The organism is Streptomyces shaanxiensis, assembly GCF_039537145.1.
GTDB classification, from domain to species: domain Bacteria; phylum Actinomycetota; class Actinomycetes; order Streptomycetales; family Streptomycetaceae; genus Streptomyces; species Streptomyces shaanxiensis.
In genome coordinates this window covers 1-57,671 of record NZ_BAAAZY010000001.1, presented here as the reverse complement: position 1 = coordinate 57,671, position 57,671 = coordinate 1, and the positions used below count along the sequence as shown (strand labels likewise).

44 protein-coding genes and 1 pseudogene are annotated in these 57,671 nt (G+C 71.2%); 23 read left to right on the top strand and 22 right to left on the bottom strand.

What is annotated here, in order from left to right:
* Positions 1-15 precede the first annotated feature (15 nt).
* Positions 16-456: a hypothetical protein gene (locus tag ABD932_RS00225; RefSeq protein WP_345007838.1), complete on the bottom strand. Its 441-nt coding sequence runs from the start codon at positions 454-456 to the stop codon at positions 16-18.
* Positions 457-723: 267 nt separating this feature from the next.
* Here ABD932_RS00225 and ABD932_RS00220 point away from each other — a divergent pair, with 267 nt between their 5' ends.
* The 4 genes from ABD932_RS00220 (at position 724) to fxsA (ending at position 5,012) form a co-directional block, all read left to right on the top strand.
* Entirely contained in the window at positions 724-1,164 is a 441-nt protein-coding gene (locus tag ABD932_RS00220; RefSeq protein WP_126390010.1) for an Lrp/AsnC family transcriptional regulator, read from the top strand.
* A gap of 171 nt (positions 1,165-1,335) precedes the next feature.
* Entirely contained in the window at positions 1,336-2,940 is a 1,605-nt protein-coding gene (locus tag ABD932_RS00215) for an amidohydrolase (protein WP_345007835.1), read from the top strand.
* Between the two features lie 592 nt (positions 2,941-3,532).
* Positions 3,533-4,363, top strand: coding sequence for a polyprenol monophosphomannose synthase (locus tag ABD932_RS00210; RefSeq protein WP_345007833.1), 831 nt, complete (start codon positions 3,533-3,535; stop codon positions 4,361-4,363).
* 94 nt (positions 4,364-4,457) lie between these two features.
* The gene (fxsA, locus tag ABD932_RS00205; RefSeq protein ID WP_345007831.1) at positions 4,458-5,012 is read left to right on the top strand and encodes an FxsA family membrane protein; all 555 of its coding nucleotides are present in this window, start codon (positions 4,458-4,460) and stop codon (positions 5,010-5,012) included.
* Between the two features lie 205 nt (positions 5,013-5,217).
* Here fxsA and ABD932_RS00200 read toward each other — a convergent pair whose 3' ends face one another.
* From ABD932_RS00200 to yczE, 4 genes are all read right to left on the bottom strand, one after another.
* Positions 5,218-5,592 (bottom strand): RNA polymerase-binding protein RbpA, encoded by a 375-nt coding sequence (locus ABD932_RS00200; RefSeq protein WP_003977404.1) that lies wholly within the window; start codon positions 5,590-5,592, stop codon positions 5,218-5,220.
* A 278-nt stretch (positions 5,593-5,870) separates the two neighbouring features.
* Positions 5,871-7,232, bottom strand: a complete 1,362-nt coding sequence (locus tag ABD932_RS00195; RefSeq protein WP_345007829.1) for an MFS transporter — start codon at positions 7,230-7,232, stop codon at positions 5,871-5,873.
* A gap of 56 nt (positions 7,233-7,288) precedes the next feature.
* Positions 7,289-8,059 (bottom strand): glycerophosphodiester phosphodiesterase family protein, encoded by a 771-nt coding sequence (locus tag ABD932_RS00190; RefSeq protein ID WP_345007827.1) that lies wholly within the window; start codon positions 8,057-8,059, stop codon positions 7,289-7,291.
* Positions 8,056-8,736 (bottom strand): membrane protein YczE, encoded by a 681-nt coding sequence (gene yczE, locus ABD932_RS00185; protein WP_345007825.1) that lies wholly within the window; start codon positions 8,734-8,736, stop codon positions 8,056-8,058. Before yczE ends, ABD932_RS00190 begins: the two co-directional genes overlap by 4 nt.
* A 101-nt stretch (positions 8,737-8,837) precedes the next feature.
* On the opposite strand from yczE, the gene ABD932_RS00180 reads away from it, so the two are divergent.
* Positions 8,838-10,337, top strand: coding sequence for an SCO1417 family PLP biosynthesis transcription factor (locus ABD932_RS00180; RefSeq protein ID WP_345007823.1), 1,500 nt, complete (start codon positions 8,838-8,840; stop codon positions 10,335-10,337).
* A gap of 3 nt (positions 10,338-10,340) precedes the next feature.
* Here the strand turns inward: ABD932_RS00180 and ABD932_RS00175 are convergent, their stop codons facing one another.
* Together ABD932_RS00175 and ABD932_RS00170 are read right to left on the bottom strand one after the other, a co-directional pair.
* Positions 10,341-11,981: a hypothetical protein gene (locus ABD932_RS00175; RefSeq protein WP_345007821.1), complete on the bottom strand. Its 1,641-nt coding sequence runs from the start codon at positions 11,979-11,981 to the stop codon at positions 10,341-10,343.
* A gap of 40 nt (positions 11,982-12,021) precedes the next feature.
* Positions 12,022-12,216 carry a hypothetical protein gene (locus ABD932_RS00170; protein ID WP_345007819.1) on the bottom strand — a complete coding sequence of 65 codons (195 nt, stop codon included), beginning with the start codon at positions 12,214-12,216 and terminating at the stop codon, positions 12,022-12,024.
* A 327-nt stretch (positions 12,217-12,543) separates the two neighbouring features.
* Between ABD932_RS00170 and ABD932_RS00165 the strand changes: the two genes are divergently transcribed.
* From ABD932_RS00165 to ABD932_RS00145, 5 genes and pseudogenes are all read left to right on the top strand, one after another.
* Entirely contained in the window at positions 12,544-12,936 is a 393-nt protein-coding gene (locus tag ABD932_RS00165; protein WP_345007817.1) for an ankyrin repeat domain-containing protein, read from the top strand.
* Between the two features lie 301 nt (positions 12,937-13,237).
* Positions 13,238-14,656 (top strand): HEAT repeat domain-containing protein, encoded by a 1,419-nt coding sequence (locus ABD932_RS00160; protein WP_345007815.1) that lies wholly within the window; start codon positions 13,238-13,240, stop codon positions 14,654-14,656.
* A 274-nt stretch (positions 14,657-14,930) separates the two neighbouring features.
* Positions 14,931-16,061 (top strand): glycosyltransferase family 4 protein, encoded by a 1,131-nt coding sequence (locus ABD932_RS00155; protein WP_345007813.1) that lies wholly within the window; start codon positions 14,931-14,933, stop codon positions 16,059-16,061.
* The gene (locus ABD932_RS00150) at positions 16,058-17,218 is read left to right on the top strand and encodes a glycosyltransferase (protein ID WP_345007811.1); all 1,161 of its coding nucleotides are present in this window, start codon (positions 16,058-16,060) and stop codon (positions 17,216-17,218) included. Before ABD932_RS00155 ends, ABD932_RS00150 begins: the two co-directional genes overlap by 4 nt.
* Positions 17,215-18,048: pseudogene (locus ABD932_RS00145) on the top strand (SGNH/GDSL hydrolase family protein); the annotation flags it as partial. The gene ABD932_RS00150 and the pseudogene ABD932_RS00145, both read left to right, overlap by 4 nt.
* A gap of 227 nt (positions 18,049-18,275) precedes the next feature.
* Here the strand turns inward: ABD932_RS00145 and ABD932_RS00140 are convergent.
* Genes ABD932_RS00140 through ABD932_RS00120 form a run of 5 tightly spaced genes read right to left on the bottom strand, consistent with a single transcriptional unit; the run spans position 18,276 to position 22,680 of the window.
* Positions 18,276-19,145, bottom strand: a complete 870-nt coding sequence (locus tag ABD932_RS00140; RefSeq protein ID WP_345007809.1) for a 5-oxoprolinase subunit C family protein — start codon at positions 19,143-19,145, stop codon at positions 18,276-18,278.
* Positions 19,142-19,759 (bottom strand): 5-oxoprolinase subunit B family protein, encoded by a 618-nt coding sequence (locus tag ABD932_RS00135; protein ID WP_345007807.1) that lies wholly within the window; start codon positions 19,757-19,759, stop codon positions 19,142-19,144. The genes ABD932_RS00140 and ABD932_RS00135 overlap by 4 nt, the downstream gene beginning before the upstream one ends.
* Positions 19,756-20,514: a LamB/YcsF family protein gene (locus ABD932_RS00130; protein ID WP_345007805.1), complete on the bottom strand. Its 759-nt coding sequence runs from the start codon at positions 20,512-20,514 to the stop codon at positions 19,756-19,758. The genes ABD932_RS00135 and ABD932_RS00130 overlap by 4 nt, the downstream gene beginning before the upstream one ends.
* A gap of 19 nt (positions 20,515-20,533) precedes the next feature.
* Positions 20,534-21,376 (bottom strand): putative hydro-lyase, encoded by an 843-nt coding sequence (locus tag ABD932_RS00125; protein WP_345008324.1) that lies wholly within the window; start codon positions 21,374-21,376, stop codon positions 20,534-20,536.
* A gap of 5 nt (positions 21,377-21,381) precedes the next feature.
* On the bottom strand, positions 21,382-22,680 hold the full coding sequence (locus tag ABD932_RS00120; protein WP_345007803.1) for an MFS transporter: 1,299 nt from the start codon (positions 22,678-22,680) through the stop codon (positions 21,382-21,384).
* Positions 22,681-22,814: 134 nt separating this feature from the next.
* Here ABD932_RS00120 and ABD932_RS00115 point away from each other — a divergent pair, with 134 nt between their 5' ends.
* The 4 genes from ABD932_RS00115 to ABD932_RS00100 all read left to right on the top strand — a co-directional run bounded on the left by ABD932_RS00115 (position 22,815) and on the right by ABD932_RS00100 (position 30,782).
* Positions 22,815-23,510 (top strand): GntR family transcriptional regulator, encoded by a 696-nt coding sequence (locus ABD932_RS00115; RefSeq protein ID WP_345007801.1) that lies wholly within the window; start codon positions 22,815-22,817, stop codon positions 23,508-23,510.
* A 91-nt stretch (positions 23,511-23,601) separates the two neighbouring features.
* Positions 23,602-25,128 (top strand): hypothetical protein, encoded by a 1,527-nt coding sequence (locus tag ABD932_RS00110; RefSeq protein WP_345007800.1) that lies wholly within the window; start codon positions 23,602-23,604, stop codon positions 25,126-25,128.
* Positions 25,129-25,159: 31 nt separating this feature from the next.
* Positions 25,160-26,041, top strand: a complete 882-nt coding sequence (locus ABD932_RS00105; RefSeq protein ID WP_345007798.1) for a hypothetical protein — start codon at positions 25,160-25,162, stop codon at positions 26,039-26,041.
* 58 nt (positions 26,042-26,099) lie between these two features.
* Positions 26,100-30,782, top strand: a complete 4,683-nt coding sequence (locus ABD932_RS00100; protein WP_345007796.1) for a coiled-coil domain-containing protein — start codon at positions 26,100-26,102, stop codon at positions 30,780-30,782.
* Here the strand turns inward: ABD932_RS00100 and ABD932_RS00095 are convergent, their stop codons facing one another.
* Positions 30,783-32,330, bottom strand: coding sequence for an APC family permease (locus ABD932_RS00095; protein WP_345007794.1), 1,548 nt, complete (start codon positions 32,328-32,330; stop codon positions 30,783-30,785).
* A 153-nt stretch (positions 32,331-32,483) separates the two neighbouring features.
* Positions 32,484-33,131, bottom strand: coding sequence for a hypothetical protein (locus ABD932_RS00090; protein WP_345007792.1), 648 nt, complete (start codon positions 33,129-33,131; stop codon positions 32,484-32,486).
* Positions 33,132-33,552: 421 nt separating this feature from the next.
* On the opposite strand from ABD932_RS00090, the gene ABD932_RS00085 reads away from it, so the two are divergent.
* Genes ABD932_RS00085 through ABD932_RS00065 form a run of 5 tightly spaced genes read left to right on the top strand, consistent with a single transcriptional unit; the run spans position 33,553 to position 41,499 of the window.
* Entirely contained in the window at positions 33,553-36,399 is a 2,847-nt protein-coding gene (locus tag ABD932_RS00085; RefSeq protein WP_345007790.1) for a sensor histidine kinase, read from the top strand.
* The gene (locus ABD932_RS00080; RefSeq protein WP_031486154.1) at positions 36,396-36,833 is read left to right on the top strand and encodes a roadblock/LC7 domain-containing protein; all 438 of its coding nucleotides are present in this window, start codon (positions 36,396-36,398) and stop codon (positions 36,831-36,833) included. Before ABD932_RS00085 ends, ABD932_RS00080 begins: the two co-directional genes overlap by 4 nt.
* Before the next feature lie 9 nt (positions 36,834-36,842).
* A complete protein-coding gene (locus ABD932_RS00075; RefSeq protein WP_345007787.1) occupies positions 36,843-37,238 on the top strand; it encodes a DUF742 domain-containing protein in 396 nt (131 codons plus the stop codon).
* A gap of 24 nt (positions 37,239-37,262) precedes the next feature.
* Positions 37,263-40,913 carry a hydantoinase B/oxoprolinase family protein gene (locus ABD932_RS00070; protein WP_345007785.1) on the top strand — a complete coding sequence of 1,217 codons (3,651 nt, stop codon included), beginning with the start codon at positions 37,263-37,265 and terminating at the stop codon, positions 40,911-40,913.
* The gene (locus tag ABD932_RS00065; protein WP_126389958.1) at positions 40,894-41,499 is read left to right on the top strand and encodes a GTP-binding protein; all 606 of its coding nucleotides are present in this window, start codon (positions 40,894-40,896) and stop codon (positions 41,497-41,499) included. The genes ABD932_RS00070 and ABD932_RS00065 overlap by 20 nt, the downstream gene beginning before the upstream one ends.
* A gap of 170 nt (positions 41,500-41,669) precedes the next feature.
* Here ABD932_RS00065 and glpK read toward each other — a convergent pair whose 3' ends face one another.
* From glpK to ABD932_RS00040, 5 genes are all read right to left on the bottom strand, one after another.
* Complete coding sequence (gene glpK, locus ABD932_RS00060; protein WP_345007783.1) at positions 41,670-43,181, bottom strand: glycerol kinase GlpK; 1,512 nt, start codon at positions 43,179-43,181, stop codon at positions 41,670-41,672.
* 22 nt (positions 43,182-43,203) lie between these two features.
* Complete coding sequence (locus tag ABD932_RS00055; RefSeq protein WP_345007781.1) at positions 43,204-43,929, bottom strand: MIP/aquaporin family protein; 726 nt, start codon at positions 43,927-43,929, stop codon at positions 43,204-43,206.
* A 484-nt stretch (positions 43,930-44,413) separates the two neighbouring features.
* Positions 44,414-46,066 (bottom strand): EAL domain-containing protein, encoded by a 1,653-nt coding sequence (locus ABD932_RS00050; protein WP_345007779.1) that lies wholly within the window; start codon positions 46,064-46,066, stop codon positions 44,414-44,416.
* A 167-nt stretch (positions 46,067-46,233) separates the two neighbouring features.
* The gene (locus ABD932_RS00045) at positions 46,234-47,424 is read right to left on the bottom strand and encodes a lipid-transfer protein (protein ID WP_345007777.1); all 1,191 of its coding nucleotides are present in this window, start codon (positions 47,422-47,424) and stop codon (positions 46,234-46,236) included.
* Positions 47,421-47,846 carry a Zn-ribbon domain-containing OB-fold protein gene (locus ABD932_RS00040; protein ID WP_345008323.1) on the bottom strand — a complete coding sequence of 142 codons (426 nt, stop codon included), beginning with the start codon at positions 47,844-47,846 and terminating at the stop codon, positions 47,421-47,423. The genes ABD932_RS00045 and ABD932_RS00040 overlap by 4 nt, the downstream gene beginning before the upstream one ends.
* Positions 47,847-48,004: 158 nt before the next feature.
* Here ABD932_RS00040 and ABD932_RS00035 point away from each other — a divergent pair, with 158 nt between their 5' ends.
* Together ABD932_RS00035 and ABD932_RS00030 are read left to right on the top strand one after the other, a co-directional pair.
* Entirely contained in the window at positions 48,005-48,814 is an 810-nt protein-coding gene (locus ABD932_RS00035; RefSeq protein ID WP_345007775.1) for a M15 family metallopeptidase, read from the top strand.
* A gap of 47 nt (positions 48,815-48,861) precedes the next feature.
* Positions 48,862-49,398: an NUDIX domain-containing protein gene (locus tag ABD932_RS00030; RefSeq protein WP_345007773.1), complete on the top strand. Its 537-nt coding sequence runs from the start codon at positions 48,862-48,864 to the stop codon at positions 49,396-49,398.
* A 2-nt stretch (positions 49,399-49,400) separates the two neighbouring features.
* Here ABD932_RS00030 and ABD932_RS00025 read toward each other — a convergent pair whose 3' ends face one another.
* Positions 49,401-51,767 (bottom strand): glycoside hydrolase family 31 protein, encoded by a 2,367-nt coding sequence (locus ABD932_RS00025; RefSeq protein WP_345007771.1) that lies wholly within the window; start codon positions 51,765-51,767, stop codon positions 49,401-49,403.
* A gap of 212 nt (positions 51,768-51,979) precedes the next feature.
* Here ABD932_RS00025 and ABD932_RS00020 point away from each other — a divergent pair, with 212 nt between their 5' ends.
* Together ABD932_RS00020 and ABD932_RS00015 are read left to right on the top strand one after the other, a co-directional pair.
* Positions 51,980-53,947: an acetoacetate--CoA ligase gene (locus ABD932_RS00020; protein ID WP_345007769.1), complete on the top strand. Its 1,968-nt coding sequence runs from the start codon at positions 51,980-51,982 to the stop codon at positions 53,945-53,947.
* Positions 53,948-54,131: 184 nt separating this feature from the next.
* A complete protein-coding gene (locus ABD932_RS00015) occupies positions 54,132-55,025 on the top strand; it encodes a hypothetical protein (protein WP_345007768.1) in 894 nt (297 codons plus the stop codon).
* A 69-nt stretch (positions 55,026-55,094) separates the two neighbouring features.
* Here ABD932_RS00015 and ptsP read toward each other — a convergent pair whose 3' ends face one another.
* Positions 55,095-56,765, bottom strand: a complete 1,671-nt coding sequence (ptsP, locus tag ABD932_RS00010) for a phosphoenolpyruvate--protein phosphotransferase (RefSeq protein WP_345008322.1) — start codon at positions 56,763-56,765, stop codon at positions 55,095-55,097.
* An 80-nt stretch (positions 56,766-56,845) separates the two neighbouring features.
* Complete coding sequence (locus ABD932_RS00005; protein ID WP_126389938.1) at positions 56,846-57,295, bottom strand: PTS sugar transporter subunit IIA; 450 nt, start codon at positions 57,293-57,295, stop codon at positions 56,846-56,848.
* Positions 57,296-57,671: the final 376 nt, after the last annotated feature.

Here is a 57,671-nt window from a genome sequence, read left to right as displayed (position 1 = left end):
CGAGGTGGCGTCCGCTCAGGCGGCGGCCTGGCGGCGCATCGTGGGGACCCGGATGGGGCGCGAGCCCGGGCCTCCGACGTGCGAGAACGGCTGCGTCCGCCAGTCGAGCCCCTGAGGGAGCGTCAACAGCAGGGCGGTGTCCTGCTCCTGGGGCTCGGCCGACTCGTCCGCGGAGCGGGCCTCGCCCGCCCGCCGGCCCGTACCGGCGCAGACCGTGAGGCCGAACGGGTTCCACGGCGAGGCGCACAGCGCGTGCTCCGGCAGGACGTCCTCGTCCGCCAGCAGGGCGATGGGCTGCGCGCAGTCCGGGCAGATCACCCGGTACATCTCGAAGGTGTCGTACGCGTCCAGCTCTTCGTCGTCGAAGTCGTCGGGTTCGACGCCCTCCGGAGCGGGCTCGACGACGGACTGAAGGCGCTTGGGCGCGGTACGACCAGGGCGCTTAAGACTCTGCATGGATAACTCCCCCTCGGGTGGGGCCGTGAAGGCACTGCGGCCTCGACCACAGCAAGCACTTCCCGCCGGGTCTCGGCGTTAATCACGGGGACATCACGGAGCCTGTTCGAGGCCTGTGGCGTTCGTCACATGCCTCCCGCAGGTGCCCGAGGCGGCCGGTTTGTCCCTCGGACGGTTGACAGTCGTTGCCCGGCCACATCACAAACCGGGCATGACCTGGGCTGCTCAGGTATCCCAAGAGATCACCGCACTGTAGGTTCTTGCGACATGGAGGAGCTGGACCGACAAATCGTGCAGCTGCTCGTCAAGGACGGGCGGATGAGCTACACCGACCTGGGCAAGGCCACGGGCCTGTCCACGTCGGCCGTGCACCAGCGGGTGCGCCGACTGGAGCAGCGCGGCGTCATCCGTGGCTACGCCGCGGTCGTGGACTCCGAGGCCGTGGGGCTGCCGATGACCGCGTTCATCTCGGTCAAGCCGTTCGACCCCAGCGCCCCCGACGACATCGCGGAGCGGCTGGCCGGGGTTCCCGAGATCGAGGCCTGTCACAGTGTGGCGGGCGACGAGAACTACATCCTCAAGGTTCGGGTGGCCACCCCGCACGAGCTGGAGGAGCTGCTCGGGCGGCTGCGGGCGCTGGCGGGGGTCTCGACTCGGACGACGGTGGTGTTGTCGACGCCGTACGAGGCGCGGCCGCCGCGGATTTGATCGCTGCGGGTCCTCGCCGTCGAGCTGTTTGTCGTTTGCCGGCCGCGGGTTGTCCGTGGCCGGTCGCGCCCGCGTGGCAGAGCCGCACATCGATACAGCCCCACGCCCCTTGGCGGCGTTGAGCCTGCCCCCTGTCCCAAGTGGACGCGGGCAGGCGCGAGACTGTTCTCCATGAGTGAGCGCAGTTCCGAGCCGAAGACCGTCCTCCTCCGTCGTGGAGAAGTTCACAGCCCCGCCGACCCCTTCGCCACCGCGATGGTCGTGGAGCGCGGACAGGTCGCCTGGGTGGGGTCCGAGGGGGCCGCCGACGCCTTCGCCGACGGTGTGGACGAGGTCGTCGATCTGGACGGCGCCCTGGTCACCCCCGCGTTCACCGATGCCCATGTGCACACCACCGCCACGGGCCTCGCGCTGACCGGCCTCGATCTGTCCGGCGCGTCCTCCCTCGAGGCGGCCCTCGCCCTTGTGCGGGACTTCGCCGCTGCCCGCCCGCAGGACAAGGTGCTGCTCGGTCACGGCTGGGACGCCTCCCGCTGGCCCGGTGGCCGTCCGCCGACGCGCGCCGAGCTGGACGAGGCCGCCGGTGGCCGTGCGCTCTACCTGTCCCGTATCGACGTCCACTCCGCGGTCGTCACGACGGCCCTGCTGGACATGGCGCCCGGTGGGTCGGTGGCGGGTGACGCCCCGCTCGTCGCCGACGCCCACCACGCCGTACGCGCCACCGCGCTGGACGCGATCACGCCCGCCCAGCGCGTCGAGGCACAGCGCGCCGCCCTCGCCCACGCCGCCTCTCTCGGCATCGGCACCGTCCACGAGTGCGGTGGGCCGGACATCTCGTCCGAGGACGACTTCACCGGGCTGCTCCGGTCGGCCGTCGAGGAGCCGGGCCCGCGTGTCGTCGGCTACTGGGCGGAGCAGGACGTCGAGAAGGCGCGGGAGCTCGGCGCGGTCGGTGCGGCCGGTGACCTCTTCGTCGACGGCGCCCTCGGCTCGCACACCGCCTGCCTGCACGAGCCGTACGCCGACGCGGCCCACACCGGTACCGCCTACCTGGACGTGAACGCCGTCGCCGCCCATGTCGCCGCCTGCACCGAGGCCGGCCTCCAGGCGGGCTTCCACGCGATCGGCGACGCGGCCGTGACCACCGTCGTGGAGGGCGTGCGCGCGGCCGCCGAGAAGCTCGGGCTCGCCCGGATCCGCGCCGCCCGCCACCGCGTCGAGCACGCCGAGATGCTGACGCCGGAGACCGTCGCGGCCTTTGCCGAGCTGGGCCTCACCGCCTCCGTGCAGCCCGCGTTCGACGCGCTGTGGGGCGGCGAGGACGGCATGTACGCCCAGCGCCTGGGCGCCGAACGGGCCCGCACCCTCAACCCGTTCGCGGCCCTGCTGCGCGCCGGCGTCCCGCTGGCCTTCGGCTCCGACAGCCCGGTCACTCCCCTCGACCCCTGGGGCACGGTCCGCGCGGCCGCCTTCCACCACACGCCCGAGCACCGCGTCTCCGTGCGTGCCGCGTTCACGGCGCACACGCGGGGCGGCTGGCGGGCGATCGGGCGCGACGACGCGGGCGTCCTGGTGCCGGGCGCGCCCGCCGACTACGCCGTGTGGCGCACCGACGAACTGGTGGTTCAGGCCCCCGACGACCGGGTCGCCCGCTGGTCCACCGACCCACGCTCCGGCACCCCCGGCCTGCCCGACCTGACCCCCGGCCGTGAGCTGCCGGTCTGCCTGCGCACGGTGGTGGGCGGACGAACGGTCTTCGTACGGCCGGGCGAGTGATCTCCCGGGGTGGCGCGCGTCCGATCGCTGCGCACCACCCCGGCGCGCGACCTGCGCATCCTCCGCGCTGACCAGCGATTTGCGTGAAAACCCGCAGGTCAAACGGCTGTTGACAGCCGCAGGCCCGTGGCCGGTAGGTTCGGCCGAGTCCACCACCGGACGCCCGAACGGGAACCGCGGATCTTCCGGGAACCGCCGCGACGCCGCTGGGTCAGGGACGGTGTGCCGCACCGGGGCACCGTCACTGGGAGCCAGGCTCAGCGCCCGCGCGGCGACGACGGAACGTCGCGGCCGATCGGGGAGGTGTGACCCGGGTGGGGCCCGGGCGCTCAGTAGACAACGGCTTTCGGTCGACCCGCAGCCAGCGGGCCCCAGGTCGGCCCGAAGGGCGCCGGGCCCCCATCCGCAGCAGGCGGCCATCCGTAGCAGGCGCCGACATCCGCAGAGGTGGCGAAACAGACGTACCGGTCCCGGAAAACCCAGCCTTACCCGGCTCTTGTGCAATCGACACCGCCGTACGAACGTGCTGTCACGTCAGCGCAGGCCGCGCCCACTATGGTGGATGTCTGCGTACGGATGTGAAGGGGCAGCAGTGAACGACGGCGACGGGGACCTCGCGGCACAGGACCGGGGGAAGCGGTTCGGGCCGCTCGGCACGGCGTTGGTGATCATTCCGACCTACAACGAGGCGGAGAACATCAAGAGCATCGTCGGCCGGGTCCGCAAGGCGGTCCCCGAGGCGCATGTGCTCGTGGCCGACGACAACAGCCCCGACGGCACCGGCAAGCTCGCCGACGAACTGGCGGCCGAGGACGACCACGTCCAGGTCCTGCACCGCAAGGGCAAGGAGGGCCTCGGGGCCGCCTACCTCGCGGGCTTCCGCTGGGGCCTGGAGAAGGGCTACGGCGTCCTGATCGAGATGGACGCCGACGGGTCCCACCAGCCCGAGGAACTGCCCCGCCTGCTGACCGCCCTCAAGGGCGCCGACCTGGTCCTCGGCTCCCGCTGGGTGCCCGGCGGGCGCGTCGTGAACTGGCCCAAGTCCCGCGAGTTCATCTCCCGCGGCGGCAGCCTCTACTCCCGGCTCGCCCTCGATCTCCCGCTGCGTGACATCACCGGCGGCTACCGCGCCTTCCGCCGCGAGACCCTGGAGGGCCTCGGGCTGGACGACGTGGCCTCCCAGGGCTACTGCTTCCAGGTCGACCTCGCCCGCCGCTCGGTCAAGGCCGGGTTCCATGTCGTCGAGGTGCCGATCACCTTCGTCGAGCGCGAGCTCGGTGACTCGAAGATGAGCCGCGACATCCTGGTCGAGGCGCTGTGGCGGGTCACGTCATGGGGAGCGCGGGAGCGGGTGGGCAAGCTGATGGGCCGTGGCAAGCCGTCGTCGTCGCCCTCGTCGCCCTCGTCGCCGTCCCAGCCGTAGTGCGGGGTGCCGCCGTCACGGTCGCAGCTTGTGGCGTGGCGGTCTGAGTCGTCCCCTTATCCCGCTCTGAGCCGGGCCCAGGCACACTGGACGCATGACGACTGGCGCACCGACCCCCACCTATCCCGCCCGGCCCCGGCGCTCCCGGCTGCGTACCTTCCTGCCGCTCGGTGTCGCCGCCTGGCTGGTGCTGGAGATCTGGCTGCTCACCGTGGTCGCGGATGCGGTGGGCGGTCTCACGGTGTTCCTGCTGCTGCTCGCCGGCCTGGTGCTCGGCTCGGTGGTGATCAAGCGGGCGGGCCGACGCGCCTTCCAGTCCCTGAACGAGGCGCTGCAACGCGGCGGCACCCCGACGAGCGGTGGCGGCAACGGCCTGATGATGCTCGGCGGCCTGCTGATCATGCTGCCGGGCCTGATCTCGGACGCGGCGGGCCTGGTTCTGCTGATCCCGCCGGTCCAGAAGGCCCTCAGCCGCCATGCGGAGCGGACGTTCGAGCGCAAGCTGCGCGAGGCGACCCCGGGTTCACTGGGTGACGCCTTCCAGCAGGCCCGCATGCACCGCCCTGACGGCAAGGTCGTGCAGGGCGAGGTCATCAGGGACGAGCCGGGGGACACCCCGCAGGACCCGCGCCCGCCTCTGGCGCGCTGACATAGCAAGGACCCGGCGCCGCTGAGCGCCGGGTCTCTCTTTGCCGGGTCCCTTTTCGGGCCCAGCGTTCAGGCCCAGCGCTCAGGCATGACGTTCAGGCCCCGCTTTCGGGCACAGCAAACCGCGGGCGTCGTACGTCACCTTCACGTACGGCGCCCGCGGTTACACGCTTTGCTTGGTCAAACCGTCCAAGCCGCGCAGGGACCTAGGCCGACTTGCGGCTGTCCCGGGGGTGAACCGCGATGTTCATCGCCCCGGAGCGCAGAACGGCAAGGCGCTCCTCGAGGACCTCTTCGAGTTCCTCTCGGGTACGCCGCTCCATCAGCATGTCCCAATGCGTACGCGCGGGCTTGGCCTTCTTCTCCTCAGGGCCGTCGCCGTCCACGAGGAGTGCCTGGGCCCCGCAGACCTTGCACTCCCACTCCGGCGGGATCTCCGCCTCGACCGAGAAGGGCATCTCGAACCGGTGCCCCTTCTCGCATGCGTACTCCACGGCCTGGCGCGGGGCCAGGTCGATGCCGCGGTCCGTCTCGTAGCTGGTCACCACGAGGCGCGTGCCGCGAAGAGCTCGCTCACTCATGAATCGTGCCTCCCGGGCTTGTCGCCCACAGGACAGGTGTCGCTGTCGTCGTCATCCGGTCAACGTCCGGTCGGCGGTAAAGATTCCCGTCCCGTGTCCCGTTCTGGGTGATGCGTCGCCGTCGTAGCCGCAGCCTTGCTGACCAATGTCGTACCCACCGGCGCCCGGTTTGTCACATCTGCTAGCAGATGTGACCCAGCGTTTCGGCATCTTTGACGCGCAGTAACGGTACGCCTGGCAGGCCAAACGCGTACACTACCGCCCTTTCAGCCGGAACGCTAAATCGTTGTCGGAACCGGGTTGCCCGCGTCGCTGATCGCCCGCCGCACCGGAACCCTCGCGAGCAGGGCGAATCCGATGACGAAGAAGACCACGAGCGAGATGATCGCGTCCCGATAACTTCCGGTCAGCTGGTAGGTGAGCCCGAACAGCAGCGGCCCCAGCCAGCTCATGCCGCGGTCGCTCATCTCGTACGCCGAGAAGTATTCGGCTTCCTTCCCCGGCGGGACGAGATGGGAGAACAGGGAGCGGGACAGGGCCTGGCTGCCGCCCAGGACCAGGCCGATGCCGGCCGCCAGCACGAAGAACCACACCGGGGCCCCGGCCGGCAGGAAGTACCCGGCCGCCAGTGTCACCGTCCACGCGACGAGCGAGCCGAGGATCGTCCGCTTCGCTCCGTAGGTCCGGGCCAACCGCCCCATCGTCAGCGCTCCCGCCACCGCCAGCACCTGGACCAGCAGCACGGCGCCGATGAGCGTGGACTGTCCGAGGCCCAGTTCCTCGGAGCCGTAGATCGACGCCTGGGAGATCACCGTCTGGATGCCGTCGTTGTAGATGAGGTAGGCGAGGAGGAAGGCGAGCGTCAGCGGGTGGCGGCGCATGTCGCGGACGGTCGCCGCGAGCTGCCGGAAGCCCATCGCGCTCGGCTTCTTGCCGACGTGGTCGGTGCTCGTGGACCGGCGGTCGCGCAGCCGGCGCAGCGGGATGAGAGCGAAGCCGCCCCACCACAGGCCGGCCGATGCCAGACAGATGCGGACGGCCGTGCTCTCGGAGACCCCGAAGGAGTCGTGCGCCAGATACAGGACCAGGTTCACGATCAGCATCAGGGAGCCGGACGCGTACCCGAAGGCCCAGCCCCGGGAGGAGACCGCGTCGCGTTCCTCGGGCGGGGCGATCTGCGGGAGGTAGGAGTTGTAGAGCATCATCGCGACCGACTGGGCCGCGTTCGCGACGATCAGGAGGAGGCCGCCGAGCAGATAGCGGTCGCCGTCGAGGAAGAACATGGCCGTGGTGGCCGTGGCGCCCACATAGGCGGCGGTGGCGAGGAGGGGCTTCTTGCGGCCCGTGCGGTCGGCGGCCGCGCCCACCAGGGGCATCACCAGCACCGCCACGATGACCGACAGCGACACCGAGTACGCGAAGAAGGACCCCGCGCGCACCGGGATGCCCAAGGGGTGGACGAACCCCTCCGCGTCCGCCGCCTCCTCGGCGACCGACGTCAGATACGGGCCGAGGAACACGGTGAGCACGCTCGTCGAGTAGACGGAGCACGCCCAGTCGTAGAAGTACCAGCCGCGTTGCTCGCGGCGGCGCCCCGCGGCCTCGTCGGCCGCATCCGTCCGCACGGTATCGGTGCCCACCCCGCGCCCTCGCTTCCCCGTGGTGATCCCGCGCGAGGGCGGAGCCCGGACGGGGGTCAGCCCCAGACGCCCCGGTCCTCCATGACCTTGCGCAACGTGTCGATGTGATCGGTCATGATGCCATCGACGCCCAGGTCCAGGAGCCGGTGCATCGCATCGGGATCATTGATGGTCCACACGTGCACCTGCAGCCCGCGCGCGTGGGCGGCTCGTACGAAGCGGTGGTCCACCACCTGGATCCCGGACTGCGCCTCGGGCACCTGGGCGGCGACCGCCGAACGGCGCAGCGCGGCCGGCACTCCCCAGGAGCGCAGCCGGAGATTGAGGACACCCCGGGTGCCGTACGACGTCGCCAGGCGCGGTCCGGCCAGCCGCTGGGCGCGGATGACGCGTGCCTCGGAGAAGGAGCCGACGCAGATGCGGTCCCAGGCGTTCGTGCGCTCGATCAGCTCCAGGAAGGGGTGGAGCGCCGGCTCCGCCTTGAGGTCGACGTTCCAGCGCACGTCGGGGAAGGTCTCCAGGAGCTCCTCGAACAGGGGCACCGGCTCCTTGCCCGCCACGCGCGCGTCCCGTACGTCGTCCCAGGGCAGGTCGGCGATGCGGCCCGCCCCGTCCGTGACCCGGTCCAGGGTCGCGTCGTGGAAGGCGACGAGCTTGCCGTCGCGCGTGGTGTGGACGTCGGTCTCGATGTACCGGTAGCCCAGGTCGACCGCGCGCCGGAACTGGAACACGGTGTTCTCCAGGCCGTCCGCCGCCCCTCCGCGATGGGCGAACGGGATCGGGCCGGGGTGGTCGAGGTACGGGTGGCGTATCCGCGTGGTGCTCACGAACGCAGTATCGCCCGCCGGGGTTGCCCGGTGGCAACGACCGTGCTGCCGTCGGATGCCGGGGGGAGGGCGAACACGCGCAGGAAGAGCTGGGCGAGCGGGCCGATGGACAGCGCGTAGAGGACGGTGCCGACGCCGACGGTGCCGCCCAGGGCGAAGCCGGTCACGACGACCGCGATCTCGACGGCCGTGCGCATCAGGCGGATCGAGCGGCCGGTACGCCGGTGCAGCCCGGTCATCAGGCCGTCCCGGGGCCCCGGTCCGAAGCGGGCGGCGATGTAGAGGCCGGTGGCCACGCCGTTGAGCACGATGCCGGCCAGGAGAAGGGGGATCCGTACGGCCAGGGAGTGCGCCTCGGGGAGCAGGGCGAGGGTGCCGTCCATGGCGACGCCGACCACGAAGACGTTGGAGACGGTGCCGAGGCCGGGGCGCTGGCGCAGCGGGATCCACAGGAGCAGTACCACCGCGCCGACGACGATCGAGACGACGCCGATCGTCAGGCCGGTGCGTTCGGCGAGGCCCTGGTGCAGCACGCCCCAGGGCTCCAGGCCCAGCCCCGCTTCCACCAGCAGCGCCGCGCTCGCGCCGTACAGCGCGAGCCCGACGTAGAGCTGTGACAGCCGTCGTATGAGATGCCCCTGCTCGAGCCGTTGTAGGAAATGCCCCTGCGTGGACAAGACGTGCCCCCCCTGTGGTGGTAGTGGCCTGATGCATGACACCCTGTGGCTTGAGAAGCAATGCCATCCATGGCCAATTCGGGGAAGGTGGACTGGAAATCATGGCGCAGTGGACTTCTGCGGTGGGTGCCGCGCAGCTCGCCCGGCTCCTCACCTCCCAGCAGGACCGCCCCGCCGGCCCCGGCACCAAGCGCCCGCCGGCGTACCGGGCCCTGGCCGACGGCATCCGCCTGCTCGTGCTGGAGGGCCGTGTCCCGGTCGCCGCGCGGCTGCCCGCCGAGCGTGAGCTGGCCCTCGCGCTGTCCGTGAGCCGTACGACCGTGGCCGCCGCGTACGAGGCGCTGCGTGCGGAGGGGTTCCTGGAGTCCCGGCGCGGGGCCGGGAGCTGGACCGCCGTACCGGCCGGGAACCCGCTGCCCGCGCGCGGGCTGGAGCCGCTGCCGCCCGAGGCGCTCGGCTCGGTGATCGACCTGGGCACGGCGGCGCTGCCCGCGCCCGAACCGTGGCTGACCCGTGCGGTCCAGGGGGCCCTGGAGGAACTGCCCCCGTACGCCCACACACACGGTGACTATCCGGCCGGGCTCCCCGCCCTGCGCTCGATGATCGCCGAGCGGTACACGGCGCACGGGATCGCGACCATGCCCGAGCAGATCATGGTGACGACCGGGGCGATGGGCGCCATCGACGCGATCTGCCATCTGTTCGCGGGTCGCGGTGAGCGGATCGCGGTCGAGTCACCGTCGTACGCCAACATCCTCCAGCTGATGCGGGAGGCTGGCGCCCGGCTCGTGCCCGTCGCCATGGCCGAGGGGCTGACCGGCTGGGACGTGGATCGATGGCGGCAGGTGCTGCGGGAGGCCGCGCCCCGGCTCGCCTATGTCGTCGCCGACTTCCACAACCCGACCGGGGCGCTGGCCGACGAGGACCAGCGGCGGCGGCTGGTGGACGCGGCGCGCTCGGCGGGGACGGTGCTCGTGGCCGACGAGACGATGAGCGAGCTGTGGCTCGACCCGGATGTCGAGATGCCGCGCCCGGTGTGCGCCTTCGACCCCGCGGGGTCGACCGTCATCACCGTCGGCTCGGCCAGCAAGGCCTTCTGGGCCGGGATGCGGATCGGCTGGGTGCGGGCCGCACCGGATGTGATCCGCAGCCTCGTCGCCGCGCGCGCGTACGCCGATCTGGGGACGCCCGTGCTGGAGCAGCTGGCCGTGAACTGGCTGTTCGGCACGGGGGGTTGGGAGCAGGCGGTGGAGGTGCGGCGCGCGCAGGCCCGGGAGAACCGGGATGCGCTGGTCGCCGCTGTGCGGCGGGAGCTGCCCGACTGGGAGTTCGAGGTGCCGCGGGGCGGGCTCACGTTGTGGGTGCGGACCGGAGGTCTGTCGGGGTCGCGGCTCGCGGAGGCGGGGGAGCGGGTCGGGGTTCGGGTGCCCTCCGGGCCTCGGTTCGGGGTGGACGGGGCCTTCGAGGGATATGTGCGGTTGCCGTTCACTGTGGGGGGTGCGGTGGCTGAGGAGGCCGCGGTGAGGTTGGCCGCGGCGGCTCGGCTGGTGGAGAGCGGGGTCAGCGGGGGCGGCGATTCGGCGCGGCCGTTCGTCGCCTGACCGCTACGACGTCTCGGCGACCACGGCCTCCGCGGGCACCGGCTCCGGCTCCGGCTCCTGATCCGCCTTCTCCAACTTCTCCAGGGATTCCGCCTCCACCGGCGTGGTCCGCTCCGGCAGCAGGTCCAGTACCGCCTGCCGGTGCGCGTCGCTCGTCGCGTCGTCGTACGGGTCCGGGGTCGCCGGGACCTGGAGGCGATGGACGGGGCCCGTGCCGAGGCGGGCGTAGCCGCGGCCGGGCGGGACGTCGGTGACCGGGGTGGTGTGCGGGGGAGCGCCCAGGACCGTCTCCAGTTGTTCCGCCGTCGCGGGGCCGAGCACGACACGCGCGCGCGTGTGCTGTCGTACGGCGTCGCTGAGGGTGTCCATGGCGTCCCACTGGTCGGCCACGACCACCGTGACGTTGGCTGCGCGGCCGTGCCGGAGCGGGACCTGGAGCAGGGACTGGGGATCCTTGCGGTTGTCCGCCGCGGCGAGGTGGGAGAACGCGGTCGGGCGGTCCAGGAGGATCCAGAGCGGCCGCTTGGTGTCGTCCGGCGGCGGGTTGCCCGCCTGGCGGGTCCGGTTGATGGCGATCAGGCGGCGCTCCGTCTCCGTCGCCGCCCACTCCAGGCTCGCCAGCGCCCCGGCCAGCCCGCACTCGACGGCCAGGACGCCGTCCCGCCCGATCAGGCAGGCGTACTCGCCGGTGCTGCCGCCCTCGACGATGACGACGTCGCCGTACCGCAGCGCCTGCAGGGCGATCGAACGCAGCAGGGTAGAGGTGCCGCTGCCGGGCTGGCCCAGGGCCAGGAGGTGGGGCTCGGTGGAGCGGATGCCGGTGCGCCAGACGACCGGCGGTACGTCGCGGTGCGCCTCGCCGTGGGTGAGGGGGAGGGTGCGGTGGACCTGGGTGGGGTCGGTGAAGCCGAGGACCGTCTCGCCGGGAGCCGTGACGAAGCGCTGGGCGGCGATGTCGGTGGGCAGCGGCGCGAGGACGGTGACGGTGAGCTCGTTGCCCTCCTCGTCCCAGGTGAAGTGGTACTCCCGGCCACGGCCGGACTTCGCGGTCAGCAGGTGCTCGATCCGCGCGCGGGCCTGCGCCTCGCCGTCGGTGAAGTAGGCCGGGTAGCGGATCAGGAGACCGCTGATGCGTCCCGTGCCGTCGAACTCGTACTCGGGGAAGGCCTTCTCCCACTCGCCGCCGTGGGCGTAGAGGGGGGCCGGGTCCTCGGCGGCGGAGAAGTAGGGGACCAGTGCCTCGTACAGCGACCTCAGCCGTTCCGTCTGCGACTCGTCGGGGCCGTCGGGCTCCGTCGGCTCGCGGTCCCGGCCCTGCCAGGCCGCCGCCGCCATCAGCGTGATGACGGCGAGCAGCGGGCCGTACGGAACGAGTGCCACGACCAGGATCACCGAGGCCACCAGGAACAGCAGCATGCCGCGCCTGTCCTTGGGCGTGTCGGCCCACTTGCGCCGCCCGGCCGAGGCCAGCCGGCGCAGACCGCGGGTGATCGTGATCAGCGGGTGGAGGACGTCAGAGGCGCTGTCGGTCGCCGTCCGGGCCAGCTCGCGGCTTCGGGCGAACTGCGCCCGGGCCAGCTCCCGGCTCCGGGCGATCTGCGCGCTGCCTGTGCTCAGGATGCGAGGGAGGGGGCGGCGGGCCACTGCTGTCTCCTACAGGTGCGTACGGGTGGGTGGGGCGACGTCAGAACTGGATGCCGCCCAGGAGGCTCGCCAGGCTCTCGCCGCCGGCCTTGATGCTCGGGGCGATGGCCGTGCTCGCCAGGTAGAAGCCGAACAGGGCACAGATGCAGGCGTGCGACGCCTTCAGGCCGTCCTTGCGGAAGAAGATGAAGACGACGATGCCGAGCAGGACGACGCCTGAGATGGAGAGGATCATGTGAGTGCTCCTGGTTTGTGGGGACAGTCACCATGAGTACTTCCAGGCTCACAGGATGTATCCATACGATAAAAGGTGCAACCGGGTGAAATTCGGTGGATTTCCCTCGGGTGGCGGAGTGTCCTTGGCCGGATGAGCTTGGGTGTCGCGTCCGACCGCGTCTGCGATGATCTTTGCCGCGGGCGGGTCGGGTCATGTGCCGCGCGAGCCAGTACCCTGGCGAATCACTCGTACGGCCGAGCACCGCTCGCGGGCCGTACCGGTGCTCCCCGCAGTTCCCGTAGTTCCCCGCAGTCCCCGTGTTCGTAGTGAGAGGCGGTCCGGCCGATGACTGAAGCCCCCGACCCCGAGGTCGTGGAGCTGGCGACCAAGATCTTCGATCTGGCCCGGCAGGGGCAGACCGAGGCGCTCGTGGCGTACGTCGACGCGGGCGTTCCGGCCAACCTCACCAATGACCGCGGCGACTCGCTCGTGATGCTCGCCGCCTATCACGGCCACGCCGAGGCCGTGCGCGCCCTGCTCGCCCGGGGTGCCGAGGCGAACCGTGTCAACGACCGAGGCCAGACACCACTCGCCGGTGCGGTCTTCAAGGGCGAGACGGAAGTCATCAAGGCGCTCCTGGAGGGTGGCGCCGACCCGGCCGAAGGCATGCCGTCGGCCGTCGACACGGCCCGGATGTTCAACAAGACGGAACTGCTCGAGTTGTTCGGCGCACACTGATCCGAATGTTCTGACCAGCGAAAACACAGATAACGGGGGAGGCGGTACAGGGCCGCCGAAATTTCGGTCGCGGCAGGTGGAAGTGCCGAGTCATCATGACGTCGTGATTCACGGACGCGATGGCTGGGCAGGTGTTGCCGCACCGCGCGGACCGTGATGCGGTCCGCATGGGCCACTGACGAGAGGCAGAGGAAAATGGTCTACAGCAAGCAGGAAACGGCGGGCGCCCCGACGTGTTGTCACGCGGCCAGGTGAAGCAAGAACCCCGGTTGCGTCGACGCTTGATGTGAGGCTGTTTCCCATGTTCGAACCGGTCATAGCGCCCAGCGGTACGCTGCTCGGCCTGCTCCAGCGGGGCCGCGGCGACGGCACACTGCACGCGCTCACCGCCCCGCGCGCCGAGGCGCTCGCGGCCCTGAACCACTGTGTGCTGCGGGACCCCCGCCACGACTGGCAGGTGGAGAACCGCTCCCTCTACTACGCCCGTCTCTACCTCGATCTGAACGGCGAGCTGGACGAGATCGAGGCCCACCTCTTCGACGTCGAGGACGCCTTCGACGCCGAGGAGTCACGCACCGGGCTGGCTCTCGCCGTCCTCGGTCACCTCGCCTCCTACGGCAGGCGGGACGCCCTCCAACTGCTGCGCAGGTACGCCGCGTCAGGTGCCAACTGGGCCTGGGCGCTGGACGAACTCGCGCTCAGGGACGACGACGCCGGACTGCGTGCCCTGGCCGCGCCCGTGCTGGCCCGCTTCCCGGCCGATCCCGAGGGCGAGGCCGAACTGGCCGCCGTCGTACGCGATGCTTTTGAGCCACGGCCGTGGCGGCTGTGGGCCGAGGATTCGCGCGAATCGATCGCCACGCGTGTGCGTGCCGCTCAGGAGGCCGGCTGTTTCGACCGCTGGCAGCGGCAGATGCGACCTACCGGGCCCCGTCCGGGGTGGAGCGTGCAGGCCGTCTTCGAGTGGGCCCAGCAGGGGATGGAGCGCGGCGCCGCACTGCATGTGCCCGCCGCTCGGTGCCTCACCGCCGTCGCGGGTCCCGAGGACCGGCCCGAGATCGTCGCCGCCGCCAAGGACGGCACCGACGGCGCCCGTTGCACGGCCCTGCGGTACCTCGCCGACAGCAATGATCCGGACGCCCTCGATCTGATCGAGGCGGCCGTGGTCACCGGCTCGTCGGCCGTCGTGGAGGCCGCCCTCGACGCATTCGAACGCATGCGCAGTATCGCCGCTGTCGACCGGGCGCGGAGCTGGGCCCGACGGCCCGACCTGCTGGGCGCCGCCGCCGGGCGCATGCTCGCCTGCCGGGGCGGGGCCGAGGACAAGGAGCTGGTCCTCGCGGCGCTACGGGAGGCCGTACGGGGCGACGGCCCCGACGCGCCGACCCTGTGGACCCTCGTCGACGGCACCGGACGGCTCGGCATCGCCTGCGCGGCCCCCGTGCTGCGCCATATCTACCGCGAGACCGCCTCCTCCCATCTACGCGGCCGCACCGCCCGTGCCCTCGCCGCCACCGATCCCTCCTTCCCGTCCGGATTCGCCGTCGAGTGCCTCTGGGACTGCGAGGAGACCACCCGCGAGATCGCCGCCCGGCACGCCGAGACCGGCGACACACGCGTCGTGGAGCGGCTGCGCCGGCTCGCCGCCGACCCGGCCGAGGAGGCCGAGGTCCAGACGGCCGTACGCAGCCGGATCGGGCCGGACACGGCATCCGGCTGATCATTCGGCCGGACACGGTGCCGGGAGCGACCGTCAGATGATCATCGGTCGGGCCGCCACGGTCGGCTGATCGCCGATCATCGGCGGGACATGTGTTCACGCTGTGAATGTCGGGGAGATCGGCCCGCGAGGTGAACGCGGGATGACCTGCGGGTCAGGCGCGCATGGACGTGATCTGACCCGCCCGGGTGCGCAGCGGAACGCTCATGGGACGTTCCCTGTTCGGAAAGATCCACGTTGACGCGGCCACGTCCGGTACGGCGACAACACCGGTATGCGTGTCGTCATCGTGACCGAATCCTTTCCCCCCGATGTGAACGGCGTGGCCCACTGCGCGCTCCAGACCGCCCGACACCTGGTCGATCGCGGTCACGCGCCCCTCGTCGTCGCACCCGCCCCGGCGCCCGGAAACAAGCTCGCCGCCCTCGCGGCGCCCTGCCCGGTCGTCCACGTCCCCTCCCTTCCGCTCCCCGGCTACCCCCAGGTCCGCGTCGCCCTCCCCAGCCGGCGCCTCGCCGCGGCGATCGTCCAGCACCGCCCGGACGTCGTGCACCTGGCCAGCCCCTTCGTCCTCGGCGTCCGTGGCATGGCCGCCGCCGCCAAGTTCGGCATCCCCGCCGTCGCCGTCTACCAGACCGACCTGGCCGGCTACGCCCGCACCTACATGGGCGCCGGCGAGGCCGCGGCCTGGCGCCGCATACGCTCCGTCCACTCCGCCGCCGACCTCACCCTCGTCCCGTCCAGCGCGTCCATGAACGACCTGGAGACCCACGGGGTCCCCCGGCTCAAGCTGTGGGCACGCGGCGTGGACACCGCCCGCTTCCGCCCCGAGCTCCGCGACGCAGCGTTGCGCCGCGAGCTGGCCCCGAACGGCGAGGTGATCGTCGGATACGTCGGGCGGCTCGCCCCCGAGAAGCACATCGACCTGCTGGCCGACACCTGCCGTCTGCCGGGCGTCAAGGTCGTGATCGTCGGCGACGGGCCGAGTCAGCCCGCGCTCGCCGAGGCGCTGCCCGGCGCGGTCTTCCTGGGCCGACGAGGCGGCGACGACCTCGCCCGGATCTTCGCCTCGTTCGACGTCTTCGCGCACACAGGGCCGTTCGAGACCTTCTGCCAGACCGTGCAGGAGGCCATGGCCAGCGGCGTGCCCGTCGTGGCGCCCGCCGCCGGTGGCCCGCTCGACCTGGTCGACCACGGCCGCACCGGCCTGCTGGTGCCGCCGCGCGACGCCTCCGCCGTACGGGACGCCGTGCAGTCCCTGGTCGCCGACCGGGCGTTGCGGGTCGCGTACGGTGCCGCAGGACGGGCCACCGTCGAGGGCCGCACCTGGGCCGCGATCGGCGACCAGCTGATCGGGCACTACGCGGACGTGGTCGCCGCGCGCAGGGCGGTGGTGGCGGCATGAACGGCCTGCGCATCGTCCGGCTCGCGAACTTCGTCGCGCCCGCCTCCGGGGGGCTGCGCACCGCGCTGCGCGAGCTCGGCAAGGGTTTCAAGCTGGCGGGGCACGACCCCGTCCTCATCGTGCCGGGTGACAAGTACACCGACTGCGAGACCGAGCAGGGCCGCGTGATCACCCTGCCCGGCCCGATGCTGCCCGGCACCGGCGGCTACCGCGTCCTCATCGACAAGCGGCGGGTCGCGTCCCTCCTGGAGGAACTCGCGCCCGACCGCCTGGAGGTCTCCGACCGCACCACGCTGCGGTGGACCGGAAGGTGGGCCCGCCGCGCCCGCGTCCCCGCCGTGATGGTCTCCCACGAGACCGCCGACGGCGTGCTGCGCACCTGGGGCCTGTCGGAGACCATGTCCCGGCGCGCCGCCGACGCCCTCAACGTCCGTACGGCCCACACGTACTCCAGGGTCGTGTGCACCACCGAGTTCGCCGAGCGGGAGTTCGTGCGGATCGGCGCCCGTAACGTCGTACGGGCCCCGCTGGGCGTCGACCTGATGAACCGGCGTCCCACCCTGCGTGACGCCGCGCTGCGCGCCACGCACGCGCGTGCGGACGAGACGCTGCTGGTGATGTGCTCCCGGCTCTCCGTGGAGAAGCGGCCCGGTACCGCGCTGGACGCCCTGGAGTCCCTGCGGCGGCGCGGAGTGCGCGCCGTGCTGGTGGTGGCCGGGAACGGCCCGCTGCGCCCGCGGCTCGAACAGCGGGCCCAGGAGCGGGACCTGCCGGTGACCTTCCTCGGTCATGTCGCCGACCGCAGCCTGCTCGGCGCGCTCCAGGCCTCCGCCGACGTGTGCCTGGCCCCCGGGCCCGCCGAGACGTTCGGGCTCGCCGCGCTGGAGGCCATGGCCTGCGGTACGCCCGTCGTGGCGAGCGCGTCCTCCGCGCTGCCCGAGGTGATCGGTGCCGCCGGGGCCACCGCGGCGGACAACGGCGACGCCTTCGCGGACGCCGTGGAGATGCTCCTCGACCGTCCCGAGCGCGAGCGCCGCGAGGTGGCACGCGCGCGTGCGGAGTGCTTCGGGTGGGGCACGGCGGTGGACGCCTTCCTCACCGCGCACGACGCGGCGGTGCCGTCGCGTCCCTTCGTGCGTGCGGAGGGCGCGGCATGAGACCGCTCCGCTACGTCGCCCTCGGGGACTCGCTGACCGAGGGGGTGGGCGATCCCGTCGGGAACGGGTGGCGCGGCTGGGCCGCGCTGCTCGCCGGCGGGCTGTCCCAACCGTCCGCCGAGTTCACCAACCTCGCGGTCAGCGGGGCACAGACGCGGGACGTGCTGGAGAACCAGCTGCCCGCCGCGCTGACCCTGCGTCCGGACGTCGCGTCCGTCCTCGTGGGCGTCAATGACACACTGCGCAGCACCTTCGACATAGAGAAGATCGCGGAACGTCTCGACAAGGTCTACGCGTCCTTCGCCCGTCAGGGCACGGCCGTGCTCACGGCCTGCCTGCCCGACCCGGGCACGATGCTGGGACTGCCGGGCATCCTGGGCAACCCGCTGGCCCGGCGGCAGCGGGCCGTCAACCATGTGGTCCACACGTTGTCCGAGCGGTACGGGGCGGTGCACCTGCACGCGGTCGACGACGACTGGATCATGGAACGCTCGATGTGGAGCTCGGACCGGCTGCATCCCGGGGAGCGCGGGCACCGGCAGATCGCCCTGCGCTTCCACGCGATGCTGGCGCACAGGGGCCTCGCGACGGAACCGGCGCCCTCGCCCGAGCCCGAATTCCCGCCGCCCACCAAGTCGGCGAGCCTGCTGTGGCTGGCCACCGCGGGTACCGCCTGGGTGATCCGGCGGTGCAACGACCTGCTGCCGCAGCTGGTGCGTCTCGCCGCCGTCGAGATGCGGCACCGCGCGAAGGGCACCACCGATCGGCTCGACCGGCGAGCGGCACACGGGGTCTCCATGGCGCTGGCCGCGCTGTCGGCGCCCGAGCGGATGGGGATGCCCGAGCGGATGGGGTTGCCCGAGTGGATGGGGTTGCCCGAGCCGCGTGGGGCGGCTGAGTCCATGGCGTTGACGGACCATCGGTCGGTGCCTGAGCACCGGCCCCTGCCGGAGGGATTGCCCCTGTCCGAACGTCGCTTGGTCCCGGAGCCGCAGCCCGCACCGGAGGCGGCGTAGCGCACGCGTGCGTGCCGGGAGGCGGCGGGAGGTGGCGGGCGTCAGCGGTGGCGTACGGCCACGAAGCGGATCGGGGTGCCCGGTACCGCCTGTGCGGCGGCCGGGAGGTCGGCCGCGCGGACGACGGCGATCACCGGGTAGCCGCCCGTGGTCGGGTGGTCGGCCAGGAACACGACCGGTCGGCCGTCGGGCGGAACCTGGACCGCGCCCAGGACCACGCCCTCGCTGGGGAGTTCGCTGGTGAGCGCCCGTTCCAGGGCGGGGCCTTCGGTGCGCAGCCCGATGCGGTTGCTCGCGGCGGAGACGCTGTACGCGCGGGAGGTGAAGGCACGCACGGCCGGCGGTGTGAACCAGTCGTCGCGCGGGCCCAGCGTGACACGCAGCACGAGTTCGGTAGGGGGCGCCGGCTGTGGCGCGACGTCCACGCGCGCGTGGAGCCGTGTCGGCCTGCCCAGGGGCAGCACCGCGCCGTCCGTGAGCGGCGGTGGGCCGAGGCCGGACAGCAGGTCCGTGGAACGGCTGCCCAGGACCGGCTCGACGGCGATGCCGCCGGAGAAGGCCACATAGCTGCGTACGCCGGAGACGGCCGCGCCCACGTCCAGGAGCGCGCCGGCGGGCACGCGCACCGGAGCGCCCCAGGCGACCGGGCGTCCGTTCACCGTGACCCGGCAGGGGGCGCCACCGACCGCCACGGTGACCGTCGAACGAGGCCGCACCGCACAGCCGCCCAGCGTGGTCTCCAGTACCGCCGCCTCGGGGGCGTTGCCGACCAGACGGTTGACCAGCGCCGCCGTCGGCCCGTCCAACGCACCCGAGCGCGGCACGCCGAGGTGGGCGTGCCCGGCACGGCCGAGGTCCTGGACGGTGGTGAGCGCCCCGGCGCGTACGACGGAGAAGGCGCGGTCGGTCATGAGCTTCCCACCGGAACGAAGCGCACGCGCGTGCCCGGCGACAGCAGCGCGGCCGGCACGCGCGTGTGGTCCCACAACACGGTGTCCGTGGTGCCGATCAGCTGCCAGCCGCCCGGCGACGAACGGGGGTACACGCCCGTGTAGGGGCCCGCCAACGCCACCGCACCGGCGGGGACGGCCGTGCGCGGAGTGGCCCGGCGCGGGACGTCGTAGCGCGGCGGCAGGCCGGTCAGATAGCCGAACCCGGGGGCGAATCCGCAGAAGGCGACGCTGAACTCGATGTTCGCGTGGATACGGGCCACGTCGCGCGCGGAGACGCCCCAGTGCGCGGCGACGTCGGCCAGGTCGGGGCCGTCGTAGCGCACCGGGAGTTCGACGACGTCACGCGCGCGTGGGGGAGCGGGCGGCACTTCGGTCATGGCCAGCTCGGAGGCCACGCGGGACGGTGCGGCGAGGCCGTCGAGCAGGACCGTCCGGGCCGCGGGGACGATCTCGCGGACCGACAGCGAGCCCTCGGCGCGGCGGCGCAGCAGCTCCGCGTGCAGCGCCTGCGCCTCCTCGCCCGAGTTCACCTCGACGAGCAGGGCGTCGTCGCCGACGGGCAGCGCCCTCATACGAAGGCCTCCACCAGGACCCCCGACTCCTCCAGCCGAGCCCGCACCCGGCGGGCCAGCTCGACGGCGCCGGGCGTGTCCCCGTGCAGGCACAGGGAACGCGCGCGTACCGCGACCTCTGCCCCGGAGTGCGAGGTGACCACGCCCGAGCGGGCCAGACCGACCGAGCGTTCCACGACGGCCTCCGGGTCGGTGACCACGGCGCCGTCCTGGCCACGCGGGACGAGTGTGCCCTGGTCGGTGTACGCACGGTCCGCGAACGCCTCCTTGACGGCCGGGATCCCGGCCTTGGCGGCCACCTCCAGCAGCCGGGAGCCGGGCAGGCCGAGCACGGGCAGCGTGGCGTCCGCCAGGAGCACGCCGTCGACGACCGCGCCGGCCTGCTCCTCGTCGTGCACCACGCGGTTGTAGAGCGCGCCGTGCGGTTTGACGTACGACACGCGCGTGCCCGCCGCTCGCGCGAAGACCTCCAGGGCGCCGATCTGGTAGGCCACTTCGGCCGCCAGCTCGGCGGGCGGCACGTCCATGGCGCGCCGCCCGAACCCTGCCAGGTCCCGGTAGGAGACCTGGGCGCCGATCCGCACCCCGCGCGCGGCCGCCAGCTCGCACACCCGCCGCATGGTGGCCGCGTCCCCGGCGTGGAAGCCGCAGGCCACGTTGGCACTGGTGACGACCGACAGCAGCCGTTCGTCGTCGGTGAGCTGCCAGCGGCCGAAGCCCTCGCCGAGGTCGGCGTTGAGATCGATGGAGGTCATGCGTCCGTCGTTTCTTCCGTCAGGCGACGATGCGGTACTGCTCGTCGCGGGCGTCGGTCAGGAACATCTGCCCCGGTGCGTGGGTGATGGCGAACGGCGGGCGCGAGGCCATCACCGCGGCCTGTGGTGTCACTCCGCAGGCCCAGAACACCGGGATGTCGTCCGGCTCGGCGTCCACCTGATCGCCGAAGTCGGGGCGGCCCAGGTCGGCGATGCCCAGCGCCGAGGGATCGCCGCAGTGCACGGGGCTGCCGTGCACGGCCGGGAGGAGGCTGGTCTCCCGCAGCGCCGCCGAAAGGTGCTGCGGTGGCACAGGGCGCATGGAGACCACCATCGGCCCGCGCAGCCGCCCGGCCGGACGGCACTGGCGGCTGGTCACGTACATCGGGACGTTGCGGCCCTGCTCGACGTGGCGGATCGGGACACCCGCCGCGGCCAGCGTCCACTCGAAGGTGAAGCTGCAGCCGATCAGGAACGACACCAGGTCACCCCGCCAGTGGGCACGCACGTCCGTCGGCTCGTCCACCAACGCGCCGTCCTGCCACACCCGGTAGCGCGGCAGGTCGGTACGCAGATCGGCGCCGTCGGCGAGGACGCTCGTCCAGGAACCGGCGTCCGTGACGTCGAGTACGGGGCACGGCTTGGGGTTGCGCTGGCAGAACAGCAGCATGTCGTACGCCCAGTCGGCGGGCACCGAGATCAGGTTGACCTGGGTGTGGCCCGCCGCGACGCCGGCCGTGGGACCGGTGAGGCCCTCCCGGAAACGGGCGCGTGCCGTTCTCGGGCTCCACGCGTGCGCGTGCTCGTCGACGAGGGTGAGCGGGCGGTCGTCCGACGGGACGGTGAGCGGGCGCTCCTCCATACGGTTCACACCAGCTCCTTCCCACGCGTCTCCGGCAGTCCGAGCAGGGCCAGTGCGGCGATGCCGTAGCCGATCGCACCGAAGACCAGTGCGCCGCCCACGCCCCAGCTGTCGGCCAGGAAGCCGACCGTGGTCGGGAAGATGGCGCCCACCGCGCGGCCGGTGTTGTACGTGAAGCCCTGTCCCGTGCCGCGCACCGCCGTCGGGTACAGCTCGCTCAGGTAGGACCCGAAGCCGCTGAAGATCGCCGACATGCAGAACCCGAGCGGGAAACCGAGCACCAGAAGCAGGGTGTTGGCGCCGCTGGGGATGTTGGCGTACGCCAGGATGCAGACCGCCGACAGCAGCGCGAACAGCCAGATGTTGCGCCGGCGGCCCAGCCGGTCGGTGAGGTAACCGCCGGTCAGATAGCCGATGAAGGCGCCCGAGATCAGGAACGTCAGATAGCCGCCGGTGCCGACGACCGACAGGTCGCGCTCGGTCTTGAGGTAGGTCGGCACCCAGGTGGCGAGGGTGTAGTAGCCACCCTGGACGCCGGTGGAGAGCAGCCCCGCGAAGATCGTCGTACGCAGCAGACCGGGCTTGAAGATCGCCGCGAACGATCCCTTCCCGGAGCTCTGTTCACGCACGGCCACCGCCTCGGGGGCGTCGTGCACGCGGCGCCGCATCCAGATGACGAGCAGCGCGGGCAGGGCGCCGGTCCAGAACATCACGCGCCAGGCCAGGTCCTCGTCGACGAGCGAGAAGACCAGCGTGTACATGATCGCGGCCAGTGCCCAGCCGACGGCCCACGAGCTCTGGATCGCACCGAGTGTGCGGCCCCGGTTCTTGGCGGTCGCGTACTCGGCCACGAGGATCGCGCCGACCGCCCACTCGCCGCCGAAGCCGAGGCCCTGGAGGGCGCGGAAGACCAGCAGCCACTCGTAGTTGGGTGCGAAGCCGCAGGCCACGGTGAAGACCGCGTAGGTGATGACCGTGATCATCAGCGCTTTGACCCGGCCGATCCGGTCGGCCAGCACGCCCGCGAGCGCGCCGCCGACCGCGGAGACCACGAGCGTGACGGTGGTGAAGAGACCGGTCTGACCGCTGTCCAGGCCGAAGTAGGCGGCCAGGGCCACCATGCTCAGCGGCAGCGTGAAGTAGTCGTACGAATCCAGGGCATAGCCGCCGAAAGCGCCCGCGAAGGCGCGGCGGCCGCGCGGGCCAAGGGCGCGCAACCAGCCGAACGCGCCGTCGTCGGCGGCGCGTTCGTCAGTGGTGGGGTGGGCGTCTGTCAGGGCCTGCGGTGGAGGGGTCGAGCTCATGGGCACCTCGCAGAGAGGGGGACGGAGGGTGCTGGGGACTGAGCCTTGCCGGTTCGTAGCACCGTAGGGGATCGTTCAACGATCCCTCAATACCCATGTTGTTTCGTTCTTGTAATCTGCGATTGAATTCCGGCATGGCAGAGCAGCTGACCTCACTCGCCGAGGACCGCGCCCTCCTGGGCCGCACCAGCACCGCGGAGCGTGTCTCGGACATCCTCCGCAGCCGCATCGCGGAGGGGTTCTTCCCACCCGGCACCCGGCTGTCGGAGGACAGCATCGGCGGCGCGCTCGGCGTCTCCCGCAACACGCTGCGCGAGGCGTTCCGGCTGCTCACGCATGAACGCCTGCTCGTGCACGAGCTGAACCGGGGTGTCTTCGTCCGGGTGCTGACCGTCGAGGACGTCGAGGACATCTACCGGACGCGCGGCCTCGTCGAGTGTGCGGTGGTGCGAGGGCTCGGGGAGCCGCCGTACGGCGTCGACCGCCTTGCCGAGGCCGTGACGGAGGGGCAGCGGGCGACGCGCGAAGGTGACTGGAAAGCGCTGGGTACGGCCAACATCCACTTCCACCGTGAGCTGGTCGCCCTCGCGGGCAGTGACCGTACCGACGAACTGATGCGCAGTGTCTTCGCGGAGCTGCGCCTGGCGTTCCACGTGGTGGACGACCCACGCCGGCTGCACGAGCCGTACCTGGCCCGAAACCAGCAGATCCTGCGGGCACTGGAGACAGGGGACAAGGCGGAGGCCGAAAAGCTGCTCGCCGTGTACCTGCGCGACTCGCTGGAGCGGGTCGTGGAGGTGTACAGGCGTCGCGTCGGGGACGACGGCTAGCGCCTGAGCCGCGTCGGTGTGACATCCGTGACGCCCGGGCGCATCTGCGTCGTTTGGGTCGTTGTCAGACCGAGGACCTAGTCTGTGCACCGTGACTTCACCCGCATCGACGGACCGTGTTCCGCCCCAGCTCAGCGCGGGGCCGCGCCCTGCTCCGGGCCCGGCCGCCGACGAGGGGCTGGCGCGGCGGCTGCGCGCGCTCGCCTGCACCGCGCCGCTGCACGACCTCGACGCGCGCAAGGCCAACCTCGCGGGCGAGTACTCGGTGTACGGCATGGCCGAGGTGGCGCTCGCCGCCATCGACCTGGTCACGCTCAACATGGACTTCGACACGGGCGCCGACCACGACCAGATCGTCGCCCGGCTCATCCCGCGCATCGCCGCCCAGGCCCCGCAGCGCCCCGTCACCGAGCACGAGCGGGTGGCCCGCTGGGTCCTGGAGAACCTGATCAACGTCGGCAGCGTGGACCGCGGCTTCCGGGCCGTGTACGGCACGTTCGCACCGGACGGCAGCTATGTCCGCCGTGACTACGACTTCAAGCTGATCGAGGAGGTGCCGGGGCCGGGCGGCACGGTGTACCTGCGTACGACCGACGAGGCGGTCAACGTCCTCGTCGGCGCCCTCGACACCGATGTCACCAGCGCCCAGATCGCCGCCGAGGTCAAGCTGGAGGTCCTGATCAACCGCGGCCGCCTCGCCGACGCGCAACTGGCCGCCGAGCAGGCCCGGTACCGGACCGTGCAGTACTCGGAGACGCTTCGCAGGGCCCTGGACGCGACCCGGCGCAACGTCCGGTCGGTCGACTGGCTGAACTCCGTACCGGACATGATCGCCGAGGCGCTCGACCACGTTGCCGACCGGTACCGCCACGAGAACGCGATCCTCACCAACATCCGCAAGGCCCGCGACGAGACCGAGGACACGGAGCACAAGCGCCGCGCGGCCGAGCTCGTCGACATCGTCAAGGACTGCATCCGACGGCACACGCAGCTGCAGTCCCGCCTGCTGGAGGCCGGCCCCCTGTTCCGCGCCGAGCAGGACCGGCAGGCCTTCGCGACACCGATGACGACGTCGGGGACGGACCTGTACGGCCATCTCCTCGCCCCTGTCCTGCCGTTGCCCCTGGAGCAGGCCGTCCGGGTCACGGACGCCTTCTTCGCACGCGGCACGGGCATGCGTACGCCGCTGTCCGTGCGGGTCGGCGACCTCGTCGACATACTGCTGACGCCGCCCGTGGAGCGCGAGCACCTCGGAGCCGAGATGCCCGAGCCCGACCTCATCGCGACGCCGGACGACAGCCGGTTCAGCGAGGAACAGCTGGCCGCGGCGACGGAACTGCTGGACCTGCCGGCTGACGCGCCACGCCGGTTGTCGGGTCTGTTGGCTCAGGCGCGTCGCCAGGACCCGGACCTTCCGTATCTCGTGGCGTTGATGGCCGTTCACGCGGCAAGTCCCCCTGTCGGGACCGCCTATCGGCAGGGGGAGGAGAAGCTGCTGTTCGCCGTGGACGACGGGACGGAGCTGGACGATCCCGAGTTCGGCGGGGCCGACCTGATCGTGGGGACGGCCCTGCTGGACGCGGCTGGGATGGCCGCCGACAGGACGGAAGCAGCATGAGTGAGCGACAGCGGAGCAAGGAGCACCAACCGTGAGCGAGCACGTCGAGTGGAGTGACGCGGAGCCCTCCGCCCCGTCGGCGCCCGCCGCCGTCACGCCCGCCGACGCCGCCGACGCGGCTCGGCTCGTCGCGTTCGGACTGCAGCCCAAGCTGCAGCCCGCACGGGACCAGGAGTACGCGGAGCTGCTCCGGCGGTACCGCGAGGACCCGCCGTTCGCACGACTCGCGGATGCCGTGGCCGCGGGGCTCGGGCTCGTGGTCCTGGAGGTGTCCCCGCGCGCGGGGATGGCCGTGACGGCCGCCGAGGACTCCGTGTTCGCCGTCCGCATGGGCGACTACGCGCGTCGTACGTCCGCCGACGGCAGCGACCGCTTCCTGCACGGACTGGCCCATCTCGCCGTCGCCGCCATGGCGTTCCCGCGGCCCGAGGACCTGGCCGACGACGGCTACATCGGGCGCGTGACGGTCAACGGCGTCGACGCCTTCGTCCGGCAGGCCTGCCGGCGACTGGAGGAACGTGCTGAGGAACAGGGCGAGAACACCGATCCGGCGACGGACGCGCCCGGGCTGGAGGCCGCCTGGCGTATCTGGGTGAGACGCAGTGCCACCGGCGCCACCAAGGACGCGCGCAGACTCGCCGGTTCGACGACCGGCATCGTCGGCAAGGCGGCTGCCTTTCTCACCGAATCCGGGTTCCTGCAGCGCACCGGCGACGACAACGGCGGGACGTACCGCACGACCGCCCGCTACCAACTCCAGGTGCGTGACATGGCGGGCAGCGCCGCCATGGCCGAGCTGCTGGAGCTGGGCGTGGTCCCGGTCACCGACGGCACGCCGACCTTGCTGCCCGCCGAGGACACGGACGACCTGGAGCTGGTGGCCGACGCAGGGCTGCCGTTCCACTCCTCCTGACGTCCCCGAACTCCCCTGATCCGACCAAGACTTAGACGAAGACTTACGAGAGTCCGCCATGTACGAGCTGTCCCGGGTCCGCCTCTACTCCATCGGACCGGCCGGTGCGCGCTACGCCGACACCGTGCTGGACCTGCGCGGTGTGGGCGAGCCCGTGCCCGACCCCGCCCCCACGCAGGCGGAGTTCTTCGAGGAGGAGCCCGTCGGTCCGCCGCGCCGGCCGGCGCCCGCCGGGGTGCTCTTCCTGGAGAACGGCGGCGGAAAGTCGGTCCTGCTCAAGCTGATCTTCTCCGTGATGCTGCCGGGCCACCGCAACACCCTCGGCGGCGCCAGCTCCGGCGTGCTGCGGAAGTTCCTGCTCGCCGACGACTGCGGGCATGTCGCACTGGAGTGGCAGCACACACTCACCGGCGAGTGCGTCGTGGTGGGCAAGGTCAGTGAATGGCGCGGGCGCCAGGTCTCCAACGACCCGCGGAAGTTCGCCGAGGCCTGGTACTCCTTCCGCCCGGGGCCCGGGCTGTCGCTCGACAACCTGCCCGTCGCCGAGGCCACCGCCGTCAGGCCGTCGGTCGAGGGCCAGTCGGGTGCGCAGGGGCGCCGTCGCACCATGAAGGGCTTCCGGGACGCCATCACCGAGGCGGGCAAGGCGTATCCGCATCTGGAAGTGCACTGGGAGGAGATCCACGACCGCTGGATCGAGCACCTCGGTGACCTTCACCTCGACCCCGAACTCTTCCGCTACCAGCGGGAGATGAACGCCGACGAGGGTGAGGCCGCCGGCCTCTTCGCGGTCAAGAAGGACTCCGACTTCACCGACCTGCTGCTGCGCGCCGTGACGGACACGCGGGACACCGACGGCCTCGCCGACCTGGTCAGCGGCTTCGGCAACAAGCTGGGCCGGCGCGCCGAGCTGATCGCCGAACGGGACTTCACCGCCGGGTCCGTGGACCTGCTCGGACGGATCGTCGAGGCCGCCGGCGCCCGCTCACGCGCGCGTGACATCCACGCCGGTGCCGAGCGACGGACCCGCACCCTGGCCCGGCGGCTGTCCGCACGGGGTGTCCAGGAGCGCGTGCGCGCCTCCGACCTCGCCCAGCGGGTCACCGCCGCCGCCTACGCCGTCACCCACACCGAGGCGGCGCGGGAGCGCAGCGCGCTGATCGCGGCCGAACTCGCCTACCGGCACGCCTCGTTGGCGCTCGCGGCGACCGAGAAGTCGGCGGCCGCGCAGAAGCGCGAGCTGGCCGACGCGCGCACCCTGCACTCCGCCTGGCAGGCCGCCGAGGCCGTTCTGCGGCACCGTGCCGCAGCCGACCGCGTCGCGCGCGTGTCCGCCGCGATCCAGGAGGCCGAGCGGGACGCGGCCCCGGCGCTGGCCGCCCGCGCCAAGGCCGCCGTCGATCTCGTACGGGCCCTGCACGGGGCCGCGGAGAGCGCCGAGACCCTCGCCAACGAGGGGGAGGAGCGATCCGCCGCGCTCCAGGAGGTCGGCGAGTCCGCGTACCGCGACTCCACCGCCGCCGCCACCGAGGCGCAGCGGGCCCGCAGTGAGGCCGGGCATCTGCGGCAACGGCTGTCCGAGGTCGAGCAGGAGACCGCCGAGGCCGTCCGCGCGGGCTGGCTCGACGACAGCGCCCCCGACGCCGACCCGGCCCGCGCGGCCCTCGCCGCGAGCGACGCCGAGAAGACGGCCGTCGCCGCCTGGGACACCGCCCGTGACGCCTCCCGGCGTGCCTCGGAGCACGCGCGCGAGGCGGCCTCGGCCGAGTCCCGCGCGGAGCTGACGGCGGCCCGCGCGGCGGACGCCGCGAGCGCCGCAGAGCGCTCCTACGACGCCGAGCGCCGCCTCGCCGAGGGGCTGGCGGCGGAGGAGCGGCTCGCCGAACTGCTCAGCCTGACCGGAGAGCCCGGCGTGAAGCGCGGGTCCGTGCCTGCCCCTCGCGCGGGTGACGACGGCAAGGGAAGCGCGGCCGCGCGGGAGGCCGCACAGGTCGCCCCGGGCGCCCTCGCCGAAGCCGCGCTCACCCCGGAGGAGCTCGACCGCTTCGCCGACGAGCTGCGCGAACTGCTCGACGACGCCGTCTCCGCCGCCGAGCGCCAGCTCTTCGAGCTGCGCACGGCAGCCGCAGACGACTCCCGGATCCTCGGCGCGCTCGGTGACGGCGGGCTGCTGCCGCCCGGCCCCGACGTGCTGGCCACCGTGGAGTTCCTCGGCGAGCAGGGCATCCCCGCGCTGCCGGGCTGGCGCTACCTCGCCCAGGCCGTCGACCCCGCCGACCACGCGCGCGTGCTGGCCGCCCGGCCCGAACTGGTCGACGGCGTGATCATCACCGACCCGGACACGCACGCGCGTGCCCGCGAGGTGCTGGGCGACGCGGCCCTGCTGCCCCGGTCCGCCGTGGCGGTCGGTACGGCAGCGGCGCTGCTCGCCCCGACCCCGGCCGCCGATGCGCAGGGCGGCCCCAATCCTGATGTGTTCCTCGTTCCGCCGAACCCGGCCATGCACGACGAGCACGCCGCCGACCAGGAGCGGCACGCCCTGCGCGCGCGGGCGACCGAGCGGGACGAGGAGATCCGCACGCTCGCCGCGCGGCTCGGCAAGGACCGGGAGCTGGCGGCACGGCTCGCCTCGTGGCGGACGGGCTGCCCGGCCGGGCAGCTGGTCGAGTTGGCGCGGGCGGCCCAGGACTCGCGCGCCTTCGCCGAGGAGTCAGAGGCCGAGCTGGCCGAGGCACGGACCGTGCGGGCCGAGGCCGACGAAGCCGCCGCCGAGGCCGCTCAGGTCCGCGACGAGCGACAGGAGGCCGCACAGAAGGCGCGGCGCGCAGCCGACGCCCTGGCCGGGCTGGCCTTCCGGCTGCGTGAGCGGGCCGGCTGGCAGGTCAAGCTGCGCGAACTCGCCGACGAGGCCACCGAGTCCGAGGCCCGCGCCCAGGTCTGCCTGGAGCGCGCCCGCGCCGCCGACGAGGACCGGCGTGCCGTCCAGCGCGCGGCCGACGACGCGCGCCGTACCGCGCGCGCCCTGCGCGCCGAGCGCTCGGAGATCGCGGGCGCCCCCGATGACGTACCGGACACGGACACGGATGCCCCGAAGGCGTCCCTGCCCGCGCTCCGCGAGGCGTACCGTGCGGCCTCCCAGGTCTACGAGAAGGTCGGCGTCGGCGCCGACCTGCGCGCCGAGCAGGCCCGCGCGGAGAGTGACGAGAGCGCGGCGCGCGCGGAACTGGACCGGCTGAGCAACAAGGTCCGTACCCGGGCCGAGCAGCTCCTTCAGTCGCCCGACGGCTCCGACGGGCCCTCCCGGCAGGCGGCCGCCGCGCGTGCGGAGGAGCTGGTCCAGCTCCTGGAGACCCGCATGTCCAGCGCCAGCGAGCAGCTCGGCCGACTGCGCGGCGAGGCCGAGCGGCACGCGCCCGAGGACGGCGAGACACACACCGAGCTGTCCGAGGAACTCCAGCCACGTGACGCCGAGCACGCCCAGGCGCTGCTGCGCACGGCGACCGCCGAACTCGCCTCCCGCACCGAGGCGTTGACCCAGGCCCGCGAGGCACACGCGGAGCTCCTCGAAGCGCACCGCGCCGCCGAGGACGCCGCGGGCGGGTTCGACGAGATCGCCGCGATGCTGCGCGACCTGCTGCGGGAACACACAGCGGACGACGAACAGGAGACGCCGGAGCCGTATCCCGGCAGCCCGGAGGAGGCCCGGCAGTCCGCCGCCGAGGCCCGCAGGTCGCTGCGCGGCTGCGCCGCCGACCTGTCCGCAGCCGAGGCCGCCGTGCGCGAGGCGAGCGACGTGCTCGTCCGGCACGCCAACTCCACGCGCTACGAGCAGGTCCGCACCCCCGCCCGCCAGCAGATCCGCGAGCTGCCCGCCTCGGCGCTGCCCGAACACGCGCAGAAATGGGCCGACGCCTTCGCGCCGCGACTGCGCGTGCTCACCGACGAGTTGGCGCAACTGGAGCGCAACCGCGACTCGATCGTGGACCGGCTTCGCGGCCTGGTCGAGTCGGCGCTGGCGACCCTGCGGTCCGCCCAGCGGCTCTCCCGGCTGCCCGAGGGGCTCGGCGAGTGGTCCGGGCAGGAGTTCCTGCGCATCCGGTTCGAGGAGCCCGACCAGGCCACGCTCACCGAACGCCTCGGTGAGGTCATCGACGAGGCGACGCGCGCGGCGGTGAAGAAGAACTCGGACCTGAGGCGGGACGGAATGTCCCTTCTGCTGCGCGGCGTCGCCGCGGCACTCCAGCCGAAGGGCGTGGCCGTCGAGATCCTCAAGCCCGATGCGGTACTGCGCGCGGAGCGAGTGCCTGTCGGGCAGATGGGCGACGTGTTCTCCGGTGGTCAGCTGCTCACGGCGGCCATCGCCCTGTACTGCACGATGGCCGCCCTACGGTCCAACGACCGGGGCCGGGACAAACACCGGCACGCCGGCACGCTGTTCCTGGACAACCCCATCGGACGCGCCAACGCGACCTACCTGCTGGAGCTCCAGCGCGCCGTGTCGGACGCCCTGGGCGTCCAACTCCTCTACACCACCGGCCTGTTCGACACCACCGCGCTGGCGGAGTTCCCGCTGGTCATCCGACTGCGCAACGACGCAGACCTCCGCGCCGGGCTGAAGTACATCAGCGTCGAGGAACACCTGCGGCCGGGACTGCCGCAGCAGACCCCGGCCGGGGAAGCGGTGCACAGCGAGATCACGGCGACACGGATGTTCAAACGGCCCGCACCGACGACCAGCTGATCAGGCGTCCTGTTTCGGTTCCATGGTGTCCAGGCGGTGCTCGGCGAGGACTCCCGTCCTGTGCCGCTGGACGAACCAGTAGTACGCGAAGCCACCACCCGCGATGACCGCGACGAACAGCACCGCGCCCCAGCGCAGATACCAGTGGTAGGGGGCCGTCGCGTTGTAGACCGAGGCGCGCGGCCAGATCAGGTTGATCGTCATGCCCGCGCCCCACACCACGGCGACGATGTTGACCAGCAGTCCCCACCGGCCCAGGGAGAACTTGCCGCCGCCCGCGGGCTGCCACCTCCCGCGCAGCCGGGCCACCAGCATCGGCGCGGTGACACCGAGGTAGGCGAGGTAGATCATGATGATGCCGATGCTGGTCACGACGGTGAAGATCTGCGGCTGGCGAATGTTGACCACCAGGATCGCCAGCGCCAGGACCCCGATGATCACGGTCGGCAGCACCGGCGTCTGAAAGCGTGGACTGACCCGGGCCAGCAGCGAGGACGCCGGCAGATTGTTGTCCCGGGCCATCGCGAACGCCAGCCGGATCGCAGCCGTGTGGACCGCCAGGGCGCACACTGTGACGGCGATCAGCACGCACCACAGCATCGCCTTGCCGGCCGTCGGGCCGAGTACGTCGAGCACGACGTACTGCAGGCCGTCCGTGGACAGCTTCTCGCCGCTCAGGCTGGAGACGCTCATCAGCGCGAGCAGCAGGATCAGGCCACCCAGGACGAAGGAGGCGACGATCGCGCGGATGATGGCGCGCGGCGCGTTGCGGGACGGGTCCAGGCACTCCTCGCCGAGCGAGGAGGCCGTGTCGAAGCCGTACATGACGTACGCGGACGCCAGCGAGGCCACGAGGAACGCGCCGAGGTACCCTGCGCCGTGGTCCGCACCCGTGCCGTTCGTCTCCATCACCACCTGCGGGCCGCGTGTGATGTGGACGGCGAACAGGACGATCAGCACGACGGTCGCGATCAACTCGATGAACACGCCTGCTGTGTTGATCCTCGCCATCAGCTTGACCCCGAAGGCGTTCACCAAAGTGGTGAACAGGATCAACACCGCCGCCAGAACGACCGCGTTGGTCGCCACGTCGTACGTGCCGGTCCCGTCGCCCACGAGCTGGAAGGCCGATGAGATCTGGGGGAGTGTCAACTGGTAGGCGAGCGCCACGGCCGAGATGGACACTATGGAGGCGATCAACATCATCCAGCCGGCTAGCCAGCCCAGATGCGGATTGCCGACCTTCTTCGACCAGTTGTAGACCGAGCCCGCCACGGGGTAGCGGGCGGCCAGCTCCGCGAAGCAGAGGGCGACCATGAACTGGCCGACGAAGACCATCGGCCACGACCACCAGTAGGCGGGCCCGCCGCTTCCGTAGCCGAAGTAGAACAGCTGGAACGTGCCCGTCAGGATCGAGATGTAGCTGATGCCGGCGGCGAAGGTATGGAAGTTGCCGAGCGTGCGCCTGAGTTCGGGTCGGTAGCCGAACTCGGCGAGTTCGGCGTCGTCGTGACTGTGGGGGCCGGTTGACTGCTCCGTGGATGACATGAGCGGACTCCTCGTGGGCCGGGGAGGGGGAGGCTCCTGCGGGTGCCGTGATCACTGAGGCGGATCGATCGAACCAACCTTGCGGTGAACGGCACCTGTCGCGCCAGATGTACTACGCCTCCCGCTTCTCCCTGCGGCGCCTGCCCGCCCGGCTCAGGAATGCGACAACTGGCCCGCCCCGCCCCGGCGGCGTATCCGCTCCTGCGTGCGCTCGGCCTCCCGCGCCTGCCGTCGTGCCCGGCGCCGCTCGCGTCGCAAAGCGCGCGCCGTGCTGCTCGGCGTCGAGACCACGCCATGGCGCTGGTTCCACACCTGGCGGGTGACCCATACATCGAGAGCGCCCCAGGTGGCCACCACCGTGCTGACCACGCTGCTGATCACCATCGGGAACGCCAGCCACGACTCCGCCAGGGTGCACAGGAATGCCACCATCGCCTGGAGCAGCGTCACCGCGATGATCAGCACCGCCCGCACCGCCGAGGTGCGCACCGGATCGGGCATCCGGCGCCGTCGAGCGGGCTCCTCCACCCACAACGCCCGGTACGCCGAAGGCAGTTCGGACGCCCCGCCGTCAACGGCCGTGGCCGTTCTCTCGCTCATCGACACCTTGCCTTCGGAGCCGGCCGAAACGTCTCGCTCGTCCGCCCTCACCGCACTCACGCCCATCCGAACCTCTCGGCCGCCCGTCGACTCGCGTCCGCCCACGGGAATGTCGCGATCCAGCGCTTCGGGGCCGGGCCGCGCCGTCATATGCGCAGTCGCGCCGCCCTCGGGCGTCTCGTGCCGCTCCGCCGTGCCCATCACCGTGTCACTCCCCACCGCCGACAAACCGCTCGTCCGTGTCCCGAAGACCGGGCTCCCCAGCGACTGCCCGGCTTGCGCTGTTTTACGCCGCCCGGGGGCGGGATGCGGCTCCTGTGGCCCATTCCGCCCCCATTTCCCGTACAGAAGGACGATCGACGCGTCCCGAAGATTCCCGCGAAGATAGAAATCCGGCCAACTGGCCTGAGGAGTCGGCCGGATCGGTCCTCGAGGCCGTCGACGGTTTGCGGGAGGCAATCTCCCGCAATGCCCGGACAACTCCCCATGTCTCGTCACCAGTGCGGAAGTTCAGATTCCGGATGTCCCTTCGAGTTACTTGTGCGTCGGTAGTAGGCTCGCGCCAATTGTTGACGCACAGGTGTGCCCCCTGACCGGTTGGGGGTTTGAGCTGGGGGAGGCCATGCACTTTCGCGGGAAGTCGATCCGCCGGAAGATGGTGGCGCTGCTTCTCGTGCCGCTGGTGTCCCTGACCGCGATCTGGGGTTTCGCCACGGTACTCACGGGGCGAGGTGTGGCCCAGCTGTTCACGGTGTCGTCCCTCGTCGAGAAGATCGGCTACTCCACCGAGGACGCCGTCCGTGTCCTGCAGCAGGAACGCCGCCAGGCGCTGGTCTACCTCGCCGATCGCCGGGCCTCGGACGCGCTGTCCGCACTGCGGGCCACCCGGAACGCCACCGACTCCGCCGTCGCCGAGATCCGCAGGAACGCCAAGGACCCCGATGTCCGCGACGGCTTGGACGCGGGGGACAACGAGCGCCTCACCGCCGTCCTGGACGCCTTCGACAGCATCAGCCCCCTGCGCCGCAGCGTCGAGGACGGCACGGTGACCCGCGCCGCGGCCCTCAACCAGTACAACCTTCTCGTGGACCCCTGCTACGCCCTGCTGGGCTCCCTCGACGGGATCGACAGCGTGGCGATGGACAAGCAGGCCCGCGCTCTCCTCAACGTGACGCGCGCCCGCGAACTGCTCTCCCGCGAGGACGCGTTGCTCAGCTCCGCCCTGGTGGTCGGGAAGCTCTCGCGCGAGGAGATACGGGACGTCTCCGATCTCGTCGCCCAGCGCACCCTCATGTACGACATCAGCCTGTCGGACCTGCCCTCGTCCGAGCGGGAACGCTTCGAGCGCTTCTGGAGGAACGCCTCCACCGCTCCACTGCGCGTCGCCGAACAGGCCGTCATCTCCACCCAGGCGGGCAGGCCCAGCACGGTCGACGCCAAGAGCTGGGACACCGTCGCCGGCAGCGTCCTCGACGAGCTCAGCAAACTCAACGACGAGGCGGGCGCGCGCTATCAGGACCGCGTGAGCCCCGTCGCCATGGGCGTCATCCTGAAGGCGGCCATCGCCGGTGTCCTCGGTCTGCTCGCCCTGCTGTTCTCCCTGTTCCTTTCCGTGCGCATCGGCCGCGGCCTCATCCGCGATCTGCGGCAGCTGCGCCTGGAGGCCCACGAGGCATCCGGCGTGCGACTGCCCAGCGTGATGCGCCGCCTCTCCGCCGGCGAACAGGTCGACGTGGAGACCGAGGTTCCGCGCCTGGAGTACGACAAGAACGAGATGGGCGAGGTCGGCCAGGCCCTCAACACCCTGCAGCGCGCCGCCGTCGAGGCCGCCGTCAAGCAGGCCGAACTGCGCGCCGGTGTCTCCGAGGTCTTCGTCAACCTCGCCCGCCGCAGCCAGGTCCTCCTCCACAAACAGCTCACCCTCCTCGACACCATGGAACGCCGGACCGAGGACACCGACGAACTCGCCGACCTGTTCCGTCTCGACCACCTCACCACCCGAATGCGCCGGCACGCCGAAGGCCTGGTGATCCTCTCGGGTGCCGCCCCCTCCCGGCAGTGGCGCAAACCCGTCCAGCTCATGGACGTCGTGCGTGCCGCGGTCGCCGAGGTCGAGGACTACGAGCGCATCGAGGTGCGCCGTCTGCCCCGCGTCGCCGTCACCGGCCCGGCCGTCGCGGACATCACCCACCTCGTGGCCGAACTCCTGGAGAACGCCACGGTGTTCTCCCCGCCGCACACCGCTGTCCAGGTCCTGGGCGAGCGGGTCGCCAACGGCTTCACCCTCGAGATCCACGACCGCGGCCTCGGTATGGCCGCCGACGCCCTGCTGGACGCCAACCTCCGACTCGCCGAGACGCCCGAGTTCGAACTGTCCGACACCGACCGGCTCGGTCTGTTCGTGGTCAGCCGGCTCGCCCAGCGGCAGAACGTTCGCGTCTCGCTGCAGCCGTCGCCGTACGGCGGCACCACCGCCGTCGTCTTCATCCCCGACGCGCTCCTCACCGACGACGTCCCGGACACCAACGGCATCGGGTTCCGTCTCGACCGGCCCACGCCCTCGAAGGAGGCCGAGCTGGAGGAGTCGCGCCGCGCCGCCCTCGCCCAGGTTCCGGTCCGCGTGCCCGGCCTGCCCGCCTCGCTCCTGGACGGTCCGGTCGAGCTGGAGGCCCCCGTCGACCTCGACGCCCTCAGCGACTTCCCGGATCCACTCGACGAAGAGGACGGCGAACGCGGCGGTCTCTTCCGTCCGCGCCGCACCCTCGCGCAGGGCGAGGACGAGGCGAAGGGCCCGCTCGGCGCCCACCCGGTCGCCGGCATCCACGGCGGACCGGACCAGGCCGATCCGGACGACGAAGTGAGCGCCCCCGTCCCGCTGCCCCGTCGCAGGACACCCAAGCTGGTCAGCTCGCACGGACGCCCGGTCACCGAGCAGCGTTCCCGACGAGGGGAAGCGGACCCGGAGCCTTCCACGGGCCCGAACCGCCCGGAGCCGAACGGCCTCGCCCCGCTGCCGACCCGCCGCCGCGGTACGGGAGCCCGCGGTGAGCTGCCCGGCACGCCGGACCGCGTCGGCGACCGTGGCGACACGCCGCCCGTCGCCGGGCCCGACCGTGGTGAACGGCCGGAGCCCGCGGCTCTCCCGAGGCGCCCGCGAAGGCCCGCGATCGCATCGAGCGGCCCGGACGACAGCGCCTCGAGCACGACCGCCGTCCCGCAGGAGACCGGCTCCGGCTCGACGCCGCTGCCCCGGCGGGTACGGCAGGCCAATCTGGCTCCGCAGCTCAGGCAGGGCCCCGCACGGCGCACCGAGGAGGGGACGGAGCTCGCCGAGCGGGACGCGGACGAGGTACGCAGCCGAATGGCCTCTCTCCAGCGCGGCTGGCAGCGCGGCCGCCGGGAGAACGCCGCGGGCGATGACGCCCACAGCGGCACAGCACCACAGGGAACGAAGGGGGACGGTCGATGACCGCACCGAAGGCGACCGGCCACACCGCGACCAACCAGTCCGGCGAGCTCAACTGGCTCCTCGACGACCTGGTGGACCGCGTCGCCAGCATCCGCAAGGCTCTCGTCCTCTCCGGCGACGGCCTGCCGACGGGTGTGTCCAAGGACCTGACCCGCGAGGACAGCGAACACCTGGCCGCCGTCGCGTCCGGCTTCCACAGCCTCGCCAAGGGCGTGGGCCGTCACTTCGAGGCGGGCAATGTCCGGCAGACGGTCGTCGAACTCGACGACGCCTTCCTGTTCGTGACGGCCGCCGGCGACGGCAGCTGCCTCGCGGTGCTCTCCGACGCCGACTCGGACGTCGGCCTGGTCGCGTACGAGATGACGCTCCTCGTCAAGCGGGTCGGTGTGCATCTGGGCACCGCTCCGCGCACCGATCTGCCCTCGGGCGGGTAGTGGGATGGCATGAGCGCTGAGGGTCAGGGAAGAAGCCACTGGTTCGACGACGAGGCCGGGCCGGTCGTCCGCCCGTACGCGATGACGCGCGGCCGCACCACCAGTGCGGCCCAGCACCGCCTCGACCTGATCGCGGTGGTTGTCGCCGAGCCGCAGGCGGACGATCCGGAAGCGGACTCGACGCTGTCCCCGGAACACGTGGACATCGTCGAGCTGTGCCGTGACGCCCCGCAGTCCGTGGCCGAGCTCTCCGCCGAACTGGACCTGGCCATCGGAGTCGTACGGGTTCTCATCGGTGATCTGGTGGACGGGGAATTCGTCCATGTGAACCGGCCTGTACCGCCTGCCGAGCTGGTGGACGAGAGTATTCTGCGCGACGTGATCAACGGCCTGCGGGCGCTGTGAGCGGCGTGGAAGCGGGGTAGTGACGTGACAGGCTGGCAGTTCTGGGTCGACCGAGGCGGCACCTTCACGGACATCGTCGCGCGACGCCCGGACGGCCGCCTCCTGACCCACAAGCTCCTGTCGGAGAACCCGGCGCGCTACTCCGACGCGGCCGTCGCAGGCGTACGCGAGCTGCTGGGGGGCTCCCAGGATCCCATCGAGGCCGTCCGCATGGGCACGACGGTCGCCACGAACGCCCTCCTCGAGCGCAAGGGCGAGCGGACCCTGCTGGTCACCACCCGAGGCTTCCGCGACGCCCTGCGCATCGCCTACCAGAACCGGCCCCGCATCTTCGCCCGCCGCATCGAACTCCCCGAGCTGCTGTACGAACGGGTCGTCGAGGTCGACGAACGCATCGCCGCCGACGGCACCGTCCTGCGCGCGCCCGACCTGGATGCCCTCGCAGGCCCCCTCCAGGAGGCGTACGACGACGGGATCCGCGCTGTTGCGGTCGTCTGCATGCACAGCCACCTGCATCCCGCCCACGAACAGGCCGTCGGCAGCCTCGCCGCCCGCATCGGCTTCCCGCAGATCTCGCTGTCCAGCGAGGTCAGCCCGCTTATGAAGCTCGTCCCGCGCGGGGACACCGCCGTCGTCGACGCCTACCTCTCGCCCGTGCTGCGCCGCTACGTGCAACACGTCGCCGACGAACTCGAAGGCGTACGGCTGATGTTCATGCAGTCCAACGGTGGTCTCGCCGAAGCCGGGCAGTTCCGGGGCAAGGACGCCATCCTCTCCGGCCCCGCCGGCGGGATCGTCGGCATGGCCCGTATGTCGCAGCTCGCCGGTTTCGACCGCGTCATCGGCTTCGACATGGGCGGCACCTCCACCGACGTCTCGCACTTCGCGGGCGAGTACGAACGTGTCTTCACCACGCAGATCGCGGGCGTCCGGCTGCGTGCCCCGATGCTGGACATCCACACCGTCGCGGCCGGCGGCGGCTCCGTGCTGCACTTCGACGGCTCCCGCTACCGCGTTGGGCCGGACTCGGCGGGCGCGGACCCGGGGCCGGCCTGCTACCGGGGCGGCGGCCCGCTCGCGGTGACCGACGCCAACGTCGTGCTCGGTCGTATTCAACCCGCCCATTTCCCCAGAGTGTTCGGCCCTGACGGCGACCAGCCCCTCGACGACGCCCTGGTCAGGGATCGCTTCGCCGCGCTCGCGCGCGAGATCGGCGAGCAGACCGGCGACGACCGCACCCCCGAGCAGGTCGCCGAGGGCTACCTGCAGATCGCGGTCGCCAACATCGCCAACGCCGTGAAGCGGATCTCGGTCCAGAAGGGCCACGACGTCACCCGCTACGCCCTCACCACGTTCGGGGGCGCGGGTGGCCAGCACGCGTGCATGGTGGCCGACTCGCTCGGTATCCGTACAGTCCTCGTGCCTCCCATGGCCGGCGTCCTCTCCGCGCTCGGTATCGGCCTCGCCGACACCACCGCCATGCGCGAACAGTCCGCCGAGGCGCCCTTGCAGGCCGCCTCGATGCCCGGCGTCCGCAAGACGGCTGACGACCTCGAAGCAGCCGCCCGCACGGAACTCCTCGACGAGGACGTCCCCGAGGACCGCATCAAGGTCACCCGCCGTGCCCAACTCCGTTACGACGGCACCGACACCACCCTCACCGTCGAACTCACCGAGCCCGACACGATGAGGCGTGCCTTCGAAGAACGTCATCGCGCCACGTACTCCTTCACCCTCGACCGCCCGATCGTCGTCGAAGCCCTCTCCGTCGAAGCCACCGGCATCACCGAACCCCCCGATCTCTCCGCTCTCGCCCCCTACGAGGCCACCCCCGAAGGCGGCCCGGCCGCCCCGGAAACCGTCCGCCTCCACACCGGCGGCACGTGGCGCGACGTACCTCTCCACCGCCGCGAGGACCTGCCTCCCGGCGAGACCGTCACCGGCCCGGCGATCATCACCGAGGCCAGCGCGACGACCGTCGTCGACGACGGCTGGCAAGCCGCGACGACCGACGACGGGCATCTGGTCATGGAACGCGTGGCGATTACGCAGAGTTCCGACCTCGACACGAAAGCCGACCCGGTTCTTCTGGAAGTCTTCAACAATCTGTTCATGTCCATCGCCGAACAGATGGGTGCCCGCCTGGAGTCCACGGCCCAGTCCGTGAACATCAAGGAACGGCTGGACTTCTCCTGCGCACTCTTCGACCCGGACGGAAACCTGGTGGCCAACGCCCCGCACATCCCCGTCCACCTGGGCTCGATGGGCACCAGCGTCAAGGAGGTCATCCGGCGCCGCGGCTCCCGGATGCGGCCCGGCGACACGTACGCCGTCAACGACCCGTACCACGGCGGCACCCATCTCCCCGACGTCACCGTGATCACCCCGGTCTTCGACACGGGAAGCACCGCGAACACGGAGAGTGAGCCGGAGATCCTCTTCTACGTCGCCTCACGCGGCCACCACGCCGAGATCGGCGGCATCGCCCCCGGCTCCATGCCCGCCGACAGCCGCACCATCGAGGAGGAGGGCATCCTCTTCGACAACTGGCTGCTCGCCGAGAACGGCCGCTTCCGCGAAGAGGAGACCCTCCGCCTGCTCACCGAGGCGCCCTACCCCTCCCGGAACCCGAAGACCAACCTCGCCGACCTGCGCGCCCAGATCGCCGCCAACCAGAAGGGCGTCGACGAAGTCGCCCGCATGATCGAGAACTTCGGCCTCGACGTCGTCCAGGCGTACATGAAGCACGTCCAGGACAACGCCGAGGAAGAGGTGCGCCGCGTCATCGACGCCCTGGACGACGGCGAGTACGCCTACGAGACCGACTCCGGCGCCGTGATCCGGGTACGCGTGCGCGTGGACCGCGAGAACCGCTCCGCCACCGTCGACTTCACCGGTACGTCCGCGCAGCTGGCCACGAACTTCAACGCCCCCTTCTCGGTCGTCAACGCGGCGGTCCTCTACGTCTTCCGCACCCTCGTCGCCGACGACATCCCGCTCAACGACGGCTGTCTGCGGCCCCTGGAGATCATCGTGCCGTCCGGTTCCATGCTGGCGCCCGAACCTCCTGCAGCGGTCGTCGCGGGCAACGTGGAGACCTCCCAGGCGATCACCGGCGCCCTCTACGCCGCACTGCGCGTCCAGGCCGAGGGCTCCGGCACCATGAACAACGTCACCTTCGGCAACGAACGCCACCAGTACTACGAGACCGTCGCCTCCGGATCCGGCGCGGGCGACGGCTTCCCCGGCGCGCCCGTCGTCCAGACCCACATGACCAACTCGCGGCTCACCGATCCCGAAGTGCTCGAGTGGCGACTGCCCGTGCGACTCGACGAGTTCGCCGTGCGGCGCGGAAGCGGTGGTGCCGGTCAGTGGCGCGGCGGGGACGGGGCCGTGCGCCGCATCAGGTTCCACGAGCCCATGACCGTCTCCACGCTGTCCCAGCACCGCAGAGTGCCGCCGTACGGCATGGCGGACGGCGAACCCGGCGCGCTGGGAGCCAACCGCGTCGAACGCGCGGACGGCACGGTCACCGCACTCGCCGGAAGCGACTCGGCGGATGTCGGTCCCGGCGACGTACTCGTCATCGAAACCCCCGGCGGCGGAGGCTACGGCCCACCGTCGCGCGACCCAAACCAAGCAGGAGAAGAGATCGATGATCTTCGGGCGTTCTGAGCGCGGGAAGCCTCCGGTCGAGCCCGTCACGCTCAAGATCCTGGTGGCCGGCGGCTTCGGCGTGGGCAAGACCACCCTGGTGGGCGCGGTCAGCGAGATCAGGCCGCTGCGCACGGAGGAACTGCTCACCGAGGCCGGACGCCCGGTCGACGACACGAGCGGTGTCGAGGGCAAACGCACCACCACGGTGGCCATGGACTTCGGCCGCATCACCCTGCGCGAGGACCTGGTGCTGTACCTCTTCGGCACGCCCGGCCAGGAGCGGTTCTGGTTCATGTGGGACGAGCTCTCGGAGGGCGCGCTCGGTGCCGTGGTCCTCGCGGACACCCGACGCCTCGAGGACTGCTTCGCGGCCGTCGACTACTTCGAACGGCGTTCCATACCCTTCCTCGTCGGCGTCAACTGCTTCGAGGGAGCCGACCGTTACCCGGCGGAGGCCATCCGGCAGGCCCTCGACCTCGACGACGGCGTACCGCTGCTGCTGTGCGACGCCCGCGACCGAGAGTCCGTCAAGGAGATCCTCATCGGCGTCGTCCAGCACGCCATGGCCTATCAGGCGGACCGCCGCCAGACCGTGACCACCTGACCTCCTGCGCGGACCACCTGACTCCGGCGCACGGACACGGCCCGTACCCCCGCCGACCGGGGTACGGGCCGCGGCTCATGGCACGCGCGCGTGGCTCAAGCGGGTCCACGCGCGCGTGGACCGTGCTTCGGCTTCAGCCGTCCGTCTCTCCTCGGCGCCGGCTGCCTCTCTCAGCTCTCGCCGTCCTCCTCCCAGCCGAAGCTCTTCTCCACCGCCTTGCGCCAGTTGTGGTACTCGCGGTCACGGGCCTCGGCGGTCATTCCGGGCGTCCACTCGACGTCCTTCGCCCAGTGCGCCTTGAGTTCGTCCAGGTCGTTCCAGACCCCGGTGGCCAACCCTGCCGCGTACGCGGCACCCAGGCAGGTCGTCTCGGAGACCTTGGGACGGATCACCGGCACGTCGAGCACGTCCGCCTGGTGCTGCATGAGCAGGTTGTTCTTCGTCATGCCGCCGTCGACCTTCAGGGTCGTGATGTGCACCCCGGAGTCCTGGTACATGGCGTCCACGACCTCGCGCGTCTGCCAGCTGGTCGCCTCCAGCACCGCGCGGGCCAGGTGCGCCTTGGTGACGTACCGCGTCAACCCGGTGATGACACCGCGGGCGTCGGAACGCCAGTACGGCGCGAACAGACCGGAGAAGGCGGGCACGATGTACGCGCCGCCGTTGTCCTCGACGCTCTCCGCCAGCGGCTCGATCTCGTCGGCGGTGCGGATGATGCCGAGCTGGTCGCGGAACCACTGGACCAGCGCACCCGTGATGGCTATCGCTCCCTCCAGGCAGTACACGGGCGCCTCGCTGCCGATCTTGTAGCCCATGGTGGTCAGCAGCCCGCTCTTCGACTGGACCGGCCGGTTGCCCGTGTTGAGCAGCAGGAAGCTGCCCGTGCCGTATGTGTTCTTCGCCGTGCCCACGTCGTAGCAGGCCTGCCCGAACACCGCCGCCTGCTGGTCGCCCAGGGCCGAGGCGACCGGCACACCGGCCAGCTGTCCGACGGCGGTCCCGTACACCTCGGAGGACGACTTGATCTCCGGAAGGACGGCCTCGGGCACGTTCATCGCGGACAGGATCGAGGAGTCCCACTGAAGGGTTTCCAGGTTCATCAGCATGGTGCGGCCGGCGTTCGTCACGTCGGTGACGTGGTGTCCGCCGTCCGTGCCGCCGGTGAGGTTCCAGATCAGCCAGGAGTCGATGGTGCCGAAGGCGATCTCGCCGTTCTCGGCGCGGGTCCTGAGGCCGGGCACGTTGTCCAGCAACCAGGCCGCCTTGGGGCCGGAGAAGTAGCTGGCCAGCGGCAGTCCGGTCTGCTCACGGAAACGATCCTGCCCGTCCGAACCACCGAGCTGGTTGCACAGCGCCGCCGTACGCGTGTCCTGCCACACGATCGCGTTGTGCACCGGTTTGCCCGTCGCGCGGTCCCACAGGACCGTCGTCTCGCGCTGGTTGGTGATACCGAGCGCGCTGATCTGGTCGGTGCGCAGCCCTGCCTTGGCGGTCGCGCCGGCGACCACCGCCTGCACCTTCGACCAGATCTCGGTGGCGTCGTGCTCCACCCAGCCGGGCTTGGGGAAGATCTGGCGGTGCTCGCGCTGGTCGACGGCCACGATCGCGCCGTCCTGGTTGAAGATGATGCAGCGGCTGGAGGTGGTGCCCTGGTCGATAGCGGCGACGAACTTGTCCGTCATGACGTCCCCTTCGTCTGTTCCTTCAGAAAGCTGCGTTGAAGATGACCCCGGACAGCACCCCGCCGATCAGCGGTCCCACCACCGGAATCCACGCGTAGCCCCAGTCCGAGGTGCCCTTGTTGGGAATCGGGAGCAGTGCGTGGACGATGCGCGGGCCCAGGTCACGGGCCGGATTGATGGCGTATCCCGTGGGACCGCCGAGCGACAGACCGATGCCGACCACCAGGAACGAGACGATCAGAATCGCGGTTCCGGACACGCCGAGACCCTTGGTCAGGCCGAAGGCGAGGATCGGCAGCACCAGTGCGATCGTCGCGATGATCTCGGTGATGAGGTTCGCCACGACGTTGCGGATCGCGGGTGCGGTGGAGAAGATCCCGAGGGTCGGCTGGGCGATGTCCTTGTCGGCGTTGGCCTGGAACTGTGCGAAGTAGACCAGCCAGCACAGCACCGCACCGAGAATCGCACCGACCATCTGGCCGGCGATGTAGATGTGGACCTTGTCCCACTCCCCGGTGTCGATGGCGATTCCGATCGTCACGGCCGGGTTGAGCTGCCCGCCGGACAGCGGGGCGGCGGTGTACGCGCCGGCCATCACGCCGAATCCCCATCCGAAGGCGATGACGACCCAGCCGGCGTCCTTCGCCTTGGAGTAGTTGAGTACGACGGCGGCGACGACTCCGGCCCCGAAGAGGATCAGGATCGCGGTACCGATGACCTCACCGAGGAAAATATCTCCGTTGCTCATGGCGGCTCCTAGGCCCTGGCCGGGACGATCAGCCCCGGCTTTCTCCGTGCGGGGTGCGTTACCCATGGCGACTTCAGCCGAAGGCAGGGAGGGTCCCGCGCCCCGCCAGGCGTCCGTGACGAGCGTGCCGTCGCAGCCGACTCGTCCGTGGGGGAACGGGCCTTTGCTCCAGGCGGAACCGCGCGGCGCAGTGCGTGGATACGCCGAGAATGTACGGCGATGTCGGCTGACACCGGGAAGTGTTCACCGGCGTCCAGGGGGCGTCAAGGTCGCCGACGCCAATGGTTGGGGGCGCACCGACGGGTCACGGACCGTCACCGAAGCGAATCGTGGCACGCCCGTTCGGGGATGGACGGACACCGAGGCCCTGCTGAGGACGGCCGGGAGGCCAGTTCCTGCTGAACCCGGCAGGGTTCGAAGTCCATGCTGTTTTGAGGCCGTACGAAAACCTTTCGGCCACCGCCGACCTGGTAGGAAAAGCGTCTCACCCCTTGCCCGGGTCCGCCACCGCCCACTCAGCCCGGGCCGTCTCGGCCTCCATGCCGCGAAGGATCTCGTGCCCGGACAGCCCCGCGCGGCCCAGCACCCAGCTTGCCCCGCGCAGTGACTTCGCGGCCTGCTTCAGCGGCGCGAGACAGGCGGCAGCCTGCCGGTGGTCCGTCACGCTCCCGGGCTCGCACAGGACCGTGGCCAGGGACAGCGTGACGGGACGCCCACCCGCCGACCAGGGTGTATCCAGCATGGAGGTGGCCAGCGGGCTGAGCCCTTCCGGGTCCGCGAGCACCAGGAAGTCGTCCCCGCCGATGTGGCCCACGCGGGTGCTGCCCGACGCCGCGTGCTGCAGCGCCCGTCCGACCGACCGGATCAGCTCGTCGCCCGCAGCGAACCCGGCTCCGTCGTTGACCTGCTTGAAGTGGTCCACGTCCAGCCAGCTCAGCGCGAACGGCCGCCCATCGGCGATCCTCAGGTCCACCTCACCGGTGATCGCGTCCGAACCCGGCAGCCGGGTCAGCGGATTGAGCCCCGCGGCCTCCTCGACCCGGGTCTCGGCAAGTGCCCGCACGAGGTCGGCGAGGCGTACGACGCCCACGCAGCGGCCGTACCGGTCGACCACGGCCACATCGTCCGACGTACGGTCGCGGCCCCCGACCGCGACCACGTCCAGCACCTCCCACGCGGTGGCGTCCACGCCCACGGTGCGCGGTGGATCGCCGAGCTTGGCCGCGGGCCGGTCGGCGTACAGGGCATGGCCGTAGCGGCCCGACATCGACAGCAGGAACCGGGAGCGGTGCACCGACCGCACCGGGACACCGTGCGTGTCGACCAGCAGCACCCCGGACACCTCCGGCGACCCGGTCAGCAGTGCCCGCACCTGGCCCGCGGAGGCGGTGGCGGGGAGCAGCGCCGCCGGCCGCACGAACTCCCGCACCGACGGTCCCGAGCGTGGCGTCACCGCCAGTCCGGTGGAGCGCGGCGGAACGTATACCTCCGCCGCGGGTAGCCGGGCCGGCGGGGCGAACAACTGGCCCTGCGCCAGCTGCGCGCCCGCCGACCTCGCGGATCCGCACTGCAGCTCCGTCTCCACGCCCTCGACGCACAGCAGCGCTGCCAACTGGTCGCACAGCGTCCGCATCGCCCGTACCGCCGCCGGGCGCGCCAACAAGGACGGGTCGAGCTTCACCAGGTCGGGTGCCATATCGGCGAGCAGCCGCAGTGGTACGTCCCCGTCGCCGACGCCGTCCGCGCTGATCCGGAAACCCTGGCCCCGCAGCGAGCCGATCGCCTCCAGCAGTGCCTGCTGGGGCACGTGCGTGTACGGCGGGCCGACGTCGATCGTCACCTCCCACGGCAGCCGCCCCGCCGCACGCACGGCGTCGTGCAGCGGTGTCAGCCCTCCGAGGTCGGCGAGGGTGCCGGCGAACACGTTGACGTACAGCGGCAGCAACGCCTCCTTGCGGGCCGCCGCACGGAACGCCAGCACGGCGAGCCGGCCGTCGACTTCCGGGTCCCGGCGGGCCTCGGCGAGGACGTCGCCGGTCTCCGGGCGGGCGAGTATCTCCAGCCCCGCTACCCCGCCGGTCGTCAGGTTGACCACCGGTTGGAAAGCGAAGCGGAGAGTATCCGTCCAGGAGTCCACGGGAGCATGATTGCGCCGCTGGAGCACGCATGAGCCCAGTTCATGAGACGTTCACGCAGGATTCCGGGTTGGTCACACACCGTAGACATGCCTGGCCGCCCCGGTCGTACGACGGTGACGCAACGCTTGTGGATTTCGACCCCACGTGTCCGTCACGCCGCCGTACGTCACCGCACCGCGATCACCGCCGATCCGTGCCCGAACAGCCCCTGGTTCGCCGCGATCCCCACCCGTGCTCCGGCGATCTGTCGGTCACCGGCAGCGCCCCTCAACTGCCAGGTGAGTTCGCATATTTGAGCGATGGCCTGGGCCGGCACAGCCTCTCCGAAAGAAGCCAGCCCACCGCTCGCGTTCACAGGTATGCGGCCGCCCAGCGTCGTCGTGCCCTCCCGAAGCAGCTTCGCGGCCTCTCCCTCGCCGCACACTCCCAGATCCTCGTACCACTGCAACTCCAGGGCGGTGGACAAGTCGTAGACCTCCGCGAAGGAGAGCTCCTCCGGGCCGATACCCGCCTCCTCGTAGGCCGCGCGCGCGATCGACTCCCGGAACGTCTCGGCCGCCGGTCGCACCGCCACCGCGGAGTCCGTCGCGACGTCGGGCAGATCCAGGACGATGTTGGGGTAACGCGGCGTCACGGTGGACACCGCACGGATCCGCACCGGATCTGCGGCCCCGTGCCGGCGCGCGAACTCCATGCCGGCCAGCACGAGCGCGGCTCCTCCGTCCGAGGTCGCGCAGATGTCGAGCAGTCGCAGGGGATCGGCGACCACGGCGGACGCGGCTACCTCCTCGGCGGTGACCGTCTTGCGGTAGCGGGCGTAGGGATTCAGCGCGCCCAGTGCGGCGTTCTTCACCTTGACCTGGGCGAAGTCCTCCGGTGTGTCCCCGTGCACGGCCATCCGACGACGCGCGTACAGCCCGAAGTACGCCGGATTGGTCGCGCCGAGGACCCGGAAACGCAGCCAGTCCGGATCATCGGGCCGGTCGCCGCCCGCAGGCCGGAAGAACCCCTTGGGAGCCGCATCCGCACCCACCACCAGCACCACGTCCGCCAGCCCCGAAAGTATCTGAGCCCGCGCGGTGTTGACGGCCTGTGCCCCGGACGCGCACGCCGCGTACACACTCGTGACCCGGGCGCCCTGCCAGCCGAGCGCCTTCGCGAACGTCGCCCCGGCCACATACCCCGGATAGCCGCCCCGCACGGTGTCGGCGCCGACGATCGACCCGATGTCCCGCCACTCCAGGCCCGCATCGGCGAGTGCCGCGCGGGCCGCCACCGCGCCGTACTCGACGAAGCTGCGCCCCCACTTGCCCCAGGGATGCATGCCCGCGCCTAGCACCGCAACCTCTTCCGTCATGCCGCCACCCCCGTCGGCCGCCATTGCCACGTCGTCCAGATCGTCTCCGCGTCCTCGTGCAGCACGCCGGGAACGACCTCCACCTCCATGCCCACCGCCAGATCGGCGACGGTGACCCCGGGAACCGCCTGTCCCAGCACCACGAGGCGCTCTGCAGCCAGCTCCACAGCGATCAACGCGTACGGCTCCCACGGAAGTTCCGGGTCGGTCACATAGGGTGACGGAGGCCGGTACCGGCTGTCCGTGTACGACCAGACACGCCCGCGCCGGGAGAGCGGGACCTCCTCCAGCGCGCCGCCCGGGCAGGCCGGGTTGCGGCAGTGAGCGTCCTCGCGCGGAAAGAAGACCGAGGCGCAGGCGGCGCACCGGGTGCCGAGGAGCCGGAAGTCGTCCCCGTCACCGGCGAACCACCCGGCGACCACTGGTGTGCGCGTGCGTGGCATAGCCCCTCCTGGCAACAGATCTGACGGGACGTCAGGAAGTGTGCCACGGGCAACCGGAATGCGGCAGGGCGGCCTGAAGGGTGGACTGCATCGGATCGCGGCTCCGACCCGACGAATTCCTGATAAATGCAGGAGACATGACACGACTCTCGACCGCGGTACGGGGACTGGTGGCCACGCTCGCCACCTTGCCGGCCGTGACCGCCGCCCCCGCCACCGCCCAGGTGGAGACCGAGCCCAAGGCGCCGAAGGGCTTCGTGGCGCTGAGAACCGTGGATCCCACCATCGTCCAGGAGATGCGGTACTTCACCCCGCACAACTTCGTGGGCGAGCGCATCGACGGCTACCGACAGCCCCTCTGCATCCTCACCCGCCCCGCCGCGGAAGCGCTCCACAAGGCCCAGAAGCAGCTGCTGCGCCAGGGCTACACGCTCAAGGTGTACGACTGCTACCGACCGCAGCGCGCCGTCGACCACTTCGTGCGCTGGGCCAAGGACCTCGACGACCAAGCCATGAAGGCCGAGTTCTACCCGGACGTCGACAAGACCCGCCTGTTCACGGAAGGCTATATCGCGGAGAAATCCGGCCACAGCCGCGGCTCGACCATGGACCTGACGATCGTCCGGCTGCCGACGAAACCCACCAGGCCGTACGTACCGGGAGAGCCCCTCGCGCCCTGCTACGCACCTCAGGGCGAACGCTTTCCCGACAACTCGGTCGACATGGGCACCGGATTCGACTGCTTCGACACCCTTTCGCACACCCTCGACCCGCGCATCCAAGGCGAACAGCGCGCCCACAGGCTGCTGCTCAAGAGCACCCTCGAAGCCCTCGGATTCGTGAACCTCACCGAGGAGTGGTGGCACTACACCTACAAGCCGGAGCCCTATCCGGACACCTACTTCGACTTCCCCGTGTCCTGGAAAACCCTGATCAGGCCTTGGTGACCGGCCCCCGGAAGACGCCCTTCCACTGATCGGATACAGTCCGCCGCGTGTCCGAAACTCAGCACTCCGCCCCCAACTCCGCAGCAGACTCCCACTGTTCGAGCTGCGGCGCGCCCTACGGAGAGGGCGTCTCCAGCTGGCCCCGCACCTGCCCGGCATGTGGCACCGTGGCCTACCGCAATCCCCTGCCGGTAGCGATCGCGCTCCAGCCCGTGTACGACACCAAGGGCACCGCCCTGGTCGTCATCACCCGAACCATCGCCCCCGCGCGCGGGGGCATCGCCCTGCCCGGCGGCTACATCGACGACCGCGAGGACTGGCGGCAGGCCGTCGTCCGCGAACTGAAGGAAGAGACCGGCATCGACGCGGCCGGCCGCGACGTACGTCTCGTCGACGCGATGAGCTCCCCGGACGGGCACCTGCTGCTGTTCGGCCTCCTCCCGGAACGGCCCACCGACCGCCTGCCGACCTCGGCCGCCACCGACGAAACCGAAGGATGGCACCTCCTGCGCAGGCCGGAGGACCTCGCCTTCCCGCTGCACACACTGGCCGTACGGGCGTTCTTCGAGGGCCGTTACGTCTGAGCTCACCGCTCGCCGAGACCTCGTACGCGCACCGGACGAGGCGACGTGATCATGCCGTCCTCATGCTCCAGCTCCACGACCAGCTTTCCGCCCGACCAGCGGGTGACGTAGCGCTCGATCTCCGGTTCGTCCCAGCCGTCACCCGCATCCGCCACCACCAGCCCGCCCCCGGTACGTCCCCGGGCGGGCGCCCACACCTCCAGTTCCAGCCCGCCGTCGTCCGCGCGTACCGGGACGACGGCACCCGCGCGCGCGAGCACCGGGATCCGGGACAGAGGCGCGTCCACGAGAACCTGGCCCGGCCCCTCGTACGTCCGCCCCGTCGCCGTGTCGTACCAGCGCCCTCGCGGCAGCTGCACCGCACGCCGGTCGGCGCCCGGATCCAGTACCGGCGCCACCAGCAGGCAGTCGCCCAGCAGAAACGCATCCTCACAGTCGCGCAGCGCGCGCTCCTCGGGCGCCGACCACCACAGCGGACGGACGTACGGCGCCCCTGTCCGCCGGGCGAGATGCGCCAGCGTCACGAAGTACGGCAGCAGCCTCCGCCGCTCGACGAGCGCCACGCGCGCGTGCTCCAGCACTTCCGGACCGAACTCCCACGGTTCCCTGCGCCCCGCCCGCAGACTCGCATGCGTGCGGAACAGCGGCAGATAGGAGGCCAGCTGGAACCAGCGCAGATACAGCTCCGGCGAAGGACTCCCGTCGAACCCGCCCACATCGGGCCCCGAGTAGGGCACCCCGCACAGCCCGAGGCCCATGACCAGCGACAGCGACGCCCGCAGTCCCGGCCAGCCCGTGGCGACGTCGCCGGACCAGGTCCCCCCGTAGCGCTGCATGCCGGCCCATCCGGACCGTGAGAAGACGAAGGGCCGCTCCTCGGGTGTCAGTGCGCGCAGTCCCTCATAGCCCGCCCTGGCCATGCACAGTCCGTAGACGTTGTGCGCCTCCTGGTGGTCCCCGCCACGCCCCTCCAGGGAATGCCGGGCCGAACGCGGCAGCGTCGACTCCCCGAAGGCGGCGAAGGAAGTCGGCTCGTTCATGTCATGCCAGAAGCCCGAGAAGCCCTGTGCCAGCCGCTCCTCATACAGACGACCCCACCACTGCCGCACGCGCGCGTGCGTGAAGTCCGGGAAGACCGCCTCCCCGGGCCACACAACGCCTTGCACGAACCGCCCCGAAGCGTCCCTGACAAACACGTCCTCGGCCGTCCCGCTGTCGTACACGGCATTGCCCGGCGCGGCCTTGACCGCGGGGTCGACGATCGACACCAGGCGGATCCCGTCCCGCCGCAAGTCCTCGGCGAGCTGCGGCAGTTTGGGAAAGCCCTCGAGGCCCACCGTGAACACCTGGTGCTCGTCGAAGTGGTCGATGTCCAGGTGGACCGCGTCCAGCGGCAGATCCCGCTCCTGGTAGCCCGAAACGACCCGCCGCACCTCCTGCTCGCTGCCGAAGCCCCACCGCGCGTGATGGTGGCCGAGCGCCCATCTGGGCGGCAGCGCGGCAGCACCGGTGAGGGAGGCCCAGACGAGCAGCACGCGCGCGGGAGTGCCCACCATCACCCAGCAGCGCAGCGGACCCCCGTCCATCCGCAGTTCGCTGGTCCCCGCGCGGTCATGCCCGGAGCCGGCGCCCTCCTGACCCTCCCGCAGCGTCACCGTGCCGTCCCACGAGGTGTCGTGGAACACCAGGTGCGAGGCCGCGTCGGCCACGACCAACTGCACCGGCATGGTGATGTACAGCGGGTCGTCGCCAGGGCCGAACGCACGGCCGGGGTCGGTGTTCCACAGCCGGTACGTCCCGTCCTTCAGCCGTGGCCCCGACGCCCGGCCTCCCAGCCCGAAGAACCGTGAGTCTGCGGCCACCTCGGACCGCTGCATCCAGCGCGCCGCCCCGCCGTCCACCGGCTCCCACCAACGCGGCGGCAGATCACGGCGCAGGGTCACACCACCCGGTGTCTGCACCTCCACGGCCCCGTGCCGCGAGATGACCACCGTCACCCGCTCGGCCACGACCCGCCAGCCACCGTCCTTGTCGGGCTCCAGCGCGGCCCGCGGATCCGGTTCCGGACAGCGGCCCGCCAGCGCGTACGACGGCTCGGGAGTGGCACCGTCCCACCCCCAGAAGACAGCCCCGTTCACGGTGACGACGACACGCAGCTCGGACCTGCTGAACCGGATGACGCCACCGCCCGGACCGGACTGCACCTCCTGCACGGGCCCGGGCACCCGAGCGCGCTCGGCACCCCGGGGCGGCAGCCCTTCGGCGTCGGCGCGCTTCCTGCGCCACGCCGCCCGTACGGTACGCAACCCCTGGGCCGCTCCCACAGAACCGACCGCCTTTATCGAACGCACCAGGTCACGACCGTCCATGCTGCTCAGCCTGCCATTCACCGCCCCACACATGCGTGCCGTTCAACTGCCGTTCACCCGTGCCGGGACCACATCTTCACGACACGGACTATGTGGGGCGCACCCTGGTGCAGAAGTCGATCACATGGCATCGTCCGTGTCATCCGCGTCACGCGCACACCCCCGCCGTGCGTGGAAGACGCACACGACGCGCACAGTCCGGGAGCCGCCCCATGTCGACCGTGAATCCCCAGCCTCTCTGGGAGCCAGATCCGCAGCGCATCGCACGGTCTCAGGTCACCAAGTTCCAGGCCTGGGCCGCTGAAAACCACGGCGCCCCCGCCGAGGGCGGCTACGCGGCCCTGCACCGTTGGTCGGTCGACGAACTGGACACCTTCTGGCAAGCCGTCACGGAGTGGTTCGACGTACGCTTCTCCACCCCCTACGCGCGCGTGCTGGCCGATCGCTCGATGCCCGGCGCCCAGTGGTTCCCGGGCGCCACCCTGAACTACGCCGAGCACGCCCTGCGTGCCGCCGCGACCCGCGCCGACGAACCCGCCCTCCTGCACGTCGACGAATCCCACGAGCCCCGCCCTGTGACCTGGTCCGAGCTGCGCCGCCAGGTCGGCTCCCTCGCCGCCGAGCTGCGCGCCCTGGGTGTACGCCCAGGAGACCGAATCAGCGGCTACCTCCCCAACATCCCGCAGGCCGTCGTCGCCCTCCTCGCCACGGCTGCCGTAGGCGGTGTCTGGACCTCCTGCGCCCCCGACTTCGGCGCCCGCAGCGTCCTGGATCGCTTCCAGCAGGTCGAACCCGTCGTCCTGTTCACCGTCGACGGTTACCGCTACGGCGGCAAGGAGCACGACCGCCGAGACATCGTCGCCGAGCTGCGCGGCGAACTGCCCACTCTGCGCGCCGTGGTGCACATTCCCCTCCTCGGCACAGAGGCACCGGAGGGCGCGCTGGAGTGGTCCGCCCTCACAGCGGCCGACGAGGAACCGGTCTTCGAGCAGGTCCCCTTCGACCACCCGCTCTGGGTGCTCTACTCCTCCGGCACGACCGGCCTTCCCAAGGCCATCGTCCAGTCCCAGGGCGGCATCCTCGTCGAGCACCTCAAGCAACTCGGCCTGCACTGCGACCTGGGCCCCGAGGACCGTTTCTTCTGGTACACCTCGACGGGCTGGATGATGTGGAACTTCCTCGTCTCCGGCCTGCTCACCGGCACCACGATCGTTCTCTACGACGGCAGCCCGGGCTATCCCGACACGGGCGCCCAGTGGCGCGTCGCCGAACGCACGGAAGCCACCCTCTACGGCACCTCGGCCGCGTACGTCATGGCCTGTCGCAAGGCCGATGTGCGCCCCTCACGCGACTTCGACCTCTCCAAGGTGCAATGTGTCGCCACCACCGGATCCCCCCTGCCGCCCGACGGGTTCCGCTGGCTGCACGACGAGGTCCGCGACGATCTGTGGATCGCCTCCGTCAGCGGCGGCACGGACGTGTGCTCCTGCTTCGCGGGAGCGGTGCCGACGGTGCCTGTGTACGTCGGCGAGCTCCAGGCCCCCAGCCTGGGCACCGACCTGCAGTCCTGGGACCCCAGCGGCGTACCCCTCATCGACGAGGTCGGCGAGCTCGTGGTCACCAACCCCATGCCGTCCATGCCGATCTACTTCTGGAACGACCCCGACGGCAGCCGGTACCACGACAGCTACTTCGACACGTATCCCGGCGTATGGCGCCACGGCGACTGGATCACCGTCACCTCACGCGGCTCCGTCGTCATCCACGGACGCTCCGACTCGACACTCAACCGCCAGGGCGTCCGCATGGGGTCGGCCGACATCTACGAAGCCGTGGAACGCCTCCCTGAGATCAAGGAATCGCTCGTCATCGGCATCGAGCAGCCCGACGGCGGCTACTGGATGCCCTTGTTCGTCCACCTGGCCCCCGGAACCGTGCTCGACGAGGCACTCCTGAACCGCATCAAGCAGACCATCCGCGAACAGCTCTCACCACGTCACGTCCCCGACGAGATCATCGAGGTGCCGGGCGTCCCTCATACCCTCACCGGCAAGCGCATCGAGGTTCCGGTCAAACGCCTCCTCCAGGGCACACCCCTTGAGAAGGCGGTCAATCCGGGCTCCATCGACAACCTCGACCTCCTGCACTTCTACGAGGAACTCGCCCGCAAGCGCGCCTGACCCAACCCGCGCCGGCCTCGGACTTTCGAACCACGGCGACGTCCGAGGCCGGGCCACCGCGTCACCAAGCCTCCGACCTGCCCGAATGCCCCCGCTCGAGGTCACGCTCACGTCACCCCGGCGCCGTTGTCAGTGCCCCCGGTTACTGTGAGTGAGCATTGATCGACTGCACGCAGGGGGAAAGATGTCGTACACCGACGACCAGACGATGCGACGCGTTCTGCGCCGCGAAATCGCCGGCACGATCGGCCTGCTGACCGACGAGCACGATTTCCGTGCCATGCGGCGCTACCGCAGCTTCACCTTCGACGACCACAAGATCTATCTGGAACAGGTAGAAGCCCTCCTCAGGACACGGGCCTCCCAAGGCAGCCATACGGCGATCGCCCTCTTCGACCCGCAGGAGTACGCCGAGTTCTGCGTGGCAACGGGCCTGGACCCCGACACCCCATCGAGCCGCACGCGCTTCACCGCCGAACTCGCGACCACCGGACCCACCGTCTTCTACGAGGGCCAGCCCTTGACCGACCTCGTCCCGGCCCTCGTCGACGAAGCCGTCCGCCAAGCCACCTGGGAGTACGCGGCCACACTCCTGGCGCGACTCGGCGCCTGCGTCACCTGCGGCGAGGACATCGGCCGCGCGGCCTACACCCGTGCCTCCAGCCTCCTCGTCCGCATCCTGGACACAGCCCAACCGGGCAGCCGGCACCTCGTCTGCAGCGTCACGGCAACCCCGGAAACACTCGTGTCAGTCCTCCATGCCGACGAGGACGCCCAGGGTGCCACCCACCTCGACGAGGCCGAAGCGCTGGAATTCGCCACGGTGCTCGCTCTCGGCCTCGCCACCCGCAGCCCCGGCGGACTCGTCATGCGGACCAGCGCACCCGGCACATCCGACCGCATCTACGGATGGCGCCTGCGCGGAGACGGCCTGGAACCCCTCACCGCGGGCGAAGTCTTCGACGCCTACTGCACCGACGTCGAATCGGGGGACCTCATCGCCCCGGAATCGGGTGTCGACTACTGCGTGCCGCCGGATCTCGGTGACGAGGAGGTCGCCCCGGGACACGACCACTGAACGCAAAGGGGCGCCCCACCCGCAGGTGGAGCGCCCCACACGAACCGACAGGCGGCCGTCCAGCCCCGGCTACTCGCCGGACAACACCGCCTGAGCCGCGTTGCGCGCCTCCTCGGCGCTGTCCGCCGCCCTGGCCGCAGCAGCGGCACGCTCGCACTGCGCAAGCGTGTACTTCGCAAGCGTCGCCCGGACGTAAGGAATCGACGCCGACCCCATGGACAGGGAGGTGACACCCAGACCGGTCAGCACACATGCCAGCAGCGGATCGGACGCCGCCTCACCACAGACACCGCAGCTCTTGCCCTCGGCCTTCGCCGCGTCGGCGGACAGCGCCACCAGGTCGAGCAGAGCGGGCTGCCACGGATCCTGCAGACGGGACACCGCACCCACCTGTCGGTCCGCGGCGAAGGTGTACTGCGCGAGGTCGTTGGTTCCCAGCGACAGGAACTCGACCTCCTGCAGGATCGAACGGGCCCGCAGCGCGGCCGACGGAATCTCCACCATCGCACCGAACTTCGCCTGCAGCCCCGCCGCGCGGCACGCGTCCGCGAATGCCTTCGCATCCGTTCGGTCCGCCACCATCGGAGCCATGACCTCGAGGTAGACGGGCAGCCCCTCCGCAGCCTTCGCAAGTGCCGTCAGCTGGGTGCGCAGCACCTCGGGGTGGTCCAGCAGCGTCCGCAGACCGCGCACGCCCAGTGCCGGGTTCGGCTCATCGGCCGGCGTCAGGAAGTCCAGCGGCTTGTCCGCGCCGGCGTCCAGAACACGTACGACGACCCGCCCCTCGGGGAAGGCTTCGAGAACCTGCCGGTAGGCCTCGACCTGCTTCTCCTCCGACGGTGCCTTCTTGCTGTCGTCGAGGAAGAGGAACTCGGTACGGAACAGACCGACACCCTCAGCACCCGCCTCGACAGCGGCCGGAACGTCGGACGGACCGCCCACGTTGGCCAGCAGCGGCACCTTGTGGCCGTCGGCGGTGGCACCCGGGCCTGTCGACGCCGCAAGCGCGGCCTTGCGCGCTGCGGCGGCAGCCTCCAGCTCCGCCTTCTTCTCTTCGCTCGGGTTCACGAAGATGTCGCCGGTGCTGCCGTCCACGGCGATCACCGTGCCCTCGGCGAGCTCACCGGCACCCGGCAGCGCCACCACGGCCGGCACGCCGAGCGCCCGAGCCAGAATCGCGCTGTGGCTGGTCGGCCCACCCTCCTCGGTGACGAAGCCGAGAACGAGGGTCGGGTCCAGCAGCGCCGTATCGGCCGGGGCGAGGTCGCGAGCAACCAGGACGTAGGGCTCGTCGCTGTCCGGGACACCGGGCATCGGAACCCCGAGCAAACGAGCGACGATACGATTCCGCACGTCATCGAGGTCGGCCACACGACCGGCCAGGTACTCACCGGCACCCGCCAGCAGCTCGCGGTACGCGGCGAAGGCGTCGTACACGGCGCGCTCGGCCGTGCTGCCGACGGCGATACGCCGGTCCACGTCCGCCATCAGCTCGGGGTCCTGGGCCATCATGGCCTGCGCCTCGAGCACCGCCTGGGCTTCGCCCCCCGCCAGATTGCCGCGCGCCATCAGGTCGGCCGCCACAGCCTCCACGGCCTTGCGGGCGCGCCCCTGTTCGCGCTCCGCCTCCTCGGCCGGAATCTGCTTGGCAGGCGGCTCGAGGACCGCCGTTCCCATGTGCCGAACCTCGCCGATCGCCACACCGTGGCTCACGCCGACGCCTCGCAGCGTTGTCTCCATCTCACCCGTCTCCGATAGTGCGGCGGGTCCCGCCGCCGCGGTGGTTGTCGTCGTCTTGCCGTCACACGACGGCGTCGATGTCACTTCCAGACGAAGAGACTGTCGCCGGCCTTCACATCGCCGTCGGCACGAAGATCGGAGAGAGCCTCAGCCGTGGCTTCGAGGGCCACGATCGGGCACACCGGGGACTTACCGGCCTCCTCGACCGCTACCGGGTTCCAGCGCACGATGCCCTGGCCACGCGTCACGGTGTCGCCCTTGTTCACGAGCAGCTCGAAACCCTCACCGTTGAGCTGCACCGTGTCGATACCGAGGTGAGTGAGCACGCCGTGACCCTGCTCGTCGACGACGACGAAGGCGTGGGGATGGAGAGAGACGATGACTCCGTCGACGGGCGACACCGCCTCGGAGGGCTCGCGCACGGGGTCGATCGCCGTGCCCGGGCCGACCATGGCCCCGGAGAAGACAGGATCGGGCACGGATGCCAGTCCGACGGCGCGTCCTGCCAGTGGGGACGTCACGGTGGTCATGGGAAACCTCCCAGGGGTGGAGATCGATATGGGCCGTCGCTGTCTGTGCCGGACGGCACACTGTTCAGCAGGGTATGTCACATGAAGTGCCGGTTCGGCGTCGGCCTTCCGGAGTGGTCTAGACCATACCTCAAATCGATTTGCACCCGCTCTACGGCCGCGTGTACAGTCGTACTCCTGCTTGGGGCTGAGCGACACAACCTCGTGTCCTTGCCCGGCAGCATCCAACTTGTCAGATCCTATCTCGGGGTCACCTTCTGCATGCCTGCAGGACGGTGGTCAGAGAGCCGGAAAAACACTGATAGAGTTTGGAGCACCGAAGGGAAGCGCCCGGAGGAAAGCCCGAGAGGGTGAGTACAAAGGAAGCGTCCGTTCC

Bases quoted from the DNA above. Each gene is read 5' to 3' on its own strand.
- ABD932_RS00225 (WP_345007838.1), bottom strand. From the start codon at position 456: ATGCAGAGTCTTAAGCGCCCTGGTCGTACCGCGCCCAAGCGCCTTCAG.
- ABD932_RS00220 (WP_126390010.1), top strand. From the start codon at position 724: ATGGAGGAGCTGGACCGACAAATCGTGCAGCTGCTCGTCAAGGACGGG.
- ABD932_RS00215 (WP_345007835.1), top strand. From the start codon at position 1,336: ATGAGTGAGCGCAGTTCCGAGCCGAAGACCGTCCTCCTCCGTCGTGGA.
- fxsA (WP_345007831.1), top strand. From the start codon at position 4,458: ATGACGACTGGCGCACCGACCCCCACCTATCCCGCCCGGCCCCGGCGC.
- ABD932_RS00200 (WP_003977404.1), bottom strand. From the start codon at position 5,592: ATGAGTGAGCGAGCTCTTCGCGGCACGCGCCTCGTGGTGACCAGCTAC.
- ABD932_RS00180 (WP_345007823.1), top strand. From the start codon at position 8,838: ATGGCGCAGTGGACTTCTGCGGTGGGTGCCGCGCAGCTCGCCCGGCTC.
- ABD932_RS00170 (WP_345007819.1), bottom strand. From the start codon at position 12,216: ATGATCCTCTCCATCTCAGGCGTCGTCCTGCTCGGCATCGTCGTCTTC.
- ABD932_RS00165 (WP_345007817.1), top strand. From the start codon at position 12,544: ATGACTGAAGCCCCCGACCCCGAGGTCGTGGAGCTGGCGACCAAGATC.
- ABD932_RS00160 (WP_345007815.1), top strand. From the start codon at position 13,238: ATGTTCGAACCGGTCATAGCGCCCAGCGGTACGCTGCTCGGCCTGCTC.
- ABD932_RS00155 (WP_345007813.1), top strand. From the start codon at position 14,931: ATGCGTGTCGTCATCGTGACCGAATCCTTTCCCCCCGATGTGAACGGC.
- ABD932_RS00150 (WP_345007811.1), top strand. From the start codon at position 16,058: ATGAACGGCCTGCGCATCGTCCGGCTCGCGAACTTCGTCGCGCCCGCC.
- ABD932_RS00140 (WP_345007809.1), bottom strand. From the start codon at position 19,145: ATGACCGACCGCGCCTTCTCCGTCGTACGCGCCGGGGCGCTCACCACC.
- ABD932_RS00135 (WP_345007807.1), bottom strand. From the start codon at position 19,759: ATGAGGGCGCTGCCCGTCGGCGACGACGCCCTGCTCGTCGAGGTGAAC.
- ABD932_RS00130 (WP_345007805.1), bottom strand. From the start codon at position 20,514: ATGACCTCCATCGATCTCAACGCCGACCTCGGCGAGGGCTTCGGCCGC.
- ABD932_RS00125 (WP_345008324.1), bottom strand. From the start codon at position 21,376: ATGGAGGAGCGCCCGCTCACCGTCCCGTCGGACGACCGCCCGCTCACC.
- ABD932_RS00120 (WP_345007803.1), bottom strand. From the start codon at position 22,680: ATGAGCTCGACCCCTCCACCGCAGGCCCTGACAGACGCCCACCCCACC.
- ABD932_RS00115 (WP_345007801.1), top strand. From the start codon at position 22,815: ATGGCAGAGCAGCTGACCTCACTCGCCGAGGACCGCGCCCTCCTGGGC.
- ABD932_RS00100 (WP_345007796.1), top strand. From the start codon at position 26,100: ATGTACGAGCTGTCCCGGGTCCGCCTCTACTCCATCGGACCGGCCGGT.
- ABD932_RS00095 (WP_345007794.1), bottom strand. From the start codon at position 32,330: ATGTCATCCACGGAGCAGTCAACCGGCCCCCACAGTCACGACGACGCC.
- ABD932_RS00090 (WP_345007792.1), bottom strand. From the start codon at position 33,131: ATGGGCACGGCGGAGCGGCACGAGACGCCCGAGGGCGGCGCGACTGCG.
- ABD932_RS00085 (WP_345007790.1), top strand. From the start codon at position 33,553: ATGCACTTTCGCGGGAAGTCGATCCGCCGGAAGATGGTGGCGCTGCTT.
- ABD932_RS00080 (WP_031486154.1), top strand. From the start codon at position 36,396: ATGACCGCACCGAAGGCGACCGGCCACACCGCGACCAACCAGTCCGGC.
- ABD932_RS00075 (WP_345007787.1), top strand. From the start codon at position 36,843: ATGAGCGCTGAGGGTCAGGGAAGAAGCCACTGGTTCGACGACGAGGCC.
- ABD932_RS00065 (WP_126389958.1), top strand. From the start codon at position 40,894: ATGATCTTCGGGCGTTCTGAGCGCGGGAAGCCTCCGGTCGAGCCCGTC.
- glpK (WP_345007783.1), bottom strand. From the start codon at position 43,181: ATGACGGACAAGTTCGTCGCCGCTATCGACCAGGGCACCACCTCCAGC.
- ABD932_RS00055 (WP_345007781.1), bottom strand. From the start codon at position 43,929: ATGAGCAACGGAGATATTTTCCTCGGTGAGGTCATCGGTACCGCGATC.
- ABD932_RS00045 (WP_345007777.1), bottom strand. From the start codon at position 47,424: ATGACGGAAGAGGTTGCGGTGCTAGGCGCGGGCATGCATCCCTGGGGC.
- ABD932_RS00035 (WP_345007775.1), top strand. From the start codon at position 48,005: ATGACACGACTCTCGACCGCGGTACGGGGACTGGTGGCCACGCTCGCC.
- ABD932_RS00025 (WP_345007771.1), bottom strand. From the start codon at position 51,767: ATGGACGGTCGTGACCTGGTGCGTTCGATAAAGGCGGTCGGTTCTGTG.
- ABD932_RS00020 (WP_345007769.1), top strand. From the start codon at position 51,980: ATGTCGACCGTGAATCCCCAGCCTCTCTGGGAGCCAGATCCGCAGCGC.
- ABD932_RS00015 (WP_345007768.1), top strand. From the start codon at position 54,132: ATGTCGTACACCGACGACCAGACGATGCGACGCGTTCTGCGCCGCGAA.
- ptsP (WP_345008322.1), bottom strand. From the start codon at position 56,765: ATGGAGACAACGCTGCGAGGCGTCGGCGTGAGCCACGGTGTGGCGATC.
- ABD932_RS00005 (WP_126389938.1), bottom strand. From the start codon at position 57,295: ATGACCACCGTGACGTCCCCACTGGCAGGACGCGCCGTCGGACTGGCA.